50 protein-coding genes, 3 rRNA genes, 1 pseudogene and 1 other annotated feature (2 of these 55 running past the window's edge) are annotated in these 57,671 nt (G+C 37.1%); of the genes and pseudogenes, 38 read left to right on the forward strand and 16 right to left on the reverse strand.

From position 1 onward, the window contains the following. Together ID741_RS08405 and recD2 are read left to right on the forward strand one after the other, a co-directional pair. Window positions 1-387 carry the 3' portion of a histidine phosphatase family protein gene (locus tag ID741_RS08405; protein ID WP_438719709.1) on the forward strand. Its footprint begins 270 nt before the window's first position, so only the last 387 of its 657 coding nucleotides appear in the window; its start codon lies beyond the left edge, outside the window; the stop codon is at window positions 385-387. 39 nt (window positions 388-426) lie between these two features. Further along, a complete protein-coding gene (gene recD2 / locus ID741_RS08410) occupies window positions 427-2,844 on the forward strand; it encodes an SF1B family DNA helicase RecD2 (protein ID WP_438719710.1) in 2,418 nt (805 codons plus the stop codon). 17 nt (window positions 2,845-2,861) lie between these two features. Here the strand turns inward: recD2 and ID741_RS08415 are convergent, their stop codons facing one another. After that, window positions 2,862-3,839, reverse strand: coding sequence for a diacylglycerol/lipid kinase family protein (locus ID741_RS08415; RefSeq protein WP_438719711.1), 978 nt, complete (start codon window positions 3,837-3,839; stop codon window positions 2,862-2,864). 177 nt (window positions 3,840-4,016) lie between these two features. Between ID741_RS08415 and ID741_RS08420 the strand changes: the two genes are divergently transcribed. Beyond that, window positions 4,017-4,517 carry a QueT transporter family protein gene (locus ID741_RS08420; RefSeq protein ID WP_438719712.1) on the forward strand — a complete coding sequence of 167 codons (501 nt, stop codon included), beginning with the start codon at window positions 4,017-4,019 and terminating at the stop codon, window positions 4,515-4,517. A gap of 38 nt (window positions 4,518-4,555) precedes the next feature. Here ID741_RS08420 and cbpA read toward each other — a convergent pair whose 3' ends face one another. Next, on the reverse strand, window positions 4,556-5,188 hold the full coding sequence (gene cbpA, locus ID741_RS08425) for a cyclic di-AMP binding protein CbpA (RefSeq protein ID WP_218326751.1): 633 nt from the start codon (window positions 5,186-5,188) through the stop codon (window positions 4,556-4,558). Between the two features lie 162 nt (window positions 5,189-5,350). On the opposite strand from cbpA, the gene rpmG reads away from it, so the two are divergent. The 5 genes from rpmG (at window position 5,351) to ID741_RS08450 (ending at window position 8,537) form a co-directional block, all read left to right on the forward strand. Beyond that, a complete protein-coding gene (gene rpmG / locus ID741_RS08430) occupies window positions 5,351-5,503 on the forward strand; it encodes a 50S ribosomal protein L33 (protein WP_218326750.1) in 153 nt (50 codons plus the stop codon). A gap of 127 nt (window positions 5,504-5,630) precedes the next feature. Continuing rightward, window positions 5,631-5,801 carry a preprotein translocase subunit SecE gene (secE, locus tag ID741_RS08435; RefSeq protein ID WP_218326749.1) on the forward strand — a complete coding sequence of 57 codons (171 nt, stop codon included), beginning with the start codon at window positions 5,631-5,633 and terminating at the stop codon, window positions 5,799-5,801. A 97-nt stretch (window positions 5,802-5,898) separates the two neighbouring features. After that, on the forward strand, window positions 5,899-6,441 hold the full coding sequence (gene nusG, locus ID741_RS08440; RefSeq protein WP_218326748.1) for a transcription termination/antitermination protein NusG: 543 nt from the start codon (window positions 5,899-5,901) through the stop codon (window positions 6,439-6,441). A gap of 59 nt (window positions 6,442-6,500) precedes the next feature. After that, window positions 6,501-7,379, forward strand: a complete 879-nt coding sequence (locus tag ID741_RS08445; protein WP_438719713.1) for an alpha/beta hydrolase — start codon at window positions 6,501-6,503, stop codon at window positions 7,377-7,379. A 66-nt stretch (window positions 7,380-7,445) separates the two neighbouring features. After that, entirely contained in the window at window positions 7,446-8,537 is a 1,092-nt protein-coding gene (locus ID741_RS08450) for a lactate oxidase (protein WP_438719714.1), read from the forward strand. Between the two features lie 41 nt (window positions 8,538-8,578). On the opposite strand, the gene sdaAA is transcribed toward ID741_RS08450, so the two are convergent. Then, window positions 8,579-9,466, reverse strand: coding sequence for an L-serine ammonia-lyase, iron-sulfur-dependent, subunit alpha (sdaAA, locus tag ID741_RS08455; RefSeq protein WP_218326745.1), 888 nt, complete (start codon window positions 9,464-9,466; stop codon window positions 8,579-8,581). 12 nt (window positions 9,467-9,478) lie between these two features. After that, window positions 9,479-10,153 (reverse strand): L-serine ammonia-lyase, iron-sulfur-dependent subunit beta, encoded by a 675-nt coding sequence (sdaAB, locus tag ID741_RS08460; RefSeq protein ID WP_218326744.1) that lies wholly within the window; start codon window positions 10,151-10,153, stop codon window positions 9,479-9,481. Window positions 10,154-10,449: 296 nt separating this feature from the next. Here sdaAB and rplK point away from each other — a divergent pair, with 296 nt between their 5' ends. From rplK to ID741_RS08485, 5 genes are all read left to right on the forward strand, one after another. After that, window positions 10,450-10,872: a 50S ribosomal protein L11 gene (gene rplK, locus ID741_RS08465; protein ID WP_218326743.1), complete on the forward strand. Its 423-nt coding sequence runs from the start codon at window positions 10,450-10,452 to the stop codon at window positions 10,870-10,872. A 95-nt stretch (window positions 10,873-10,967) separates the two neighbouring features. Beyond that, on the forward strand, window positions 10,968-11,657 hold the full coding sequence (gene rplA, locus ID741_RS08470) for a 50S ribosomal protein L1 (RefSeq protein WP_218326742.1): 690 nt from the start codon (window positions 10,968-10,970) through the stop codon (window positions 11,655-11,657). Between the two features lie 44 nt (window positions 11,658-11,701). After that, window positions 11,702-11,827 (forward strand) — a sequence feature (ribosomal protein L10 leader region). A gap of 34 nt (window positions 11,828-11,861) precedes the next feature. Beyond that, entirely contained in the window at window positions 11,862-12,362 is a 501-nt protein-coding gene (gene rplJ, locus ID741_RS08475) for a 50S ribosomal protein L10 (RefSeq protein WP_218326741.1), read from the forward strand. A gap of 51 nt (window positions 12,363-12,413) precedes the next feature. After that, a complete protein-coding gene (rplL, locus tag ID741_RS08480; RefSeq protein WP_218326740.1) occupies window positions 12,414-12,785 on the forward strand; it encodes a 50S ribosomal protein L7/L12 in 372 nt (123 codons plus the stop codon). A gap of 277 nt (window positions 12,786-13,062) precedes the next feature. After that, window positions 13,063-13,668, forward strand: a complete 606-nt coding sequence (locus ID741_RS08485) for an MIP/aquaporin family protein (protein WP_438720458.1) — start codon at window positions 13,063-13,065, stop codon at window positions 13,666-13,668. A 42-nt stretch (window positions 13,669-13,710) separates the two neighbouring features. Here the strand turns inward: ID741_RS08485 and ID741_RS08490 are convergent, their stop codons facing one another. Then, window positions 13,711-15,042, reverse strand: a complete 1,332-nt coding sequence (locus ID741_RS08490) for an amino acid permease (protein ID WP_438719715.1) — start codon at window positions 15,040-15,042, stop codon at window positions 13,711-13,713. Window positions 15,043-15,223: 181 nt separating this feature from the next. Continuing rightward, the gene (locus tag ID741_RS08495; RefSeq protein ID WP_438719716.1) at window positions 15,224-16,162 is read right to left on the reverse strand and encodes a 2-dehydropantoate 2-reductase; all 939 of its coding nucleotides are present in this window, start codon (window positions 16,160-16,162) and stop codon (window positions 15,224-15,226) included. Window positions 16,163-16,329: 167 nt separating this feature from the next. Between ID741_RS08495 and ID741_RS08500 the strand changes: the two genes are divergently transcribed. Beyond that, window positions 16,330-16,962 carry a VTT domain-containing protein gene (locus tag ID741_RS08500; RefSeq protein WP_438719717.1) on the forward strand — a complete coding sequence of 211 codons (633 nt, stop codon included), beginning with the start codon at window positions 16,330-16,332 and terminating at the stop codon, window positions 16,960-16,962. Window positions 16,963-16,972: 10 nt separating this feature from the next. Here ID741_RS08500 and ID741_RS08505 read toward each other — a convergent pair whose 3' ends face one another. The 3 genes from ID741_RS08505 to ID741_RS08515 are packed head-to-tail and all read right to left on the reverse strand — an operon-like array spanning window position 16,973 to window position 20,936. After that, on the reverse strand, window positions 16,973-17,989 hold the full coding sequence (locus tag ID741_RS08505) for a LacI family DNA-binding transcriptional regulator (RefSeq protein WP_438719718.1): 1,017 nt from the start codon (window positions 17,987-17,989) through the stop codon (window positions 16,973-16,975). 19 nt (window positions 17,990-18,008) lie between these two features. Beyond that, the gene (gene pgmB / locus ID741_RS08510; RefSeq protein WP_438719719.1) at window positions 18,009-18,659 is read right to left on the reverse strand and encodes a beta-phosphoglucomutase; all 651 of its coding nucleotides are present in this window, start codon (window positions 18,657-18,659) and stop codon (window positions 18,009-18,011) included. Window positions 18,660-18,668: 9 nt separating this feature from the next. Then, window positions 18,669-20,936 carry a glycoside hydrolase family 65 protein gene (locus ID741_RS08515; protein ID WP_438719720.1) on the reverse strand — a complete coding sequence of 756 codons (2,268 nt, stop codon included), beginning with the start codon at window positions 20,934-20,936 and terminating at the stop codon, window positions 18,669-18,671. Between the two features lie 237 nt (window positions 20,937-21,173). On the opposite strand from ID741_RS08515, the pseudogene ID741_RS08520 reads away from it, so the two are divergent. The 5 genes and pseudogenes from ID741_RS08520 (at window position 21,174) to rrf (ending at window position 29,414) form a co-directional block, all read left to right on the forward strand. Beyond that, window positions 21,174-23,354 (forward strand): annotated as a pseudogene (locus ID741_RS08520) (PTS transporter subunit IIBC). Window positions 23,355-23,357: 3 nt separating this feature from the next. Further along, window positions 23,358-24,182 (forward strand): endonuclease/exonuclease/phosphatase family protein, encoded by an 825-nt coding sequence (locus tag ID741_RS08525; RefSeq protein ID WP_438719721.1) that lies wholly within the window; start codon window positions 23,358-23,360, stop codon window positions 24,180-24,182. Window positions 24,183-24,513: 331 nt separating this feature from the next. Then, window positions 24,514-26,073, forward strand: a 16S ribosomal RNA gene (locus tag ID741_RS08530). A gap of 229 nt (window positions 26,074-26,302) precedes the next feature. Beyond that, window positions 26,303-29,215 (forward strand): 23S ribosomal RNA (locus ID741_RS08535). Window positions 29,216-29,298: 83 nt separating this feature from the next. Continuing rightward, window positions 29,299-29,414 (forward strand): 5S ribosomal RNA (gene rrf, locus ID741_RS08540). Together the 16S, 23S and 5S rRNA genes form the textbook arrangement of a ribosomal RNA operon. A gap of 99 nt (window positions 29,415-29,513) precedes the next feature. Here the strand turns inward: rrf and ID741_RS08545 are convergent. The 3 genes from ID741_RS08545 to ID741_RS08555 all read right to left on the reverse strand — a co-directional run bounded on the left by ID741_RS08545 (window position 29,514) and on the right by ID741_RS08555 (window position 32,553). Continuing rightward, entirely contained in the window at window positions 29,514-30,419 is a 906-nt protein-coding gene (locus ID741_RS08545) for a lactate/malate family dehydrogenase (protein ID WP_438719722.1), read from the reverse strand. Between the two features lie 74 nt (window positions 30,420-30,493). Beyond that, window positions 30,494-30,946 (reverse strand): class Ib ribonucleoside-diphosphate reductase assembly flavoprotein NrdI, encoded by a 453-nt coding sequence (nrdI, locus tag ID741_RS08550; RefSeq protein ID WP_438719723.1) that lies wholly within the window; start codon window positions 30,944-30,946, stop codon window positions 30,494-30,496. A 455-nt stretch (window positions 30,947-31,401) separates the two neighbouring features. Then, window positions 31,402-32,553 carry a hydroxymethylglutaryl-CoA synthase gene (locus tag ID741_RS08555; protein WP_438719724.1) on the reverse strand — a complete coding sequence of 384 codons (1,152 nt, stop codon included), beginning with the start codon at window positions 32,551-32,553 and terminating at the stop codon, window positions 31,402-31,404. Window positions 32,554-32,710: 157 nt separating this feature from the next. Here ID741_RS08555 and ID741_RS08560 point away from each other — a divergent pair, with 157 nt between their 5' ends. Together ID741_RS08560 and ID741_RS08565 are read left to right on the forward strand one after the other, a co-directional pair. Then, the gene (locus tag ID741_RS08560; protein ID WP_438719725.1) at window positions 32,711-35,113 is read left to right on the forward strand and encodes a hydroxymethylglutaryl-CoA reductase, degradative; all 2,403 of its coding nucleotides are present in this window, start codon (window positions 32,711-32,713) and stop codon (window positions 35,111-35,113) included. Window positions 35,114-35,165: 52 nt separating this feature from the next. Next, window positions 35,166-35,912, forward strand: coding sequence for a DeoR/GlpR family DNA-binding transcription regulator (locus ID741_RS08565; protein WP_218324836.1), 747 nt, complete (start codon window positions 35,166-35,168; stop codon window positions 35,910-35,912). A gap of 43 nt (window positions 35,913-35,955) precedes the next feature. On the opposite strand, the gene ID741_RS08570 is transcribed toward ID741_RS08565, so the two are convergent. Genes ID741_RS08570 through ID741_RS08580 form a run of 3 tightly spaced genes read right to left on the reverse strand, consistent with a single transcriptional unit; the run spans window position 35,956 to window position 38,162 of the window. Continuing rightward, a complete protein-coding gene (locus ID741_RS08570; protein ID WP_438719726.1) occupies window positions 35,956-37,359 on the reverse strand; it encodes a PTS galactitol transporter subunit IIC in 1,404 nt (467 codons plus the stop codon). Window positions 37,360-37,378: 19 nt separating this feature from the next. Beyond that, a complete protein-coding gene (locus ID741_RS08575) occupies window positions 37,379-37,678 on the reverse strand; it encodes a PTS sugar transporter subunit IIB (protein WP_218324838.1) in 300 nt (99 codons plus the stop codon). Further along, window positions 37,671-38,162 carry a PTS sugar transporter subunit IIA gene (locus ID741_RS08580; RefSeq protein ID WP_438719727.1) on the reverse strand — a complete coding sequence of 164 codons (492 nt, stop codon included), beginning with the start codon at window positions 38,160-38,162 and terminating at the stop codon, window positions 37,671-37,673. The genes ID741_RS08575 and ID741_RS08580 overlap by 8 nt, the downstream gene beginning before the upstream one ends. 185 nt (window positions 38,163-38,347) lie before the next feature. Here ID741_RS08580 and ID741_RS08585 point away from each other — a divergent pair, with 185 nt between their 5' ends. The 10 genes from ID741_RS08585 to ID741_RS08630 all read left to right on the forward strand — a co-directional run bounded on the left by ID741_RS08585 (window position 38,348) and on the right by ID741_RS08630 (window position 49,044). Then, on the forward strand, window positions 38,348-39,139 hold the full coding sequence (locus ID741_RS08585; RefSeq protein ID WP_438719728.1) for a DeoR/GlpR family DNA-binding transcription regulator: 792 nt from the start codon (window positions 38,348-38,350) through the stop codon (window positions 39,137-39,139). Between the two features lie 14 nt (window positions 39,140-39,153). Continuing rightward, window positions 39,154-39,582 (forward strand): galactose-6-phosphate isomerase subunit LacA, encoded by a 429-nt coding sequence (gene lacA, locus ID741_RS08590; protein ID WP_438719729.1) that lies wholly within the window; start codon window positions 39,154-39,156, stop codon window positions 39,580-39,582. A gap of 23 nt (window positions 39,583-39,605) precedes the next feature. After that, on the forward strand, window positions 39,606-40,121 hold the full coding sequence (gene lacB / locus ID741_RS08595) for a galactose-6-phosphate isomerase subunit LacB (protein WP_218324842.1): 516 nt from the start codon (window positions 39,606-39,608) through the stop codon (window positions 40,119-40,121). Window positions 40,122-40,133: 12 nt separating this feature from the next. Next, window positions 40,134-41,060 carry a tagatose-6-phosphate kinase gene (lacC, locus tag ID741_RS08600; RefSeq protein WP_438719730.1) on the forward strand — a complete coding sequence of 309 codons (927 nt, stop codon included), beginning with the start codon at window positions 40,134-40,136 and terminating at the stop codon, window positions 41,058-41,060. Between the two features lie 22 nt (window positions 41,061-41,082). Beyond that, window positions 41,083-42,057, forward strand: coding sequence for a tagatose-bisphosphate aldolase (gene lacD, locus ID741_RS08605; protein WP_438719731.1), 975 nt, complete (start codon window positions 41,083-41,085; stop codon window positions 42,055-42,057). 304 nt (window positions 42,058-42,361) lie between these two features. Beyond that, window positions 42,362-43,456, forward strand: coding sequence for a tyrosine-type recombinase/integrase (locus ID741_RS08610; RefSeq protein ID WP_218324845.1), 1,095 nt, complete (start codon window positions 42,362-42,364; stop codon window positions 43,454-43,456). Between the two features lie 295 nt (window positions 43,457-43,751). After that, entirely contained in the window at window positions 43,752-44,462 is a 711-nt protein-coding gene (locus ID741_RS08615; RefSeq protein ID WP_438719732.1) for a helix-turn-helix domain-containing protein, read from the forward strand. Between the two features lie 310 nt (window positions 44,463-44,772). After that, on the forward strand, window positions 44,773-46,263 hold the full coding sequence (allW, locus tag ID741_RS08620) for an allantoin permease (protein WP_218324847.1): 1,491 nt from the start codon (window positions 44,773-44,775) through the stop codon (window positions 46,261-46,263). Further along, complete coding sequence (gene allB, locus ID741_RS08625) at window positions 46,264-47,628, forward strand: allantoinase AllB (RefSeq protein WP_438719733.1); 1,365 nt, start codon at window positions 46,264-46,266, stop codon at window positions 47,626-47,628. It abuts the gene before it with no gap. A gap of 153 nt (window positions 47,629-47,781) precedes the next feature. Then, the gene (locus tag ID741_RS08630) at window positions 47,782-49,044 is read left to right on the forward strand and encodes an MFS transporter (protein WP_218324849.1); all 1,263 of its coding nucleotides are present in this window, start codon (window positions 47,782-47,784) and stop codon (window positions 49,042-49,044) included. Window positions 49,045-49,076: 32 nt separating this feature from the next. Here ID741_RS08630 and ID741_RS08635 read toward each other — a convergent pair whose 3' ends face one another. Beyond that, entirely contained in the window at window positions 49,077-49,874 is a 798-nt protein-coding gene (locus ID741_RS08635) for an alpha/beta hydrolase (RefSeq protein WP_218324850.1), read from the reverse strand. A 163-nt stretch (window positions 49,875-50,037) separates the two neighbouring features. On the opposite strand from ID741_RS08635, the gene allC reads away from it, so the two are divergent. The 7 genes in view from allC to arcC are tightly spaced (at most 25 nt apart) and all read left to right on the forward strand, a layout consistent with a single transcriptional unit that may run on beyond the window. Then, window positions 50,038-51,261, forward strand: a complete 1,224-nt coding sequence (gene allC / locus ID741_RS08640) for an allantoate deiminase (RefSeq protein ID WP_438719734.1) — start codon at window positions 50,038-50,040, stop codon at window positions 51,259-51,261. Window positions 51,262-51,282: 21 nt separating this feature from the next. Next, window positions 51,283-52,068, forward strand: a complete 786-nt coding sequence (allE, locus tag ID741_RS08645; RefSeq protein ID WP_438719735.1) for a (S)-ureidoglycine aminohydrolase — start codon at window positions 51,283-51,285, stop codon at window positions 52,066-52,068. Between the two features lie 11 nt (window positions 52,069-52,079). Next, a complete protein-coding gene (allD, locus tag ID741_RS08650) occupies window positions 52,080-53,141 on the forward strand; it encodes an ureidoglycolate dehydrogenase (RefSeq protein ID WP_218324853.1) in 1,062 nt (353 codons plus the stop codon). A 25-nt stretch (window positions 53,142-53,166) separates the two neighbouring features. Next, the gene (gene fdrA / locus ID741_RS08655; protein ID WP_438719736.1) at window positions 53,167-54,927 is read left to right on the forward strand and encodes an acyl-CoA synthetase FdrA; all 1,761 of its coding nucleotides are present in this window, start codon (window positions 53,167-53,169) and stop codon (window positions 54,925-54,927) included. 2 nt (window positions 54,928-54,929) lie between these two features. Further along, on the forward strand, window positions 54,930-56,195 hold the full coding sequence (locus ID741_RS08660) for a DUF1116 domain-containing protein (protein WP_438719737.1): 1,266 nt from the start codon (window positions 54,930-54,932) through the stop codon (window positions 56,193-56,195). Between the two features lie 3 nt (window positions 56,196-56,198). Beyond that, complete coding sequence (locus tag ID741_RS08665) at window positions 56,199-57,032, forward strand: DUF2877 domain-containing protein (protein WP_438719738.1); 834 nt, start codon at window positions 56,199-56,201, stop codon at window positions 57,030-57,032. Further along, window positions 57,032-57,671: the 5' portion of a carbamate kinase gene (gene arcC / locus ID741_RS08670; protein ID WP_438719739.1), read on the forward strand. Its footprint extends 326 nt past the window's final position; only the first 640 of its 966 coding nucleotides appear in the window; it begins with the start codon at window positions 57,032-57,034; its stop codon lies off the right edge, out of view. Before ID741_RS08665 ends, arcC begins: the two co-directional genes overlap by 1 nt.

Genomic DNA, 57,671 nt, shown 5'->3' on the forward strand with positions numbered 1-57,671 from the left:
GAAGGACAATTAATTGAAGAAATGCGGGAAAAATACCCAACTGACTTAGATAATCTACGACATCATTTGGAAAACTATCATCCGGAAGCTTTTGGTGGCGAACCGATTGAAGATATGTTGGCTCGAGTAGATGGGCTAGTTGGTGAAGCTGTTTTAGAAGCTAAAGAAGGTCCGCTATTATTTGTTGGTCATGGTGCAGCTTTAACCGCAGCTATTCAATCGTTAACGGGCAAACCTTTGTCTCGATTAAGAGAACAGGGTGGTTTGTTTAACAACAGTCTAACAGTTTTAGAAACTGATCATTTTGAACCGCCTTATAAAATGGTAAAATGGAATGATGTTAGTTTTCTAGCAGGTGTTAATCAGCAAATTGATGCAATGTTATAATTTTTAATAGTAGCTAAATTTTTACGGGAGGTGAAACAATTGTCTGAGGAAATCTATCTTAAAGGGCGACTAAAAGCTATTTTCTACCAGAATCCTAGTAACTTTTACAAAGTTTTGTTGATAAAAATTACAGAAACCAATAGCGATTACTTGGAAAGTGAAATTGTCGCCACTGGTAGTTTTGGTGATCTTCAAGAAGATGAAGAATATCGTTTTGTCGGACAATTTGTGGATCACCCTAAATATGGCAAGCAATTTCAAGTTGAGCGTTATGAACAAGCCCAGCCTACTTCTACTAATGGGATTATCAATTATTTATCAAGTGAAAAATTTCCTGGAATCGGAAAGAAAACAGCAGAAAAAATTGTTGAAATCTTAGGAGAAGGTGCGATTGATGCCATTAATCAAAATCCCGACAACTTAAATCAGATTCCCAACCTAAACCAAAAGAAAAAAGCCCAAATTGTCGAGACTATTCGTAAAAATTATGGGATGGAACAAGTGATTGTTGGTTTAACAAAATATGGCTTTGGTAGCCGATTATCCTTTGCAATTTTTCAGATGTATCGCCAAGAAGCTTTAGATGTAATTCATGAAAATCCCTATCGCTTAGTGGAAGATATTGAAGGAATTGGCTTTAAAAAAGCTGATAATTTAGCTGAGCAATTAGGCATAGCGGCTGACAGTAAGGCCAGAATTCGGGCAGCTATTTTACATCAGGTTAATGAAGATGCTAATCAAAGCGGCGATACTTATGTAGAAGCACAAGAATTATTAAACGAGACCTTGAATTTATTAGAAAATTCTCGTCCCGTGGAAATATCTCCTAATCAAGTAGCCGATACCATCATTGAATTAGTTGAAGAAGATAAAATTCAGCAGGATGCCACCAAAATATATGAGAATACTTTATTCTTTAGTGAGTGGGGCATTGCTTCTAGCATCGAACGATTATTGGCCCGCAAAAAAGAGATTAGTTATGATAAAAAAGAAATCACAAAAAAGTTACGGGTGATTGAAAAACGCCTAAAAATTACTTACGGAGATTCACAGGATCAAGCAATCCAAAAAGCAATCGCTTCACCATTATTTATTTTAACTGGTGGTCCAGGGACAGGAAAGACCACTGTAATCAATGGCATTGTACAATTATTTGCTGAATTGAATGATTTATCATTAGATCCTAGCGATTACACGCAAGCCATATTTCCAATCCTATTAGCGGCACCCACCGGACGGGCAGCCAAACGGATGAATGAAACCACCGAATTGCCGGCTAGTACGATTCATCGGTTATTGGGTTTAAATGGACGAGAAAAGACTCCTGAGATAGAAGCCAAGGATTTAGAAGGGGGCTTATTAATTGTCGATGAAATGTCGATGGTAGATACTTGGCTGGCTAATACGTTGCTAAAGGCTATCCCCAATAATATGCAAATTATTTTAGTTGGCGATAAAGATCAGTTGCCATCAGTTGGCCCAGGACAAGTCTTTCATGATTTATTACAAGTTGAAGATATTCCTAAGATGGAGCTAACAGAAATTTATCGTCAAGGTGAATCTTCTTCTATCATCCCATTAGCTCATGAAATTAAGGATGGTCGTTTACCTAAAGATTTTCAACAAAATCAAAAGGATCGTTCTTTTATTGCTTGTAATGTTTTTCAAATGGAACAAGTCATCCGCCAAATTGTTGAGAAGGCGAAGCAAAAAGGTTTCTCAGCTCAGGATGTACAAGTTTTGGCTCCAATGTATCGAGGACCAGCAGGAATTGATGCAATTAATAAAATGATGCAAGAGATTTTTAATCCTAATCCCGATGGTAAGAAAAAAGAAGTGAGTTGGAACGAAAATGTTTATCGAATTGGCGATAAGGTTTTACAATTAGTTAATGAACCAGAATTAAATATTTTTAATGGCGATATGGGCATTATTGTCGGAATTATTCCAGCTAAGGAATCAGAAGATAAAGTCGATGAATTAGTGATTGCCTTTGACAGCAATGAAGTCAGTTACAAAAGAAATGATTGGAATAAAATTAAGCTTTCTTATTGTTGTTCTATTCATAAAGCGCAAGGTAGTGAGTTTGAGATGGTGTTGTTACCGATGGTACGGCAATACCAGCGAATGCTACAACGAAATTTATTATATACTGCAGTAACACGCAGTAAAGATCGGCTCATTTTGTTAGGAGAAGTGGAAGCTTTTGAAGTTTGCGTTTCGAAGGAATCAGCTGTAAGAAAAACAACTCTGATTGAGCGAATTACTCATGGCGAGCAAGCCGTAACACAAATGGAAAAAGTGAAGAGTATGGAAGCGCCTTTTGAAGAAGAAACAACTGAAAAAGTAGTTGAAGCTGCTTTTGGTCCTAAGATATTAACGAAAGCCTTAATTCAAACTCAAACAATTGATCCATTAATTGGAATGGAAGACATTCGTCCAGAGATGTTTATGTAAAAAGAGGAGTCCAACGATTAGTTGAGCTCCTCTTTTTCAGCATACCAGATATGTTGCGAACTAGTTGCAAAACTAATATCAAATGAACGTTTACCCATGTCCTCACCATCTGATTGTCCTTCTTGTGGTTGAACTGAGACAATTCGGATTTTTGAACTGGTAAAATGTTTAAAGTGACGATTGTTCGTATGTTTTTTCATAAGTAATTGGATAAAGAAACGTAATATAGCAGGGAAACTAGGTCGCTCCACGATGACTAAATCAATCGTTTCTTTTTTTGGATCAGCCATTGGTGCAATGGCAAAACCACCACCAAAATAAGGAATATTCGTAGTAGTGCATAAAAAAGTTCTTTGAAAAGTTTCTTGGTGACCATTTAGCTCAACTAGAATCGGAAACGGCTTTTGCTGAAAAACGGCTTTAACCAATGAAAATAAATAAGCTGCTGAACCTAAATGATATTTATTTAAAACTTTTTTTGCTGTTGAAGCATTGGTAGTTGAGACAATCAGAGCATCTAATCCAATCCCAACATTGTTTAGAACTAAACCAAATTCTTCATTGATTTTTTCTTCGTAAGTTAAAACATTAATTTTTTGAGGAGCCTTAGCTGCTAAAACTTGCTCTAAAGCTACTTTTGGATTTGCGGACAGTCCTATACCACGAGCAAAATCATTGCCCGAGCCGGCTGGAATATAGCTCACAGGAAAGTCGTGGGCAGACAAATAAAATTGATTAACGACTTCATGCAGAGTACCATCGCCGCCGATAATAATTAAAAGATGAAAGACTTCATATTCAGTATCAGCTTCCCAGGTAGATAATAAGGGCATAATTTTATTGACGATGTCTTTTTCTTCGCCGGCAAAATTAGTGTAATAAGGCGTATAAGTTATATTCTTTTCGTCTAGAAGATCAATAATGATTTGGGCTTTTTTAGCTGCGTTTCCAGATCCTGCTGCCGGATTTATTAATAAATGATAGTGAAAATTCATGAATTTGCCATCCTCTCCAAGAAATGATTATAACAGAGGATAGCTAAAAGCGGCACCAGAAAGTTTAGTCTTTCATAGAAACCTTGACATTTAGGTGTAAATTTTTTATCCTTAGTAAGTTGTTTGCGGTTCATCAACCATCCCGCATTATCAAAACTTGGAGAAAGAAGGGGAAACATGCATATTGCACAAAAACAGAAAACGAGAGTGGTCGTAACTAACGGAATCATCATGGCATTATACTTAGCATTAACCATTTTAGTGACACCCGTTGCCAGTGGCGCAATTCAATTTCGAATTTCTGAAAGTCTGAATCATTTAGTTGTTTTCAATCGGAAATATTTATGGGGAATTTTGGGTGGCGTTGTTGTTTACAATGCGATTTTTGGTATGGGTTGGCCGGATGTCGTTTTTGGGGGTGCCCAAACGTTGTTGGCATTGGCCTTAACAAGTGCCTTACAAAAAGTTGTTCCAAACGTCAAAGTTCGTTTGGCTTTAAACACATTATTCTTTACCGCTAGCATGGCATTGATTGCTGCAATGTTAAATATTACCGTTGCCGCACCATTTTGGCCAACATATGGCTGGACGGCTTTAAGTGAATTTATTATTATGGCAATTTCAGCACCATTAATGTACTTTATTAATCGCGGTGTTGATTTTGGTGATCGAATCTAAATAAAAAGCCTGAAACTTCTTGGTTTCAGGCTTATTTTTTATCTCATGGTTAACGCTTCAACTTCAGCAACTTCAAAATGTTTACGCTCAAGATGATCAATAATATTATTTAATTTTTTTTCATCAATGCCAGCAGGTAAAGTAAATAAAGTCCGGCGACTGTCTTTACCGACATCTAAAGTGATACAGCTAGCCAAGCTAGTAAATCGCGCGATGGCTTTAGTCATAGCTGCCAGATCTCCTTTTTTTCCTTCTGAAACAACAGTTAATACATAGCTGCCAGTCCGGAAATTCCAAGATTCAGATAACATATTTAGTAAAGTACTGTGAGTCAATATACCGTAAAAATGATTGTTCTCATCTAGTACTGTAATATACGGTAATTCTTTGATACTAAAGAAAACTTTAAAAAAAGAAGTGTCTAATGAAATAAATTTTGTAGCATTTTTTAACAAATGTGTGACTGGTAAATTTAGATCACCACCATTGGCTTTATGGCGATAAATATGCATTTTATAAATATTTCCACGAAAAATTTGTTTACTCTCATCTAAAATAGGTACACAACGAAAACCAGTACTTTCTAAGATATCCAGCGCTTCCTGTAATGTGGTAGATTCGGTAATTGTGGTCAAGTTTTCTTTTGGATAAACCAAACTTTCTAATAACATTAAAGTTACCCTCCAATAATAGGCTTCATTTCTTCATTATCTTATCATACTATTAATCCTAAGAGCATTATTTTTATGAAACTTTTTAAAGCGTCAGAGACAATTGACAGCCCGCATCTTTGATGATAATGTTATCATTGAATTAGTTCGAGGAGGATTCAGATGGCGACAAAAAAAGCAGCCTTGGCCTGTACAGTTTGTGGTTCTAGAAACTACACAAAGAGTATTAGCGAAGGAAAAAAAGGCGAGCGGTTAGAAATCAACAAATTCTGTAAACATTGCCAAAAATATACGTTACATAGAGAAACAAAATAATATTTTCTAAAGAAGAAATTTAATACCATCATATGAGCTAGGTATCAGTTTTACTAAAAGCAATAAATAAGTAGAAGGGTATCTACAGTGAGAATAATATTAAATTACAAACTAGGAGGAAAAAACCGTGAAATTTTTACGTAGCGTAGTAGCTGAAATGAAAATCGTAACTTGGCCTTCACGTAAACAATTACGAAAAGATTCGTTAGTAGTTATCGAAACAGCCATTATCTTTGCCTTGATGTTTTATGTCATGGATACAGCGATTGGTTTGCTATTTAAATTTATTATTGGGTAGTAGGCAAGTATTTAAAAACATGCTATAATATGAATTGAGAAAAAACCTTGGAGAACTAAGGTTTTTTTATTTTAGAACGAGGAGCCGATTAATTAAAATGGAGTCTTTTGAAAAACAATGGTATGTCTTACACACATATTCCGGCTATGAAAACAAAGTAAAAGCAAATATTGAATCCCGTGCCCAAAGTATGAGAATGGAAGATTATATCTTCCGTGTAGTCGTTCCTGAAGAAACTGAAACAGAAGTCAAAGGTGACAAAGTTAAAGAAACAGTTCATAAAACTTTCCCTGGTTATGTCTTAGTTGAAATGGTCATGACAGATGATTCTTGGTATGTTGTGCGTAATACGCCAGGAGTAACTGGTTTTGTCGGCTCACACGGAGCAGGAAGCAAGCCTGCACCATTAATGCCAGAGGAAATCAACCATATTTTAAGAACAATCGGTATGAGTACACGTCAAAGCGATTTAGAAGTAGAACTTGGTGAAACTGTAAAAATCATCGAAGGAGCTTTTGCAGGTCTTGAAGGTGTGATTACTGAAATTGACGAAGAAAAAGAAAAATTAAAAGCCAATGTTAATATGTTCGGTCGGGAAACAAGTACCGAATTAGATTTTGATCAAGTGGATAAAATTTAAAAATCGAAGCTAAAGTATGAGATCACTCTACTTTAGCTTTTTTTAATCGAGGAGCTAAGATGAAAAAAGTCTTTTTATTTGTTGTTCTGCTGATTGTCATTGTTTTTACAGCCGGATGCACGCAACAGAATAAACAACCCCAACCTAAAACAAACGAAACCAGTCAAGCCAAGAAAAATGGGCAAGATACTTATGAAAAAAGCAATGTTCCGACGGTTTATTTTCATGGCTACGGTGGTACTTATCAATCATTAGGTGGCATGATAGACCGTTTGGAAAAGCAAGAAATTACTAAAAGAGAAATGGTTATTCGTGTAGCGGTAGATGGTCGTTTATCCATTGATGGAGCATTAAGCAGTCAAAATAATAATCCCAGTATCCAAGTTTTATTTGACGATAATCAAAACAATGAATGGAATCAAGCAGAATGGATACATAATGTTTTTACTTATTTAAAAACTCAGGGAGTTAGTCAAATTAATGTTGTTACTCATTCGATGGGTGGTGTCAGTTTAGTCAGAAGTCTAGCCACTTATGGGCAAACAGATGAAGTAGTCACAATCAATAAATTTGCTTCCATTGCAGCCCCGTACAATAATTTTTTAGATACATCCAGTCAGCAAACAGTCAAAGAATTATTGCGTAATGGGCCAGCTGAAGAATCAGATCGATATATTTTTTATCGTGATCATCTAGATAATATTCCGACAAATATAAACATTAAGATGATTGCAGGGAAATTAGATAAGCAAACATTTACCGACGGGACGGTACCAACAACCAGTGCTTTGGCTTTGTTCAGTTTACTAAAAGCACATAATGATACTGTTTCGTATGAAGTATTTACCGGCGCCAACGCCCAACATAGTCGTTTACATGAAAATCCAAAAGTTGATCAATCTGTAGCTAAATTTTTGTGGGGAATCAAAGCAAGTTAAATTTCTTGCCGCCTTTTCATTACAGATGTATGATGCCAAAGTAATCAAAAGAAAGAAGGATTTATAATGGCTTATATTACTAGTAATGAAGAACATCCAATTGATATTGTTAACATTCAATCATTAGAAGGACGGGTCAAAGCACAAATGGACAAAGGTGCGTTTGGTTATATCAGCGGCGGTTCTGAAGATGAAATAACATTAAGAGAAAATACTAGTGCCTTTAATAAGAAAAAAATTGTGCCTCGTGTGTTACAAGGAATTGAAAAACCAGATTTGTCGACACAGCTTTTTGAGATTGATTTAAAATCACCAATCATCGAAGCTCCGTCTGCAGCACAAGGTTTATCTCATTCAAAAGGTGAAGTGGCTACAGCGATTGGCACGGCAGAAGCTGGCTCGATTTTTACCATAAGTACTTATGCGACAACCTTAATTGGAGATGCAGTTGTAAAAAATGCGCCACAATTCTTACAATTATATCTTTCGAAAGATGAAGGCTTTAATCAATATATTTTAGAAGAAGCTGTTAAAGCAGGCGTCAAAGCAATTGTATTGACAGCCGATTCGACTTTGGGTGGTTATCGTGAAGCTGATATTGTCAATCAATTTCAATTTCCTATTCCAATGAAGAATTTGGCCGCTTACAGTGAAAAAGATGGTCGTGGCGATGGTGAAGGAAAAGGGATTGCGGAAATTTATGCTGCTGCTAAACAAGCTATTGCACCTGATGATATTCAAAAAGTAAAAGATTTGACCGGATTACCTGTGATTGTCAAAGGAGTACAATCGCCTGAAGATGCTGTTGTAGCAATCAGCGCAGGAGCAGACGGTATTTGGGTATCCAATCATGGTGGTCGTCAATTGGATGGAGGGCCTGCTTCATTTGATGTCTTGCCAGCAATTGCTTCAGCTGTCGCAAAACGCGTTCCAATTATTTTTGATAGTGGAATTCGACGTGGGGAACATATTTTTAAAGCTCTTGCAAGTGGCGCAGATGTTGTTGCAATTGGTCGACCAATTATTTATGGTTTAAATCTTGGTGGATCAGCCGGTGTTAAGTCTGTTTTTGATCATTTTAATAAAGAATTGACAATCACCATGCAATTGGGTGGCGCAAGAAATATTGAAGATGTAAAAAATACAAGTTTATTGTAAAAGAAAAGGATTGACTCTTTTTGAGCCAATCCTTTTTTTGCTTATACAGGTTGTGTTTCTTTTTCTTCACCGTAAACTTGACGTTTTAAGCGGAGACCAGTAGGAGTAGTTGCAACGCCACCTTCTGCTGTTTCTTTAAAGATTTGAGGCATTGCACGTCCAACTTGGTACATTGCTTCCACTACTTCATCTGGTGGAATGACACTGCGAATACCGGCTAACGCCATATCGGCTGAAATAAATGCTTGTGAAGCGCCCATAGCATTTCGTTTCACACAAGGAACTTCTACCAAACCAGCTACTGGATCACAAATTAATCCCATTACATTTTTTAAAGTAATCGCTAGAGCATTAGAAGCAGTTTCTGGTGAACCTCCATTTGCCGTAACTAAAGCCGCTGCCGCCATTGCGCTGGCAGAACCAACTTCAGCTTGACAACCACCTTCAGCTCCAGAAATAGAAGCATTGTTGGCCATCACTAAGCCAAAAGCACCAGCAGTAAATAGAAAATCCAATTGTTCTTCGTGATTTAAGTTTAGTTTGTCGCGAGCCGCCATTAAGACACCAGGTAAAACTCCAGCACTTCCGGCTGTAGGAGTTGCGCAAATTAAGCCCATTTTGGCATTGACTTCATTGGTAGCAATTCCGTTTCGAACGGCTCTCAAAATTGTATCTCCACTCATGAATTTACCACTTTCAATGTAGTCATTCATTTTTTTGGCATCGCCACCAGTAATACCAGTAACAGATTTTACTCCGGCAATTCCTTCGTCGATTGAGTTTTCCATCACTTCTAAGTTTCTTTCCATTAAACCAATGATTTCTTCTCTGGTACGATCAGTTAACTCCATTTCAGTTTGGATCATTAGTTCTCCTACTGAGGAGTAATCTTTGGATTGTTCAACAAGCTCTTGAATAGTATAAAACATGTTTAGTCCCCCTTATTTGTAGTAGGTAACGCTAATGACGTTATCCACGGATTTAAGATCTTGACGCAGTTGTTCCGGATTTTCTGGTGTATCATCAACTTCTAGTAAAATGATTCCGTTGTCCCCCTTGGTTTGACGAGTCATAGTCGCTTTACCAATATTTAAACCTTGAGCCAAGAAAATAGTAGAAATTTTAGCTAATAGCCCGGGAACATCTTTGTGCATAATGATATAGGTTGGTACACCAGTTGAAAGTGAAATACTATAACCATTTAATTCTGTAATCTCAATGTTACCACCACCAATTGAAACCCCAGTGATCGACATTTTGTAATCGCCTTTGATCATGGTAACGGTAACAGTATTTGGATGATTTGAAATTTCTTTTTTTGGTACAAATAAAACTTCCATGCCACGTTCATGAGCAATTTTCAATGAATCAGACAGGCGTGGGTCATCAGGATCCATACCTAAAATTCCACCAACCAAAGCAACATCGGTACCATGACCGCGATAAGTCTTAGCAAATGATTCATATAAATCAAACTCGATGGAATCAGGCTGTTCACCATAAATCATGCGGGCAACCTTTCCAATTCTAGCAGCACCTGCTGTATGTGAGCTACTTGGACCAACCATAACGGGTCCGATAATATCAAAAACACTTCGGAATTTTAATACTTCCATTACAATAACCCTCCTTATTTCTTGTGAAAAAACTCATTTGACTTCATAATTAGTGTAACATAGGAATTTTTTGCAATAAAAAATTTTAAGAAAAATATTTTGTTATTCTAATAGTTATTAAAGGGAGTATGAAGCATATTATTATTGTCTAAAAATTTAAACAATATAAATTTGACTTGATTTTAAAAATATCTTTTGCTATCATGTTCAAGTGTGCATTTACGCACGCTGTTTTAAGTGGGAGGAGAAATCTTGATCTCCATTAACCACATCACGGACCCAAGGAGGTATGTCTCGTGGCAAAAAAAGTAGAAAAACTTGTTAAATTACAAATTCCTGCAGGAAAAGCAACTCCAGCTCCCCCAGTAGGACCAGCTTTAGGTCAAGCCGGTATTAACATCATGGGCTTCACTAAAGAATTTAACGCACGTACTGCTGATCAAGCAGGTTTAATTATCCCAGTTGTGATTTCTGTATACGAAGATCGTTCATTCACTTTCGTAACAAAAACACCACCGGCAGCTGTTTTATTGAAAAAAGCAGCGAACATTGAAAAAGGTTCAGGCGAACCAAACAAAAACAAAGTTGCTTCAGTAACGAAAGCACAAGTGCAAGAAATTGCTGAATTGAAAATGGAAGACCTAAACGCTGCAAACGTAGAATCTGCAATGCGCATGGTTGAAGGAACTGCAAGAAGCATGGGGATTACAGTAGACTAATTCCTGATTTAGAACGCTTCTGAAGTTGGCTCTTGATTGAAAGATCAGAACACGTGGGAGGTTCTACCGTTATAACCACATAAGGAGGAAACAAAATGGCTAAAAAAAGCAAAAAAATGCAAGATGCATTGAAAAAAATTGACGCAACTAAAGCATACGCAGTTACAGAAGCTGTCGCTTTAGCAAAAGAAACAAACTTCGCAAAATTTGACGCAACTGTTGAAGTTGCTTATAAATTAAGCGTTGACCCTAAAAAAGCAGACCAACAAATTCGTGGGGCTGTTGTATTACCAAACGGAACTGGTAAAACTCAAACTGTTTTAGTATTCGCTAAAGGCGATAAAGCAAAAGAAGCTGAAGCAGCTGGTGCAGATTTCGTTGGTGACGACGATTTAGTTCAAAAAATCCAAGGTGGATGGTTTGACTTTGACGTTGTTGTAGCAACTCCTGATATGATGGCGACTGTAGGTCGTTTAGGACGTGTCTTAGGCCCTAAAGGTTTAATGCCTAACCCTAAAACAGGTACTGTAACAATGGACGTAACAAAAGCTGTTGAAGAAGTTAAAGCTGGTAAAGTAACTTACCGTGTTGACAAAGCTGGTAATATCCACGTGCCAATCGGAAAAGTTTCTTTTGACGATGCTAAATTAATCGAAAACTTTAACACAATCAATGATACTTTATTACGTGTGAAACCTGCGACTGCCAAAGGCCAATACATCAAAAATATCACAGTGACTACTACATTTGGTCCTGGGATCCATGTTGATCAATTTTCATTCTAATAAATACTTGACTCAGACACTTTATCTATGATAAGGTGTCTGAGGTTAATAATTTAATCGTACCGAAGACAGTAGGTGGCATTGCCTTAATTTCCTACCGAGGACATTTATTGAGAACATTCAATAGTCCCTCTATGTCTACGGTGGCATAGGGTTTTTTTATTGAAAAAATCCATCCATCAAAATCAGGAGGTGAAACATAAAATGAGTGAAGTAGCAATCGCAAAAAAATCAGCAATCGTTGATGAAGTTGTTGAAAAGTTTAAAGCAGCATCATCTGTTGTAATCGTGGATTACCGTGGTTTAACAGTTGAAGAAGTAACAAACTTACGTAAGCAATTGCGTGACGAAAATGTTGAAATGAAAGTTATCAAAAACTCTATCTTAAGCCGTGCGGCAGTTATTGCTGGACTAGATGGTTTAGGTGAAGTATTTACTGGTCCTACAGCTGTAGCATTCAGTAATGATGATGTTGTTGCACCAGCTAAGATTATGGCTGAGTTTGCAAAAACTGCTAATGAATTAGAAATCAAAGGTGGTATTATTGAAGGAAAAGTAGCTTCTATCGAAGAAATTACTGCTCTTGCAAAATTACCAAACCGCGATGGTCTTCTATCTATGCTATTGTCTGTATTACAAGCGCCAGTCCGCAACGTGGCTTACGCTGTCAAAGCAGTCGCAGAAAAAGAAGAAGAAGTGGCTTAATTGCTGCATAATATAAAAAAATAAAACTTACTTATATGGAGGAAATTTAAAATGGCATTGAACATTGAAAATATTGTCGAAGAACTAAAAGGCGCGACAATCTTAGAATTGAACGACTTAGTAAAAGCTATCGAAGAAGAATTTAACGTAACAGCTGCTGCTCCTGTAGCTGCTGTAGCTGGCGGCGCTGCTGCTGGTGCTGCTGAAGAACAAACTGAATTCACAGTTGAATTATCAGCAGTTGGCGATCAAAAAGTTAAAGTTATCAAAGCAGTTCGTGAAGCAACTGGCTTAGGCTTGAAAGAAGCTAAAGCTGTAGTTGATGGCGCTCCTGCACCAGTTAAAGAAGGTATCTCTAAAGACGAAGCTGAAGCATTAAAAGCTTCTTTAGAAGAAGTTGGCGCTTCTGTAACTGTAAAATAATCATTTTAATCTGGCTAGTCATCATTAGATGGCTAGCTTTTTTGTTATTTCTAAATGAAGTGGTAAAGTAATGACTCTCACAATAAAGTGATATAAAGGCTTTCATTTCACTATATCTAGATTTATTTTTTACATAAAATGATTATATTTTTAGAAAAGTGTTTTTACTTTACAAGTATGGTTCTGTTATATTATCTTAACTTATCAAATAAAGAAAGAAGTTTAAAAGATGAGAAAATATGTAGCAGAATTTTTAGGTACATTTATGTAGGTCTTTATAGGGACTGGGAGTGTTGTTATTGCAAAAGGAGGGACTTTGACGATTGGCTTGGCTTTCGGTTTGGCAATTACCATAATGGCTTATGCGGTTGGTGGCGTGTCAGGTGGGAATTTTAATCCTGGTGTTTCAATTGCAATGATGATTAATAAGCGCCTTGAAATAAAGGATGGTATTTTTTATATTATTGCCCAAGCTTTAGGTGCAATTGTTGCTTCAGCAATTATTTCTATTTATGTGAGTGCTTTGGGATTACCAACTGACAGCCTAGGTCAAACCGATTTTCCAAATATCACTGTTGTTCAAGCATTCGGATTTGAAACTTTAATTACATTTTTATTTGTACTAGTCATTTTGATGGTTACTAGTAAAAAATATGGCAACAGTCAGATGGCACCATTAGCAATCGGAATTACATTGGGATTTTTAATTATTGTCGCATTGAATTTAACAGGCGGATCTCTAAATGCCGCTAGAAGTTTAGGACCAGCTCTATTTGCTGGTGGTTCAGCGTTAAGTCATTATTGGGTGTACTTATTGGTACCAACTTTAGGAGCGATTATTGCTGCTTTTGTCGGTCGATTTATGGGTAGTGAAGAAGTATAAAAAAATCATGGGTTAGTGGCCAAACTAACTCATGATTTTTTTTTAATTATTTGGCAATGTATGTTTTTGCTTTTTTTGAAAACTTAAAAAGATGACGCAGTATAAGATACCTGTGAAGAGCGTAACTCCCCAGTTATTGTTTGCAATAATTCCAATTAGAATTAAGCTTAAGGCAATAATTGCGAATCCGCTAGAAAAGATATCTTTTGATGAGTGTTTTCTATGGGCCAATACAAAGGCTCCGATGCTAATCAACATCCAAGTCAGTAAGACAGAATATGAAATTGACCCTACTAAATAATTAAACAAATTGTTGCCTAAAAAATACGACAGAATAACGCCAATATATAAAGTTCCGGTACAAAATAAAACAGCTTTTTGAGGGACTTGATGCTTGTTCAATCCAGCTAATTTTTTAGTAAATCCATGATTATCTTTTAATCGAAAGTAAAGGGTTCTTGATGATGCGTACACTCCTGAATTAATTGATGAAAATAATGCTAATACAATAACGAAATTAACGATATCCGATGCAAATGGGATATTCACTTTCTCAAAAACCAAGACAAATGGGCTAATGTTAGTGTGAGCCAGAGTTTGCCAATTAAAAATAATCATAAGTAAAATCATCGGTACAATGTAAAAGGAAATAATTCGTCCCATGACCCCTTTGATAGCTTTAGGTATCGCAATTTTTGGATTTTCAGTTTCACTGACAGTGATGGCAATTAATTCCGATCCACCGTAAGAATAGATAACAACCAATAGAGAACTAATTAAACCTTTTATTCCGTGAGGTGCAAAACCTCCATGACTATTCATTTTCGCAAGGGTCGCGCTAAAGCCTATATGAAAAACTTCATTGGCAACCAGATAGCCACCTAGTGCAATCAAAATTAAAATAATGGTAATTTTCGCAAAAGCGAGCCAGTACTCAGTTTCAGCAAATAAAGTGACTGAATATAAATTAATCATGGTGGTTAAAATTGCTAAAAACAAGACAAATATCCAGGCGGGTACATGAGGAAACCACAGCTGTAAAAAAGTTGCGGCAGCTACAGCTTCAGCGATAATATTAACCATCCACAAGGACCAATAGAGCCAATCAATAGAGTCCGCCGCGTGATCTCCTAAATAAGGTTGAACAATTCCTGACAGACCATGAACATTTTCTTGGTCTAAAATCAATCGACCTAGTCCACTCATGACGATAAAAAGTATCATACCACCAATTAGAAAAGCTAATATGACTGATGGGCCGGCAATGCCGATAGCTTCTCCACTACCTTTAAATAAACCAGCACCAATTGCACCACCTAAAGCCAACATTGTGATGTGGCGAGCGGTCATTTTCTTTTGTAAATTCGTTTCCATAAGCTCTCCTTATATAATAAGTAAATTTGAAATATTCAGATAATTCTAAATAATAATAGCAGAAAAGAATTATTCAGCCAGTATTATGAACTTAGTTTTATAAATCATTCATAAAAATTAAAAATATAAAAAATTTTTCGATAAAATAAATACCACTGTTTGCAATAAACAGTGGCATTTTTTATTTAGCATTTAACAATTGTTCTTTGCCATGAATTAATTCTGTTAGGAAGGCACAATAAGGAGTAGGAATTTCCAGACGCTGTCCTTTACGCCAAACAGCACCGTTGATATAGTCGATCTCAGTTTTGCGCTGGCTTTTGATTAAATCCTGATACATTGATGGATAATGTCTGCCTTGTGTTTCGGGATCGTAGGTAGCTTCAATGGCTGTAATGACCGACGCTTGATCAAGGTGAATACCTTCTTGCTGACTAACCGCGGCAAATTCTGAAACAATTGCCGTAATTAAATCTTTGGTGACAGTTAAGTTTCCAAGTTCACCGACGTTGCAATCTAAAATCGTGCATAAACCATTTAAAGTACCGTTGATGCAAGCTTTTTTCCAAATAGAGTAGCGTACATTGTCACTATACATTGGATTTAATTTGGCTTTTTTAAAAACTTCAACTACCTTTAAAGTAAATTCTTTACCTGAAGGTTCGATGTTTTCCATCTCAATTGCACCTGTACCAGTTAGTTCAGCATAACCAGGACCTTTTAGACCAGCTGTCCAGGTGGTCGTTCCAAAGATAATGTTTTCTTTAGGGACGTATTTTTCTAATGTATCTTCATGACCTAAGCCATTTAGTAAGGACAAAACATAAGTTGTTGGATGAATTAGTGACTGAATCATTTGAAACATTTGATCTAATTGCATCGATTTGGTTAAAGCGACGATTAAATCTACTTGTAAATCAGCAGGTAATTCGGTCGGGCTATAAATAGGCAAATGGGCTACAACTTCTTGACCATTTAAGTTTGCAAGTAAGCCTTTTTCTCTGATCGCTGCAATATGAGCAGGCCAAGTATCAATTAAAATTACTTGATTTCCAGCAGCGTGTAACATTAAACCAATTCGGCTACCCATAGCTCCGGCGCCCGCAATGGCAATTTTCATAAATATCACTCCTCGTAAAGTCAGTATACAAAAAAGATAGAGAATCAGAGAAGGGATTTGATTGGTAAAAACTAAAAAGTTATTTTTCTCTTTAGAAAAATGAAATACCTTTAAATTTTCAGAAAAAATCGTATGATTAATTTAGAAAATTCGAAGGAGTAAATGAAATGGCATTGATTGATTTTATTTTGCATATTGACGCCCATATGCAAATGTTGGTAGCAACATATGGATTAGGTATTTATCCAATACTATTTGGTATTATTTTTATTGAGACAGGTGTCGTTGTTTTTCCGTTTTTACCAGGGGATTCTTTTTTATTTGCGGCAGGAGCTTTAACTGCTTTAGGCGGAAGTGTTTTACATTTACCATATGTGATTTTAATCTGTATTGTAGCAGCTATTTTGGGTGATACGATGAATTATTGGCTGGGGCATAGTTTAGGAGTCAAGGCGCTCTATCATTCACCAATTAGTCGATTTATTAAAGAAGATAAAGTGCGAGAAGCGGAGAATTTTTTTAATGAACGAGGGAAGTGGACAATTTTTCTAGGTCGCTTTATGCCGTTTGTGCGGACTTTTGTACCATTTATTGCTGGCTCTAGTAAAATGCATTGGCCAACTTTTTCTTTTTTCAACATTTTTGGTGCGATTGTTTGGGGATTAGCTGGGACCTTAGCAGGTTATTTTCTAGGAAATATTCAAATTGTCAGCCAACATTTTTCGTTGATTATGCTAATGATAGTCTTTGTCTCTTTAGTGCCGATGGTTCTTCCGTATTTGAAACAAAAAAACACTTGATTGTTTTCAATCAGGCGTTTTTTCGTGCTATAACTGTTTCTCTTTGAATTAATTCGTGAGGGACAACCAGCTGACTTCCATGAACTGGTTTTTGCTGAATTTGATCAATTAATTTTTCGGTAGCCAAATGACCAAGATCGGTAATATCCACATCAACAGTCGTTAAATAAGGATGAACCAAAGTTGCAAAGATGGAATTGTTGAAACTGATCAGCGATAAATCATCAGGGACAACAAGACCGTGTAGATTTGCCAATTGAATAATTCTAAGGGCAAAGACATCATCAATTACCACTAAAGCTGTAGCTTCGGTTTCTTTGATTAGGTTTGGAAAATTGGTGAAATCCTCAGTTTTAGTGAAAGTTGCGGCAGGAAAAGTCGTAAGTCCCGCCCGCATCAAAGCTTCTTGATAACCAAAATAGCGTTCAAAAAAGAGTACTTCTTGGTCAACGTTAGAAGCAAATAAAATTTTCTGATGTCCTTTTTGGATCAAAAATTCTGTGGCTTGCTTGCCTAATAATTGATTGTCGTTATCGATATAAGTAACCGCAGATTCTTGTTGTGCCGGTCGACCGATTAGAGTGAAGGGAATTTTGTTAGCAATTAAATATTCTGCGACAGGATCACGATTCTCAGAATAACTTAAAATAAAACCATCGACTTGTTGTTGGCGATACATCCGCATCACGCTAGCTAACAAAGCCTCCATAGTTTTTGCAGAAGCGATTGCTGTTGTTACTTGATATTCGTGGGCCGCTTCGTTGACGGTATTAATTAATTCTAGATAAAAAGGATTGCCAATCCGTTCCTTAGAATCTAGTGGCGGTAAAATGACCGCAATTGCATTAGCTTTTTGTTTGCCAAGATTTCTAGCGGCTGCATTAGGGAAATAATTCATCTCCTGCATGATTTTTCGAACTTTTTCTTTCGTATCATTTGAAATACTAGGATGATCATTGATTACACGTGAGACAGTTGAAGGAGAGACATTGGCTTTTTTAGCGACGTCTTTTACTGTAGGTTTCACATTCATCTCTCCTTTTAATTTATTTCCATTGTTCTTTTAGATAATTAAAACTCAATTCGTCGGTAGATGCAACAGTCGGTACATCACCTAATATTTTTTTCGAACCAACACCGATTGGTTGCGCACCACTAGCGATAATAGCACTAATGCCAGCCTTAGCATCTTCAATTCCAATACATTCTGCTGGTTTTAGATCAATTATTTCTGCTGCCAATTCAAAAATATCGGGTGCTGGTTTACCATGAGCGACTTTACTAGGGTCGGCAATCCCATCGAAATATTCAGTTAGGGCTAATTGCTTCAGTAAAAAAGGCCCATTTTTACTAGCAGAAGCTAGAGAAATTCTTATCTGATGCTCCTGTAATTGCTGCAACAAAGCTAAAATACCTGGATAAACATCCTTAGGTGAGATTTGTTGAATCATTTGTTGGTAGTTCTCATTTTTTTCCTTAGCTAATGCGATAAATTCTTCTGATGAAATATTTGTCTTGTTGCCATGTTTTAACAACAAGGTCAGGGAATCTTCTCGACTTACCCCTTTTAGTTGCTCATTAAAGGCTCGATCAATTGTAAAGCCGAGTTTTTCTGCTAATTTCTTCCAAGCCAGATAATGATACTCTGCTGTATCAGTAATCACACCATCTAGATCAAATAATACTCCTTTAAACATCTCATCCTCCTAGTGAATCTGTTTTTTTAAAATATCTGTTAAAGTAAAAGTTTCATCATATAAAGTAATAGATAATGGTTCGCCAGATTCTAGTTTGAAGATTACTTCATTCGCGTTTACAGTAACGGCAATCAAACGACCTCGGTAATTAATATGAAAAGCATAGCTCTGCCAGTTTTTAGGTAAGAATGGGGCAAAACTTAATTGTTCTTGAGAAGTTTTCATTTGCGCAAAACCTTGTACAATTGCTAACCAGCTTCCAGTCATTGAGGTAATATGCAATCCATCTTCAGTATCATTATTGTAATTATCTAAATCTAAACGGGCAGTACGCTGGTACATTTCCATCGATTTTTCTTCCATACCTAACTCGGCTGCTAAAACAGCGTGAACTGATGCGGAAAGTGAACTTTCATGGACTGTCATTGGCTCATAAAAATCAAAGTTCTGTTGCTTTTCTTCTTTAGAGAATTGGTCATTAAAGAAATAAATTCCTTGTAAAACATCTGCTTGCTTAATAAAACAAGAACGTAAAATTTTATCCCAGGACCAATTTTGGTTTAATGGTAAATCTTCAGGAGATAAATCCTTTACAGGCATTAAATCTTTGTCTAAGAAAGTGTCATGTTGAACAAAAATACCTAATTCTTGCTCTTCAGGTAAATACATTAAATCAATAATTTCCTGCCAATGAACCAATTCTTCATTTGAAATAGTCACAGTGGTACTTGTTTGATATTTTTGATAAGTCTTTAGCGTATAGTTTAAAATCCAGCGAGCCAAATAATTAGTATACCAGTTATTATTGATGTTATTTTCGTATTCATTTGGACCCGTGACACCGTGAATCATATATTTTCCTTGACGTTTAGAAAAATGGACCCGATCAGCCCAAAAACGGGAAATTTCAGTTAATACTTCTAAACCTTCTTTTTTCAAATAAGCTTCGTCACCAGTATAATTGGCATAGTTATAGATAGCATGGGCAACTGCACCATTTCGATGGATTTCTTCAAAAGTTATTTCCCATTCGTTATGGCATTCGATGCCAGTAAAAGTTACCATTGGATATAATGCGCCTTTTAATCCTTGTTGACGGGCATTATGATGTGCTTGCGGCAATTGATTATGGCGATATTTCAATAAGTTTTTAGTGACTTCTGGTTTAGCCAAAGCCAAATACATCGGTACTGCATAAGCTTCTGTATCCCAATAAGTTGCACCACCATATTTTTCGCCGGTAAAGCCTTTTGGACCAATATTTAGACGTTCATCCTCACCATAATAAGTTGAGAATAGCTGGAAAAGATTAAATCGAATGCCTTGTTGCGCTTCATCATCACCTTCGATTTTTACATCGGCTAATTGCCAACGTTTTTCCCATGCAGCTGTTTGTTCAGCTAATAAGTCTTCAAAGGATAAGTCGTATGCTTCCACTAACTTAACAGCTGTTGGTACTTGCTGATCTTCTGGAATATCACGACTCGTCACAATCACGACTCGTTTTTCCAAACTAGCCGTTTGATTTTCTTTCAAATGGTAATTAAAAGTTTCGCTAACTTCCATCGGTGCTTCAGCAAATGTCCCAGAAACATTGGTATGATGTTTCATTGTTGCTGTAATTGAAAATTGATCAACACCAAATGGATTAGGGATAGTTTCCGCTGTTAGATAACTGATATTTTCTTCACTGCCACGATTTTTTTCTAGCCAAAACATTTCGTCATAATTACTGTCTTCATTATGAACTTGATTATCTAGTTTTGAGATAATTTTCACTTCTGCTTCTCCAGCCAAAATTTCAAAATCTACTTTAATAACAGCCAATTCTAATTTTGTAATACTTAGGAAGCGTTTGAAATTAAAACGAACGGTTGCGCCAGCTATCTCAGCAACAAAACTTCTAGTTAGCAGACCATTTCTCATATCTAATGACAAGTCAAATTCAGAAAAATCGATCTTAGCTAAATCCACTTCGATTTGATTCACAAAGATTTTCATCTGTAAAAAATCAACAGCATTAATCACTTTTCCAAAGTATTCAGGATAGCCATTTTTCCACCAGCCAACTCGCGTTTTGTCTGGGAACCATATACCAGCTAAATAAGTGCCTTGATGATGATCATCACTATAAGTTTCTTCAAAATTTCCTCGCATACCCATATAACCATTTCCAATACTGGTTAAAGATTCTTGCAAGCGGCGATTCTCACGGTTTAATTCATTTGTTTTTATTTTCCAGGGATCAATTGCGAAAAGTCGTTGAATTTTTTGCATAATAAGCCTCCTATAAAATTTCTATAAATTGATAATAGCGCAATCGATTGCGCAAGTCAAACTGAATTACTTAAAAGAATTCAAATCAATATAATTGATATTAAAATCAATGAATAAACGATTTTATCTTTTTTGATTGAAAGAGTTTACAAATAATATTTTTGCGTATATAATGCAATACATCGAAACCGATTGCGTAGATTGGTCGTGAAAAGGAGCGAGCTTTTAATGGAGAAAATCAAACAGGTATTTAGTTTTGCTTTCTGGCAAAAATTTGGGAAAGCGCTGATGGTCGTTATTGCTGTAATGCCGGCAGCTGGGTTGATGATTAGTATTGGTACGTCGATTCCGATGATTTCACCAGACTTAGGGTGGTTAGCAACAGTTGGTGGTGTTATTGAAAATGTTGGTTGGGCAATTATTGGGAATCTACACGTCCTATTTGCTTTAGCGATTGGCGGAAGTTGGGCGAAAGAAAAAGCGGGTGGTGCATTTGCTGCAGGGCTATCATTTATTTTAATTAATCGTATCACCGGAGCAATCTTTGGAGTAACTAGTGAAATGCTGGCAAATCCGGAAGCAGTGACTCATACCTTATTTGGTCAAGAAATTGCGGTCAACGGCTATTTTATTAGTGTTTTAGAAGCGCCCGCTTTAAATATGGGGGTTTTCGTGGGGATTATTGCTGGTTTTGTTGGAGCGACTGCTTACAATAAATACTACAACTTCAGAAAATTACCAGAAGTGTTAACTTTCTTTAATGGAAAACGTTTTGTTCCCTTTGTTGTCATTTTTCGGTCAGTTTTAGTTTCATTGATTTTGGCATTAATTTGGCCTGTTGTCCAAACGGGGATCAATAATTTTGGTATCTGGATTGCAAATTCTCAAGATACAGCACCGATTTTGGCTCCGTTCTTATATGGAACGTTAGAACGATTGTTGCTGCCATTTGGCTTGCATCATATGTTGACAATTCCGATGAATTATACACAATTAGGTGGCGTCTACGAGATTACGACTGGGGTTAATGCGGGTCAGCAAGTATTTGGTCAAGATCCATTATGGTTAGCTTGGGCAACTGACTTAGTCAATTTAAGAAATGCTGGTGATATGGGTCAATATAATGACTTGTTAGCAGGTCTGACGCCGGCTCGTTTTAAGGTTGGACAAATGATCGGCGCCTCAGGAATATTGATGGGATTAACTTTTGCAATGTATCGCAATGTAGATCCTGGCATTCGGAAAAAATATAAATCAATGTATTTATCAGCAGCAGTGGCTGTTTTCCTAACTGGTGTAACTGAACCTTTAGAGTATATGTTTATGTTTGTAGCGGCACCGTTGTATGCTTGTTATGCAGTCATTCAAGGTTTAGCCTTCGCAATGGCGGATATTATAAATTTACGGGTTCATTCATTTGGAAATATTGAATTGTTAACAAGAACGCCGATGGCCATCAGAGCAGGTTTAGGATCTGATTTATTCAATTTTGTATGGGTAACAATCCTATTCGGCATATTTACGTATTTCTTTGCTAGCTTCATGATTAAGAAATTTAATTACGCAACTCCTGGTCGTGCCGGAAATTATGAAATTGACAATGATGATGAAACGACTGGTAATAATAGTGGTAACGGTTCAGCTGTTGCCGATGATCAAATTGTTAAAATTATTAATCTTTTAGGTGGGAAAGAAAATATTAGCGATGTAGATGCTTGCATGACACGTCTGCGAGTTTCAGTTAAAGATCATGATCAAGTAGGTAGTGAAGAATAATGGAAAAAAGCTGGTGCCATGGGGCTGTTAGTCAAAGACAATGGTGTACAAGCAGTCTATGGTCCGAAAGCCGATATTTTGAAATCAGATATTCAGGATTTATTAGATGCCAATATCGAAATACCTAAAATTGATTTAACTGATCGTAAGGTTGAAACAATAGAAGAAAATAAAAATTTTAAAGGACTAACTGAAAAAATATCGTCCCCAGCAGATGGGCAATTCATTCCTATTGATAAAGTTGAAGATGAAGTTTTCTCGAAAAAAATGATGGGCGAAGGTTTTGCTGTTATTCCGACTGACGGGAATGTTGTTAGTCCGGTATCAGGCAAAGTAGTGTCGATTTTCCCAACAAAACACGCCATTGGTTTAGAAACGTCAGAAGGAATTGAAGTATTGGTTCACATGGGTATTGATACTGTGGATTTAAATGGAAAAGGTTTTGAATTATTTGTAACAAGCGAACAAATGGTTCAAGCAGGGGATTTAATTGCTAAAGTTGACCTTGACGTACTGGAGTCGGCCGACAAATTAACAACTATGATTGTTATATTCACTAATGGTGATAAAATTAAAGATTATCGTTACGAGGCAATAGACAAAGTTGAAAAAGGACAAGAAATTGGCACGCTAGAAATTTAAGAGGTGAGAGAAATTAATTTTTTAACCTTTAATACCCATAGTTGGCTAGAAAATAACGACCAACAACAAGTAGAAGTTTTAGCACAAAAAATATTAAAAGAAGATATTTCGATAATCGCATTACAGGAAGTCAATCAAAAAATTACCTCTAAAGAGATTCAAGTAGATCATTATTTTCAATTAAATAATGAGCAGCAATCTGTTCATGAGGACAATTTTGCTTATTGTGTAGTGAATAGGTTACGAGACTTAGGAACAAACTATTACTGGAGTTGGGCGTTCAATCATATCGGTTATGACAAATATCATGAAGGTGTGGCAATTTTGTCGAAAACTCCTTTTCAAGCTGAAGTGATAAAAATTTCGCTAGAAGATGATCCGGCAGATTATCACACACGAAAAGCGTTGTTGGGGAAAAGTGAATCTTTGTGTTTTTTATCTGGTCATTTTTCCTGGTGGAGTCAGTCTAGTGGATTTGCATATGAATGGAGAAAAGTTGAGGGTCGATTATGGGATCAAAAATTGCCGCTAATTATAATGGGAGATTTTAATAATCCGGCGAATCAAAGAGACCAAGGCCGAGATTTAGTTTTAGCGAGTCAGTTAAACTTACAAGACAGTTTTGAAGTAGCAACTGAAAAGATTGGTGAAGGAACAATCCCAGGGGGAATAGACGGTTGGGAAAAAAACGCTCAGTCCCTCAGGATTGACTACATCTTTTTGGCACAAGAGTTTCTAGTTGAAAAATATCAAATTGTTTTTGACAATATTAGTGATTTACAAATTAGTGATCATTATGGGGTGCTTATAAAAACTAGTCTGAAATAGGCTAGTTTTTATCTTTTAAAAAATACTTGACGAAGTCTTAAGAGAATGATAATCTAACTAAGCTGTCAAATGACGAAGGCAAACAATTTGAAATGATTTAAAAAGTTTCGAAAAAAATATTTCAAAAAGTTGTTGACATTCATTCGGTCAGCTGTTATGATATAAAAGTTGCTGATGCAACAGAAATAGACCTTTGAAAACTGAACGAATAAGACGAACCAAATGTGTAGGGCGTTCCTATTAATAGGAACAAACAATACAAAGCAAGCAATATGCTAGCAACAAGTCAATTAATACAATTGAGCTAACAGTCGCAAGACTGTGCAAACTTTTTAATGAGAGTTTGATCCTGGCTCAGGACGAACGCTGGCGGCGTGCCTAATACATGCAAGTCGAACGCTTTTTCTTTCACCGGAGCTTGCTCCACCGAAAGAAAAGGAGTGGCGAACGGGTGAGTAACACGTGGGTAACCTACCCTCCAGCGGGGGATAACACTTGGAAACAGGTGCTAATACCGCATAACAAAGAAAACCGCCTGGTTTTCTTTTGAAAGGCGCAATTGCGTCACTGGAGGATGGACCCGCGGTGCATTAGCTAGTTGGTGAGGTAACGGCTCACCAAGGCAACGATGCATAGCCGACCTGAGAGGGTGATCGGCCACATTGGGACTGAGACACGGCCCAAACTCCTACGGGAGGCAGCAGTAGGGAATCTTCGGCAATGGACGAAAGTCTGACCGAGCAACGCCGCGTGAGTGAAGAAGGTTTTCGGATCGTAAAACTCTGTTGTCAGAGAAGAACAAGGATAAGAGTGGAAAGTTTATCCCTTGACGGTATCTGACCAGAAAGCCACGGCTAACTACGTGCCAGCAGCCGCGGTAATACGTAGGTGGCAAGCGTTGTCCGGATTTATTGGGCGTAAAGCGAGCGCAGGCGGTCTCTTAAGTCTGATGTGAAAGCCCCCGGCTCAACCGGGGAGGGTCATTGGAAACTGGGAGACTTGAGTGCAGAAGAGGAGAGTGGAATTCCATGTGTAGCGGTGAAATGCGTAGATATATGGAGGAACACCAGTGGCGAAGGCGGCTCTCTGGTCTGTAACTGACGCTGAGGCTCGAAAGCGTGGGGAGCAAACAGGATTAGATACCCTGGTAGTCCACGCCGTAAACGATGAGTGCTAAGTGTTGGAGGGTTTCCGCCCTTCAGTGCTGCAGCTAACGCATTAAGCACTCCGCCTGGGGAGTACGACCGCAAGGTTGAAACTCAAAGGAATTGACGGGGGCCCGCACAAGCGGTGGAGCATGTGGTTTAATTCGAAGCAACGCGAAGAACCTTACCAGGTCTTGACATCCTTTGACCACTCTAGAGATAGAGCTTCCCCTTCGGGGGCAAAGTGACAGGTGGTGCATGGTTGTCGTCAGCTCGTGTCGTGAGATGTTGGGTTAAGTCCCGCAACGAGCGCAACCCTTATTGTTAGTTGCCATCATTTAGTTGGGCACTCTAGCGAGACTGCCGGTGACAAACCGGAGGAAGGTGGGGATGACGTCAAATCATCATGCCCCTTATGACCTGGGCTACACACGTGCTACAATGGGAAGTACAACGAGTCGCGAAGTCGCAAGGCTAAGCTAATCTCTTAAAGCTTCTCTCAGTTCGGATTGTAGGCTGCAACTCGCCTACATGAAGCCGGAATCGCTAGTAATCGCGGATCAGCACGCCGCGGTGAATACGTTCCCGGGCCTTGTACACACCGCCCGTCACACCACGAGAGTTTGTAACACCCGAAGTCGGTGAGGTAACCTTTATGGAGCCAGCCGCCTAAGGTGGGATAGATGATTGGGGTGAAGTCGTAACAAGGTAGCCGTATCGGAAGGTGCGGCTGGATCACCTCCTTTCTAAGGAAAATTACGGAGACTACACAAGTTTATCTTTATTCGTTCAGTTTTGAGAGGTCTACTCTCAAATCGTTCATTGAAAACTGGATACAAAAAACAAACCAAAAATTTTTAAAACAAACCGAGAACACCGCGTTGAATGAGTTTTTTAATAGTTCAATTGCTTATTTTTATTTATTGGAACTCTATCGCTAGAGGGAAGATAAAGACCCAACCGTAAGGTTGATAAGGTTAAGTGAATAAGGGCGCACGGTGGATGCCTTGGCACTAGGAGCCGATGAAGGACGGGACTAACACCGATATGCTTCGGGGAGCTGTAAGTAAGCTTTGATCCGGAGATTTCCGAATGGGGAAACCCAGCATCTTTAACAGGATGTTACTGTTCAGTGAATACATAGCTGAATGGAGGTAGACGCAGAGAACTGAAACATCTAAGTACCTGCAGGAAGAGAAAGAAAAATCGATTCCCTGAGTAGCGGCGAGCGAAACGGGAAAAGCCCAAACCAAGAGGCTTGCCTCTTGGGGTTGTAGGACTCCGATATGGTAGTTGATTGAAATAATCGAAGGACCTGGAAAGGTCTGCGAGACAGGGTAAAAGCCCCGTAGATGAAATTTGAATCACACCTAGGAGGATCCTGAGTACGGCGGAACACGAGGAATTCCGTCGGAATCCGGGAGGACCATCTCCCAAGGCTAAATACTCCCTAGTGACCGATAGTGAACCAGTACCGTGAGGGAAAGGTGAAAAGCACCCCGGAAGGGGAGTGAAATAGATCCTGAAACCGTGTGCCTACAACAAGTCAAAGCCCGTTAATGGGTGATGGCGTGCCTTTTGTAGAATGAACCGGCGAGTTACGATCCCATGCGAGGTTAAGTCGAAGAGACGGAGCCGTAGCGAAAGCGAGTCTGAATAGGGCGAATGAGTATGTGGTCGTAGACCCGAAACCATGTGATCTACCCATGTCCAGGTTGAAGGTGCGGTAAAACGCACTGGAGGACCGAACCCACGTACGTTGAAAAGTGCGGGGATGAGGTGTGGGTAGCGGAGAAATTCCAAACGAACTTGGAGATAGCTGGTTCTCTCCGAAATAGCTTTAGGGCTAGCCTCAGAGTAAGAATGATGGAGGTAGAGCACTGTTTGGACTAGGGGCCCATCTCGGGTTACCGAATTCAGATAAACTCCGAATGCCATACATTTATCTCTGGGAGTCAGACTGTGAGTGATAAGATCCATAGTCGAAAGGGAAACAGCCCAGACCACCAGCTAAGGTCCCAAAATATATGTTAAGTGGAAAAGGATGTGGGGTTGCACAGACAACTAGGATGTTGGCTTAGAAGCAGCCACCATTTAAAGAGTGCGTAATAGCTCACTAGTCGAGTGACCCTGCGCCGAAAATGTACCGGGGCTAAACATATTACCGAAGCTGTGGATTACACCTTAGGGTGTAATGGTAGGAGAGCGTTCTAAGGGCGTTGAAGGTAGACCGTGAGGACTGCTGGAGCGCTTAGAAGTGAGAATGCCGGTATGAGTAGCGAAAGACAGGTGAGAATCCTGTCCACCGTATGACTAAGGTTTCCTGGGGAAGGCTCGTCCGCCCAGGGTTAGTCGGGACCTAAGCCGAGGCCGAAAGGCGTAGGCGATGGATAACAGGTTGATATTCCTGTACTCGTTGTTTTTGTTTGAGCAATGGAGGGACGCAGTAGGCTAAGAAATCAGACGATTGGAAATGTCTGTCTAAGCAATGAGTCTTAAGATGAGTCAAATGCTTATCTTTCTAAGGACAAGTTGTGATGGGGAGGGAAATACAAGTACCGAAGTTTCTGATGTCACACTGCCAAGAAAAGCTTCTAGTGAGAAAACAATGACCCGTACCGTAAACCGACACAGGTAGTCGAGGAGAGTATCCTAAGGTGAGCGAGCGAACTCTCGTTAAGGAACTCGGCAAAATGACCCCGTAACTTCGGGAGAAGGGGTGCTGATCTAACGATCAGCCGCAGTGAATAGGCCCAAGCGACTGTTTATCAAAAACACAGGTCTCTGCAAAATCGAAAGATGAAGTATAGGGGCTGACGCCTGCCCGGTGCTGGAAGGTTAAGAGGAGTGCTTAGCGTAAGCGAAGGTACGAATTGAAGCCCCAGTAAACGGCGGCCGTAACTATAACGGTCCTAAGGTAGCGAAATTCCTTGTCGGGTAAGTTCCGACCCGCACGAAAGGCGTAACGATTTGGGCACTGTCTCAACGAGAGACTCGGTGAAATTTTAGTACCTGTGAAGATGCAGGTTACCCGCGACAGGACGGAAAGACCCCATGGAGCTTTACTGCAGTTTGATATTGAGTGTCTGTACCACATGTACAGGATAGGTAGGAGCCGTAGAAGTCGGGACGCTAGTTTCGACGGAGGCAATGGTGGGATACTACCCTTGTGTTATGGCCACTCTAACCCGCATCACTAATCGTGATGGGAGACAGTGTCAGATGGGCAGTTTGACTGGGGCGGTCGCCTCCTAAAGAGTAACGGAGGCGCCCAAAGGTTCCCTCAGAATGGTTGGAAATCATTCGCAGAGTGTAAAGGCACAAGGGAGCTTGACTGCGAGACCTACAAGTCGAGCAGGGACGAAAGTCGGGCTTAGTGATCCGGTGGTTCCGCATGGAAGGGCCATCGCTCAACGGATAAAAGCTACCCTGGGGATAACAGGCTTATCTCCCCCAAGAGTCCACATCGACGGGGAGGTTTGGCACCTCGATGTCGGCTCGTCGCATCCTGGGGCTGTAGTCGGTCCCAAGGGTTGGGCTGTTCGCCCATTAAAGCGGCACGCGAGCTGGGTTCAGAACGTCGTGAGACAGTTCGGTCCCTATCCGTCGCGGGCGTTGGAAATTTGAGAGGATCTGTCCTTAGTACGAGAGGACCGGGATGGACTTACCGCTGGTGTACCAGTTGTCTTGCCAAAGGCATCGCTGGGTAGCTATGTAGGGAAGGGATAAACGCTGAAAGCATCTAAGTGTGAAGCCCACCTCAAGATGAGATTTCCCATTTCTTAAAGAAAGTAAGATCCCTGAGAGAAGATCAGGTAGATAGGTCAGAAGTGGAAGTGCAGTGATGTACGGAGCGGACTGATACTAATCGATCGAGGACTTAACCAAGAAAAAATGGACTCGGAAGTTAAAAAAAGATGGAATGTTTTTTGATCCAGTTTTGAGTGAGCGAAGTTTACTCAACCAAATAGTGTGGTGGCGATAGCAAGAAGGATACACCTGTTCCCATGTCGAACACAGAAGTTAAGCTTTTTAGCGCCGATCGTAGTGAGGGGTTGCCCCTTGTGAGAGTAGGACGTCGCCACGCAACTGACCATCTATTTATAGGTGGTTTTTTTATTTTCTAAAGTGTATATAAAAAAATCGTCAAGTTTGTAGCCATTACACTATAGACTTGACGATTTTTTTAAATTGAGTTGTACATAAAATGAATTGTTTCAATTGTTTTTTGCCATTTCTGTTTTTCTAATGTATTTAAAGAAAGATCAAAGTCTTTTACAATACCACTACTTGAAATTTGTGCTGGATGGCCAACGTAAGCTTGATTAGTGTCATTATAGTTGCTAACTGGTGCAATCAATTGGCTATCATTTAAGATAGCTTCTACAATAGTTGAAGCAGCGTTCGCAATACCAAACGATGTGTAGCCTTTTCCACTGAAAGTAATCCAACCGCCTTTACGGGCTGCTACTTCTAATTCATCTAATTCTGTTTGGGAAAAATTTTCTTCAATTGGAATACCAGCTATTCGTACACTTGACCAGGCAACAAATTGCGATTCTCCATGTTCGCCGAGAACATACCCTTCGATTGAGGAAGGATGTACATTTAATTTTTGACTAACCGCATGACGCATTCTTGAAGTATCTAAAGTAGTACCAGTGCCGAAGACTTGATTTTTAGGTAAACCAGTTATTTGTTGAAGATATTGAGTAATCACATCACAAGGATTAGTGATATTGACTAAGATACCTTTGAATCCTGATTCCTTAATTTTTTGTCCCCATTCTTTTGCTACTTTTTTTGTAAAATTAAGTTCGATAAAACGATCTGAGGTACCTTGTAATAAACTAATATCGCCAGCTGAAAAAATAATAATATCGCAATCAGTTAATTCTGTTAGCGAAGGTTCTATTAGTTTTGTTTGACTGGATCGACCGATTTGCCCGTCAATTAAATCATTTATTTCCGCAAAAACAATTTTTTTATGTTGATCGAATAAAACCAACTCATCTACTAAATTTCTTTCAATTAAAGTATGTGCAGTAGTACTGCCAACATTTCCCACACCGATAATAGCTATTTTTCTCAAAAAAATCACTCCTCTATTAACTATTAAGGATGCCTTTTTTATGAGAAAATGTCAATAATATTATGAGGGGAAATCTAATTTTTGCTTTTGTTATTTAGTATAGTGTAGATTCTGGCTAAATCATCATTTGTACCGCGTAATTCGAAATCAGCTATAAATGGAAAATTAAATGCTTCACTGTACTGTTTAGCAGTTAAACAATATTGATAGTTAAAGTTTTTATTGCCGCTACCGACTATTCCTAAGCAATAGCGATAATTATCACTATATTCTAAGTAGTCTCTTAAGTTTTCTGTCAGAATTTCTTGATCACCATTATCGAGACCGTTACCTCCCTCAAGGTAAGTTGGTATAAAGGCGAAAAATTCTGTATTTTCACTTTCATAAGGAGTGTTATCTGAGATTTCTTTTATTTCTTCAATTAAGAGATTGTCCTGTGAAATTTTGTTTTGTTCGCGGCTATAAGCCATTAATCTTTTTACAAATGAGCGTGTGTTACCAGATATTGATATATATATAATGCGCATAATTGCTTATCCTCCTTTATGTTGATAAGTATAACATTGTTTGAAAAAAAGATCCGTCAACTTTTATGATAACGCTTGCAAAAACTTCGTAAATATGGTATAAAATAAGTGTAAGGGGTAGCATCCCTAAGAATTGCGAAGTTGGCAATTGTACAGTGTAACGTCTAAGATTTTGACAGATGCCGAGGGGCAGAAAGGACGTAGGGATATTTTGAGAACTCCTTACTCAAGAGTCAAAGTCTAACGAGGAAAGAGGCAAGTGGACAATAAAGAACCAACGACCTCTCACCAAATGGCTAAACTTAAACAAGAGACAGCAGAAAGATGGTTTAAGTTTGTAGAAAATGATTTCGTAAAGAAGGAATCGAAAGTAATCAGCCATTTAACTCGTTAGACTATTTTTGTGTCTAAAATTAGTAAAGAGGAGTAATCGTTAACTACGATTACTCCTCTTTTTAGTTATTGTAAATTCTAATATCATGATCAATTCCACGAATTGCAAAGTGTGACTTATCATCAAAAAGATATTGTTTTCCATCAGTTGGAATTTTTTTGCTGAACATCTCTTCATACTCTGGTATAGATAGTTGTGTACGTTTGTCTAATAAGGCAGAATGTTCTTTCTTGACTAAGTGATTTTCAAAACCAGGCATTACTTCTGCAGAAAAGAATTCACTCACTGATCCCGAGCCATAGCTAAAAAGTCCTACTTGATCACCAGCTGTTAATGAACTATTTTCTAGTAGAGAGATAAGTCCCAAATATAAGGATCCGGTATATAAATTCCCTACTCGTCGACTGTAGGTAATCGCCTCATCATATTTTTGCTCCAAACGTCTGGCTTCTTCTTCAGAAATAGTCGGATAAAGCCCCCTTAAAGCTTTACGTCCCATCTTCGTATATGGTAAATGAAAGGTTAAAGCGGCGTAATCTTGGCTATTCTTTTTATTGACTTTTTTATTTTCTTCCCAAACTTTTAAAAAGGAGTCAATATAAATCTCATTAGATAAGTGTCCATCTACTAATGGATAGTCATGTCCAGATGGTCGCCAAAAGTCGTAAACATCTTCAGAATAAAAGACGCTATCATTGTTTAATGCTAATATTTTAGGTTGGCTACTAACTAACATAGCTACTGCACCACAACCTTGTGTCGGTTCACCACCAGAGTTTAAGCCGTATTTTGCAATATCTGCAGCAATCACCAGCACTTTGCGATCTGGATGTGCAGCTATATAATCTCTTGCCTGTTGTAAGGCTACTGTACCACTGTAGCAAGCTTGTTTAATCTCAAATGATCGTGCATAAGGTTGAATATTGAGTAAATGATGAATGATTACTGCTGCCGATTTAGAGAAATCATTACTTGATTCAGTTCCAACAATAACCATATCAATTTTGTTTTTATCTTCATCAGTAAGAATTTTCTCAGCAGCACAAGCACCTAATGTAATAATATCTTGAGTAAAAGGAAGCATTGCCATTTGATCTTGCCCCAGGCCAATATGAAATTTATTCGGATCAACACCTCTAGCCAGAGCTAAGTCAGTCATATCTAAATAGTAATTCGGTACATGAAAAGCTATTTTATCAATTCCAATTTTCATGATTTCCTCCTTGAAAAATAATACTATGTAATCTATATCCATTAGCCAATATAACATAGAAAAGGTAGTTTTCACCATCAATCATTCTTAAGAATAATTAAAGCTCTATGTGTTATACTGTTTCTGGTAAAAAGACAATTTTTTTGGAGGTGCAACCTTGGAAGAAGTAGTGATTTTAAGTGCTGTACGGACACCAATTGGAAAATATAAAGGAACTTTAGCAACTGTTTCGGCTGTTGATTTAGCAGCTATTACAATTTCAGAAGCAGTCAAACGCAGCAATGTTAAAAATCAAGTGGATCAAGTAATTTTAGGCAATGTCTTACAAGCTGGCAGTGGGCAGAATGTTGCTCGACAAGCAAGTATAAAAGCTGGATTAGGTAACCAAGTTCCAGCAATGACGATTAATGAAGTTTGCGGTTCGGGTCTGAAGTCAATTATTTTAGCGATGCAGCAAATACAATTGGGGAGAGCTCAGCTAGTTGTTGCAGGTGGTACAGAAAATATGTCACAAGCACCAAAGCTAACAAAATTCGACTTTGAGACTGAATCATATCAAGAACCTATTTCAAGTATGATTTACGATGGTTTAACGGATGCTTTTAGTGGTGAACATATGGGATTGACTGCTGAAAAGGTTTCTGAACGGTTTGGTGTTACACGTCAGATGCAAGATAAATTTGCCTATGACTCTCAGAAAAAAGCCCATACAGCAAATATTTCTGGTAAATTTTCTGAAGAAATTGTACCTGTTCATTTAGCGGATGGAACCGTTATTGAAAAAGACGAAGGTATTAGAGAGAATGCTACACTAGAAAAAATGAGCAGTTTAAAACCGGCTTTTAAAGAAGAGGGGACGGTTACTGCAGCGAATGCGTCGACTTTGAATGATGGTGCATCTGCTTTAGTATTGGCAGCAAAAAGTTATGCGATTGCGAATCAATTGCCCTTTTTAGCAGAAATTGAAGATTATGCTGAAGTGGGCATTGATCCAAGTATTATGGGAGTTGCACCGATTGATGCGATAAACAAATTATTACAACAACGTCAAATGACAACAAAGCAAGTTGATTTATTTGAAATTAATGAAGCTTTTGCGGCTTCTTCAGTGGCTGTCGAAAGAGAGTTGGCGCTTCCTAAAAATAAAGTGAATATTTATGGTGGTGGAATTGCTTTAGGTCACCCGATTGGCGCTAGTGGTGCGCGGATCGTGACAACTTTATTATCAGCACTTAAAGACGAAAATAAAGAACGAGGAATTGCTAGCTTGTGTATTGGTGGTGGTTTAGGTTTAGCAATAATGTTAAAAAAAAAATCCCTTGTAAAAGAAGATAAGTTTTATCGCCTATCAACTGACGAAAGAATTAACCAGTTATTAACTGATAAAAAAATTCAAGCTAACGATGTTGCTGAACTAAAAAAAATGACCTTATCAGAAAAGATAGCCGATAATTTAATTGAGAACCAAATTAGCGAAGTTGAACTACCATTAGGCGTGGCTCAAAATTTTGTTGTGAATGGTGAAAAAAAACTTGTTCCGATGGCGACTGAAGAACCATCAGTAATTGCTGCTGCTAGTAATGCTGCTAAGTTAGTCAGTCAAGCAGGCGGTTTCAAGACAAAAGTATTGAGTCGTAAAATGATTGGACAAATTGTCTTTAATCAATTAAGTGATTTTACAATTGTTGAAAAATGGCTTACTGAAAATCGATTAAAGATTTTTGATCTAGCTAATCAAGCTTATCCTTCAATTGTCACTCGAGGTGGCGGCTTAACTGATTTAAAATCACGTAGATTTAAAGAAAAATTTTTTTCAATTGATTTAACGGTAGATGTAAAAGATGCAATGGGTGCTAACATGGTTAATACGGTATTGGAGGCTGTAGCTAACGAGATTCAACAGGCTTTTCCTCAAGAAGAACTTTTGTTTAGCATTTTAAGTAACTATGGAACAGAAGCGCTAGTTGAAGCAACCTGTCAAATTCCTTTTGAGGTAGTTTCAGAAGTAACTGCAAAAAAAATTGTTGCAGCAGGTCGTTTTGCGAAGTTAGATCCTTATCGGGCTGCAACCCATAACAAAGGAATAATGAACGGAATTGATGCTGTTGTTTTAGCGACTGGAAATGACACTCGGGCTGTAGCTGCAGCTTGTCATGCTTATGCTAGTCGAAATGGAAGTTATCAAGGATTGACTGATTGGTGGATTGAAGATGACACCCTCAAAGGTCGATTGATTGTGCCAATGAATGTTGGCATTGTCGGAGGAGCGACCAAAGTATTGCCTAAAGCTGTTTTAAGCTTGAAATTGCTAGCTGTGGACAGTGCTCAGAACTTGTCAGAAAATATTGTGGCCGTTGGTTTAGCCCAAAATTTAGCTGCAGTTAAAGCTCTAGTAACTGATGGGATTCAAAAAGGCCATATGGCTTTACACAGTCGGACTTTGGCCATCAATGCGGGAGCAAAAGATCATGAAATTGATCGAGTAGTTCAGTTATTAAAGCAAACAAAAGTAAAAAATTTAGAACAAGCAAAAGCTATCCTTGCGAAATTGCGTGAATAGGCTTTTTAAAGTTAGAAGATTTGGTCAGTATTATTTTTAGGAGGTGAAATCAGTGATAAAAGATGAACGATATAAAGAAATTATGCAATTGTTGAGAAAAACTGGAACGGTGAAAGTCAATGATATCATGGATAAACTAGATGTTTCTGATATGACAGTCCGCAGAGATTTAGCCAGTTTGGAAAAGCAAGGATTGCTTAAAAGAGTCCATGGTGGTGCGAAAGTGAATACTTTCAATGAAGAACTGTCCCATAAAGAAAAACGGATTATTCACATTGACGAAAAACGAGCAATCGTTAAAAAAGCGATTGAGTACATTCAAACAGGGGATACAATATTTTTAGGACCTGGAACAACGATTGAATTATTGGCACAATTAATCGATGTAGCTGATGTTAGAATCGTAACCAATTGTTTACCGGTATTTGAAATATTAAATCAAAAAAAAGAGCATCAGAAAATCTATTTAGTTGGCGGAGAAATGCGAAACAATACTCAGTCTTTTTTTGGCGATTTAACCAATAAAATTATTACTGATTTAAAATTTAATAAAGCCTTTTTCAGCTGCAATGCTTTAGTTGGTCAGGAAATTATGACTAGTACATTAGAAGAAGGTCAGACCCAAACATTGGCGCTAAATAATAGTCAAGAACGTTTTTTATTAGCTGATAGTTCGAAGATTGGTAAGACTGATTTTTGTGTTTATTATCGTTTAGATGAAGTAACAGAACTGATAACTAACCAAGATGAAACACACAAATATAAGCAATTAGACAGTTCATCAATCATTTTAGTATAGAAAAATCCCGAAGTGCATCGTGTGCATTTCGGGATTTTTTTGATTAATTTTTGGCTGCTAAGTAAGCGGCATTTCTTTTTTTCATTTGACGAGCGTACCAGATGAAGATGAGCAAATAGTCAATTAATGCGATAGCTGCATATAAAACAAATTGAATTTGTCCTTGGGATGCATTACCGACCAAATAACCTAAGAATTTTTCAATCGGACCTTCCATTGTTGTATGAGAAATAAGTGCATTCGAGCTCAAACCAGCAGGAAAGGCTCCAACTTTTTTCGCTGTTTCAGTAACAAATGGCGCAATTAGCGTACCTGACCATAAGAATAATGGTAATTCAATCGCGCCAATAACAATCATTCGAATTAATTTACCGCGAGTGACAACTAATAAAGCTGGTGTAACACCCATGGCAATAATTCCGCCTAATGGTAATAATTTATTTCCTGGAAGTACCATAGCTTCTAATAACATGATTGGTGCTAGCACGTTTGCAGCTGCCCAAATTTCGGCACGACCTGCTAGGAAAGGCCAATCTAAACCAATGTTAATCGTACGACCTTTTAATTTAGCTGAAGCGAAATCAGTGATCCCTTGAGATAAAGGTTCAACCGCGGCAATAAACCATGCACCAATTAAAGAGAACAGTTCCAAACAGGTTGCAGCTGTAAAGGCTAAAGCAAAGATCTCAGTTGGGTTTTGTCCAGCCAATAAACCAACAAAAATTCCTAAATAAATACCAATGGCAAATTTTGATCCCCAAAAGCCAATTTTACTATTCAATTTGGCTGCATCGAAATCATATTTGTCCAACCACGGGAAGATCTTGTCAAAAATTTTATCAAAGACCATAATGATTGGATTCATCATATAGTTCATATGAGTTGTTGTCATTGGATTTGAATCTGGTGCATCTAATAAATCATTAAAGGTTGGTTTCATTAAATCAGAATTGATAATTTTTAAAATACCGATGAAAATAACTAATAATGTGGCAATAAATAAGTTTGCGCCACAGAAAATGGCAAATAAACCAACGATAGAAAGATGCCAGATATCGAAAATATCAACATCTAAAGTATCTGTCTTTTTCAAGATCAGCATTGCGACATTGACAATCACCATAATTAATAAGAAGTAAAGTGTATAAGGTGATCCCCAAGTAATTGTTGCTAAAGGCGCCCAACCAACATCAGTGATGTTTAAGCTTAGTCCTGTTCGTTCAACAAAGTCGGCCATCGCACCTGAAAAAGCGTTAGTTAAAATTCCAATAATTGCTCCGATCCCGGTTAAAGCAATCCCTAATTTTAAACCGCCTTCTAAAGCACGGCTAGGTTTTACTTTGAAGAAAAGTGCGATGATGGTTAAGACAATTGTCATCAATGGGGCAGCCCCTAAATTAATTAGAGGCTGAAATATGCTGTTGGCTAAATCAATAATTGTACTCATGATATCCGTCCTTTTCTATTTAACTGATTGATTTGATGGCTTCTTCCATTTGATCATAAACTGGTTGAGCCATAGCTGGAATACGATATAGAATTGCGCCTGCATCTACAACGGGAATATCAATTTTGAAGCCTAAGTTGGTATTGGCAATTTGGGCGAAAATATCATAATGTGATAACATATCTTCATTTACATCTTTGATCATGACAGCATCACAAGAAACTTGATATCCTCTAGCTTTCATTTCTTTTTCTAATGCATCTTTGATTTGGTGGCTTGAATTTACTCCGGCTCCACACGCTGCTAAAATTTTAATCATTTAAATTCTCTCCTTTGAAATTTTTTTCTAAAAATTGATAAATCATTTTTGGGTCTTCCTCATTAAAGAACTGAATTAATTCTGTTTGTTCAACTGAATTAATAAAATCCATGATATCCGCTAGCAATCCTGACTGTTCTTCGCCATTTTGATTCAAAATCATAAAAAGAAACCGTACATTCATTACTTCATCTGGTTGAATCATATTATGAAATGGAATATCTTTCTTTAATTTGATAGGAACGATTCGAGTCGTATTGACAAATTCACTCTCAGTATGAGGAATGGCAATATTTGGTAGCTCTTGACTGATTGGCGCAAGATCTAAACCTGTTGGATAATTTACTTCTCTTTCTATTAAATTGTCTAGGAAATTTTCAGATACCAATTTTTTTGCTAATAAACTTTGATAGATTTCTTCAAAAACTGCTGTTTGAGAATTTTTTTCTGATACATAAATGGTATCCTCTGAAAAAAGTGACATTTCATAAGTACCTCCTTTTTTGTTCGAAATAGTTCGTTTGTTGTTTATGACATAATAATAAGCGCTTTCTTAAGATAAGTCAACCAGAAATCAAAAAAAAATAAACTTATTGTTGTTGAAAAATGTTTGTTTTTGGTTTATGATGAATTTGTATCAAGGAAAGTGAACAAGGAGGTGAGCACAATTTGTTGAAAAATGAACGACAGAAAATCATTTTGGATTTATGCGAACGAGACGGGATTGTTACTGTAAAAACAATCCAAGCGACTATTCATGTTTCTGATATGACAATCAGACGGGATTTAACTGAAATGGATCATGAAAAAAAATTGATCCGTATTCATGGTGGGGCCCAAAGTATTGCGTTCAATCAAGAAGATTCAACGGTTGAAAAATCTAGCATAGAAACACCAAAAGAACTTTCACATTTTGAAAAGAAAATGATTAGTACCGATGAAAAAAAATATATTGCAAAAAATGCAGCACAATTAATTAATGATGAACGAGAAACAATTTTTTTGGGACCAGGTACTACTATTGAATTAATGACTGAACATATTACATTAGAACACGTTCGAATCGTAACCAATAGTTTGCCAGTCTTTAACTTATTGAAAGATAAAGGAAAGTACGATCTTTATTTAGTGGGTGGTTCTTATAGGGAACATACCGGAGCATTTGTTGGTTCGGTTGCTGATGAAGTGATTCAAAAAATAGGGATTACAAAAGCTTTTGTCGGTGTTAATGGAATTCAAGATGGTTGGGTGTCAACCTTTAATGTAGAAGAAGGCAAAATTCAACAATTGGCATTGGATAAAGCCAACGAAAAATATCTGGTAGCTGATGCTCACAAGTTCAATCATCGTGATTTTTATAATTTTTATAATTTAAAAAAAGCCGATGGTTTGTTCACAGACTATACAATTTCCAAGAGTGTAAAAGAGCAGTATGAACAATACACAAAAATTTTTAATTAAGAGGAGGATTTATAATGCGGGTAGTAATTGGATCAGATCTTGAAGGAATGACATTAAAAGAAACAATCAAAACTTATTTAATAGAAGAAGGTTTTGAGGTAGTTGATAAAAGTGAAGAAGCGGCTGTTGATTTTGTAGAATCAACTTTGGCTGTTGCTCAAGATGTAGTTGCTAATGAAGGCAGTTTAGGAATCGCTTTTGATGGTTATGGCGCAGGCAGCTTTATGACAGCTACTAAAGTAAAAGGCATGGTAGCAGCTGAAGTTTCTGATGAACGTTCAGCTTATATGACGCGGGAACATAATAATTCACGGATAATTACTTTAGGGGCAAAAATCGTTGGTGATGAATTAGCTAAAAATATTGTCAAAGAATTTTTAAGTGCTAACTATGATGGTGGCAGACATCAAGTCAGAGTCGATATGTTAAATAAAATGGCCTAAGCAAATAGAAGGGAAGAAAGAACATGAAAATAGCAATTGGATGCGATCATATTGTAACAGATACCAAAATGGCGGTCTCAGATTTTTTGAAATCAAAAGGATATGAAGTATTAGATGTAGGAACGTATGATTTTACGCGCACACATTATCCAATTTTTGGGAAAAAAGTTGGTGAAGCTGTTGTTAGTGGTGAAGCAGATCTGGGTATCTGTCTTTGCGGTACAGGCGTCGGAATCAATAATGCGGTCAACAAGGTTCCAGGTGTGCGTAGTGCATTAGTACGAGACATGACGACTGCTGTTTATGCGAAAGAACAATTAAATGCGAATGTTGTTGGTTTTGGTGCACGAATTACAGGCGAGTTCTTGATTTGTGATATTGCAGAGGCTTTCATTGAAGCGCAATATCAACCAACAGAAGAAAACAAAAAATTAATTGCAAAGATTGATCATGTTGAAAAAAATCATCCTGAACAAATGGATCCTCACTTCTTTGATGAATTTATTGAAAAATGGGATCGGGGAGAATATCACGACTAAAAGGAGCGAATAATGCTTTTAACTATTACAATGAATCCTTCAATTGATATTTCTTATCCGCTAGAGAAATTTCAGTTGGATACAGTTAATCGGGTAACAGATACACGAAAAACTGCTGGTGGCAAAGGTTTAAATGTCACGAGAGTGTTGAAACAGTTGTCAACAGAGGTGACTGCTAGTGGATTGATCGGTGGTTTTTTAGGAAAACAAATCCGGAGTCAATTAGAAGCTGAAAAAATCAACCACGCTTTCTCTCAAATTGAAGGAGAAACCCGAAATTGTATTGCCATTTTACATGAAGGCAAACAAACAGAAATCTTAGAAAGCGGACCGACTATTTCTCAAGGAGAAGCCCAAAATTTTTTAAATAATTTTACTGAATTGGTTAAACGAAGTAGTATGATTTCATTTTCCGGTAGTTTGCCAGCTGGTTTGCCGACTGATTTTTATCATCAAATGCTGGAAATCTGTCAACAACAAAATAAAAAAGTCGTTTTGGACTGTTCCGGAAAAGCTTTGGAAGCCGTTTTAGCTGGTTCTGCTAAACCATTTGTCATTAAACCAAATTTAGAAGAACTTGCTGCAATTTTAAATCGTTCAGTTGAAATAAATGATTTAAAAGATGTTTTGCAAACTGAAAAGTTCTCAGGTATCGAATGGATTGTTGTTTCATTAGGTAGTCAAGGGGCTTTTGCAAAACACGATGAAAAATTTTATCGAGTAAATATTCCAAAGATTGAAGTCGTTAATCCAGTTGGTTCTGGCGATGCTACGGTAGCCGGATTGCTTTACGCCTTGGATCAAGAAAAAGAAGATCAAGAAGTTTTAAAAATAGCCAATACTTTAGGGATGTTGAATGCACAAGAAAACCTAACAGGTCACGTAAATATGGATAACTTTGAAATGATTAAAAATCAAATAAATGTGGCACCAGTTTAAAACGAAGGGAAGAATTCAACTGATGGAATTAACAGAAAATAAAAGAAATTGTTTAAAACAAATAACCAATGAAAAAGGAATCATTGGTGCTTTAGCGATTGATCAACGAGGGGCTTTAAAAAAAATGATCAATAAGTATCAGGAGACTGAAGCAACCGCTGAACAAATTGAACAGTTCAAAGAAATTGTTTCAACTGAATTAACACCATTTGCTTCAGCAATTTTATTAGATCCAGAATATGGTTTGCCTGCTGCTGCAGCGCGGGATAAATCAGCTGGGTTATTATTAGCTTACGAAAAAACTGGGTATGATGCTTCTACTCCAGGACGCTTGCCAGATTTGCTATCGATTTGGTCAGTCAAACGCTTAAAAGAAGCTGGTGCAGATGCTTGTAAATTTTTACTATACTATGATGTTGATGAATCAGCAGAAATTAATCTACAAAAACAAGCCTTTATCGAACGAATTGGTTCTGAATGCCAAGCGGAAGATTTGCCATTCTTTTTGGAATTGGTTTCTTATGATGCAAATGATGCTGACAATAGTACAGCAGCTTATGCCAAAGAAAAACCTCATAAAGTAAATGATATGATGAAGGAATTTTCAAATAAACGTTATGGTGTAGATGTGTTGAAAGTAGAAGTTCCTGTTAATATGAAATTTGTGGAAGGCTTTAGTGAAGACGAAGTTGTTTATACGAAAGCTGAGGCAGCAAAATTCTTTAAAGAACAGTCAGAATCAACTGATTTACCATTTATATTTTTAAGTGCTGGTGTTTCGGCGGAGATGTTCCAAACGACTTTACATTTTGCAAAAGAAGCCGGATCAACTTTTAATGGTGTTCTTTGTGGTAGAGCTACTTGGGCAAACGGGGTGGAACCTTTCATTACTAAAGGCGAAAATTCAGCTGCCGAATGGTTAAGAACTGAAGGACGTAAAAACATTCAAGAACTGAATCAAGTCCTAAATGAAACTGCAACGTCAATTAAACTTTAAAAATAAAAAAATGACCCTATGAAAAATTGATTTCATAGGGTCATTTTTATGTTTCAAAGTTCAATTATTTTTTCGTAGTTTATATGAAACTAGGACAATGAATGACGTATGAAAAAATAAGTCAATTTTAATTATTTGTAACGACTTTTATTATAATATATGAAAAATTTATAATCAATTTAAACATAACAAAAATTTCAATTTTTTCAACAAAAAGTTTTATTGAATAAGCGTTGGTAAATTAGGATTTTTTCCTATTGTTTTTTCAGCCGTCAAATGAGCCGTCAGAAATGGGGAGAACAAATTGAAACTTGGGGAAAATATTTACTTAAGAAAAGATGGGCGTTGGGAAGGTCGGTATCAAAAAGGACGAAACAAAAATAATAAAATTAAATATGGATATATTTATGGAAAAACTAAACAAGAAGTTCGCCAAAAACTATATCCTTTAAAAGAAAAGTATACTCAATTGCGTATGATTTATGGAGAAGCCACTATGATATTTAAAGACTGGGTAGAATTATGGTTAGCAAATATAAAAGGGAAAATTAAACCTGCAACTTTTGATAGTTATTCTTATAAGTTGAAGCGTTATGCTTTTCAAGTATTAGGAAATCTCGCATTAAATGAGCTAGACCATATTAAGATTCAAGAATTTATCAATCAAATGATGGATAAATTAAGCAGCGGTACGGTAAAGGTCATTTGTCAAATTATAAAAAGTTGTTTATCACAAGCAATTTTTGAGGGCTTAATTCAAACAAATCCGTTTGATAAAATAAAGATGCCTAAAAATCAGCGAAAAGTGCGGGCATTACAACAATCGGAGCAAAAAAAACTTGAAGCTGTTGCTAAATCTGAAAAGAAAAAAGGCTTACCAATCATGTTAGCTTTGTATGCGGGATTACGCATTGGAGAATTGTCTGCGCTTAAATGGTCAGATATAAATTTTATCGATAATTTAATGCACGTGGGAAATACACTACAACGGGTTGCTTCTTATCAAGATGATTCAAAAACGCAAGTAATCAAGCATCAATCAAAGACACATTCTTCTATTAGGATCATTCCTTTTGGGGATAAAATTAAACAGTTATTGCTTCAACATCAACAAGAAGCCACAGGAGAATATGTGTTTTCAACAGGTGAGAAACCTAGTGAACCAAGATTATTAACCTATCATTTCCATAAAATTCGGGAAAAAGCAGATTTAAAAAATATCCATTTCCATCAACTAAGACACACTTTTGCTACTAGATGTTTAGAAAAACGAGCAGATATTTCATCTGTCAGTGCACTATTGGGGCATTCGTCAACTCAAATGACACTAGATATTTATGCCGATAATTTACTTGAACAACGTTGTAAAGTTATGGAAGTTTTAGATAGCTGTATTTAGTTTTTAAAAATTAATATTTTTAAACCAATAAATTTTTCAAGGAAATGTAAGCGAATTCTCAAAGTCTGAAAATAATTGTTCATTAAAATTAATAATTTTTCTAAAAATATCTTTAGCCGTCAAAAGCCGTCAATCCTTATCGTAAAGACTGATATCAAGCTATTATTTAGCGGTTTTCATAGTTTCATATAGAACAAGAAAAAATTATAGCAAAAAAATCAGCTTTTTTCTATTTTAAAAATAATTTTTTTATAAACGAAAAATAAATACTAGAAAAGGTATGAGGGGTGATTCAGTGTTCTGTATTTTGATATTAACTAATAACATTTCCAACGAAAAAAATTTTTGTGAAAAAATTCAGCAATTAAACTATGAGGTTTTTTGTTCGACACTTATTCTAAATTATTGGCGAGAAAATAATTCTTTGGGAAAATGGGAGGATTATTTTCCAATAGTCATGCTGAGTGAAACAGTGTCTGATTTAGAAGCCAGTGAGTTATTAAAATCGGTTGCTAGCAAAAGGACTGCTGTTTTCAGAATTGTGGATACATCAGTAGATGAACAAAAAGCCGAAATTTTAAAAAATGAAGGGTTTCAAGAATGGATTACTAAAAATGAATCCTTTAATGAGTTACGGGAATTATTGTTTATATATAGTGCAAAACAAATTAATCAAGAGAAAGAAAATAAAGAAAACAAATCTCCATCAATTTCATCTTGGAAATTATTAAAAATTAAGTTGTCGCCAGTGGAAGAGCGAATCTTAGATGTTTTAATTGAAGCTAAAGCTGCAACAGTTTCAAGAGAAGATTTAGTAAAAATAATCTGGAGGGAGGATCCTAATAATTCTAATTTAAGTCAAGTATCTTATCGAATCAAACGAATTAAGCATAGTATAGAAGAAGTTTTTGACATTCCTGATGGTGTAGTCACTGATTGGAGGAAAGGATATCGTTTAAATGACGAGTTTTATCAAAAAATTTATGAATCTTATGAATTAGCATAAATCTTGAGAATAAACATCCAATGGGATGTTTATTTTTTTGCTGAAAAAAAGTCAACTTACCAAAAAATATTTTGTATATATATTCACTTTTTAAGAAAATCTTTTGTTTGTTTTGAACAAAACTTAATGTACCCTTTAGCAAATTGAAACAATGTAAATTGTGTTAAAACCGCTTACAATTGTCTTAACAAGTAATTCAGATATAATTATTGGATTTTGTAATGACTAGTTGCCATGGCTGAGCATTTTAAGCATTCAATTTTTTTATACAGGAACGAATATTTTTACTACGAAAAGGAGAGTTAAAAACGTGAGTAATAATGACATTCAGTATTCTGAAGAAGAAGTAGCAAAGTTTAAAGCACGTGGGTATAATGATGATTTACTACCCAAGGGTCCTGACAAGAGAAATATGGGCATCAGTAATTATTTTACTTTATGGATGGGATCAATTCACAACATTCCTAATTATACTGCAGTAGGCGGATTTATTTTTCTCGGTCTATCACCTATTAATGTGATGTTGGCGGTTGCTATTAGCGCACTTTTCGTAGCAGCTTTTATGGTTTTCAATGGAATTGCCGGATCAAAATATGGGATTCCCTTCGCAATGCATTTGCGTTCGACTTACGGTGATCTGGGCGCAAAACTACCTGGATTTCTAAGAGGGTGTGTGGCGGCAATAGCGTGGTTTGGTTTACAAACTTATACAGGTGCATTGGCGTTAGTCATTTTAATTGGCAAGTTTTGGCCAGGATTTTTAGAAATTGGTGGTTCAACTCAAATTTTAGGTATTGGAATTCCCCAATTAATTGCATTCACTTTATTTTGGGTATTAAATGTGTTGATTGGATTTGGTGGCGGAGGTATCTTAAATAAATTTACTGGTATTCTAAGCCCGATGATTTATATAGTGATTATTGGTTTAACGATTTGGGCAATCAATGCTGCAGGTGGGATGGGCCCCATTCTTTCTTACAGTATTTCTGGCGCAACGCGTAATTTGAATCCGATTTTCGCTTACTTTTTAATTATTAATTCGGTCATCGCCGTTTGGGCAGCGCCAGGATCTAGTGTTTCTGACTTTACACAAAATGCTAAATCCACTAAAGACCAAATGGTCGGACAAACTTTGAGCTTGGTTATTGGATATGCTATTTTTGCTTTTTCAAGTGTGGTTATCTTGATTGGTGGTTCAATTCACTTTGGTATTCAAGAATGGAATGTTTTGAATATTATTGATCGATTAGATAGTCTACCAGTTGTCATTTTTTCAATGGCTGTTTTCTTATTAACAACGATTTCGACAAACGCTACTGGCAATATTATTCCAGCGGGATATCAATTGACTGCGTTATTTCCGAAGAAAATTAACTATCGACGAGGCGTTTTAATTGCTAGTATTATTAGTTTCTTGATTATGCCTTGGCGTTTAATGGCAAACTCAGATAGTATTTTTATGTTCTTGAATTCGATTGGGGCAGTTTTAGGACCAGTTGCTGGGGTCATGATTGCCAATTATTACTTTATTCGTAAACAAAATATTGATTTAAATGAGTTGTATATGGATAATACCCGTGATAATAAAAACAATATTTATCATGGTTTGAATCGTCAGGCTTATATTGCAACAATTATTGCCTTAATTATATCTTTAAGTGGTCAATTTATTCCGGCGCTAAGAATGATTTCTGATGTTTCTTGGTTCGTTGGGTTTATTACAGCATTTCTGATTTATCTTGTGTTAAAAAAAGCATCAATCAAAAACGAAGTAACACCAACTTATGAGGAGGAAGCGTAAATGAGTCACGAATTAGTTATTAAAAATGGTTTGGTTATTTTGGAAGATGGAGAAGTGAACACAGATGTTGCCGTTGATAATGGTAAGATTACTGCGATTGGCAATGATTTAACTGGTGAAAAAGTAATTGATGCAGCAGGTTTAATTGTTAGTCCAGGAATGGTCGATGCTCATGTGCATATTACAGATCCTGGTGGTGGCTATCGTGATAATTGGGAAGGTTATGTGACTGGAACGGCTTCATGTGCCAAAGGTGGCGTAACTTCATTCATGGAAATGCCTTTGAACCAAGTTCCTGCTACAGTGGATAAAAAATCATTAGATATTAAATATGCAGCTGGTGAAGATAAATTAAAAGTTGACGTAGCTTCTTTTGGCGGCTTGGTACCATTTAATTTAGAAGGTGGTATTCAAGAATTAAATGATGGCGGCGTAGCAGCTTACAAATGTTTCTTAGGAACTTGTGGCGACCGTACTATTGATGGCGATTTTGAAAACGTTGATGATTACTCTTTATATGAAGGCATGAAACAAATTGCGAAAACTGGAAAAGTTTTAGCAATTCATGCGGAAAATGCAGAAATTACTGACCGTTTAGGTGAAATTGCCTATGCAAATGGCGAAACAACTTTAGAAGCTTACGTAAATACACGTCCGGTTTTCACCGAAGTTGAAGCGATCGAAAAAGCAATTCTAATGGCTAAAGAAACTGGTTGTCGGATTCATATTTGTCACGTTGCTTGTCAAGAAGGTGTCGAAGCAGTTATTAAAGCCCAACAAGAAGGTGTCGATGTAACTTGTGAGACTTGTACCCATTATTTATACTTTACAACTGATGAATTAGATGCGATTGGACCAGTCGTGAAATGTTCACCACCAATTCGTGACAAAGCACAAAAAGCAGGTTTATGGGAGCATACTTTAGGCGAAGGCATTAGTTTCGTAACCAGTGACCATTCACCATGTACACCAGATTTGAAAGATAAAGAAAATGCTTTTGAAGCTTGGGGCGGTATCTCAGGTGTACAAAATAATGTAGATGTTTTGTTTGATGAAGGTGTCCAAAAACGTGGCATGTCATTGAAACATTTTGCTGATTTAATTGCGGCAAATCCAGCAGACCGCTACAACTTAGACCAAAAAGGTCGGATTACAATTGGAAAAGACGCTGACTTTGTTTTAATCAAACCAAATGCGCCTTACACTTTAAAGGCTGAAGATTTAGAATACAAAAATCAAATCAGTCCTTATATTGGCCGTGAAATTGGTGCTCAAGTAGCTCAAACAATTTTACGCGGACAAACAATTTACAGTCAAGCAGAGGGTGTAACAAGCGAATTCCCTGGAACATTTATCAAAAAATAAGCACGTGGCTAGAGCCAAAATAAGGGAACTTATTTTTGTTCTAGCCTTTTTAAAAGAAAAAAATCTTCAATTTACATAACGTATCAATAGAATACGAAGAATCAGATGAATTTTGTCCTGCAAAATTGACTTGATATGAAAAGGAGTAGAGTGATGGAAACAAACGAAAATACTACCCAGTTTCCCTATTGGAAAAAAATAATTTTTATTCTAACTGCGGGATGGATTGTCATCTGGATTTACCGAACAGTATTGACCCCGATCTATCCAATTATCAGTGATTTTTTTGGTGGTGCGACTGATGCACAATTAGGAAATATTTCTAGTTTTTATTTTTTAGGTTATGTAATTATGCAAATTCCCTCGGGTTTATTGGTGGATCGTTTCGGAAAGAAAACTATCTTAATTCCCGGTTTCTTAATGTTTGGGGTAGGAACTTTGCTGGTTGCGACTGCACCAACTTTGAGTTTCCTGTTTGCTGGTAGTGTCTTAGCAGGTCTCGGTTGTGGAACTTTCTACGGAGTGGCTTACTCACTGACGACCGAATATGTACCGGCAGGGAAAAGAAGCTTAGCAACAGCAATTGTAAATAGCGGGACTGCGATTGGTAGTGGCTTAGGTTTGGTTTCTTCTAGCTATCTAGTAGGTGAAGGGATTTTACCTTGGCAAACATTGCTATTTGTCACAACTGTTTTAGTCATTTTAATGGTTTTCGTGTTTGCAAAATATATAAAAAAAGAACAACCAAAAGTCGTGACAGTTGAAAAAGTTCAACCAAAAGAAAAAGGCGGCGGTTTAAAAGCTTTATTTAAACCACAAATGATTGCCGCTTATGTGTTGTATTTCTCAACGTTATATACGTATTATTTAATTGATACTTGGTTACCTAATTTTTTGGAAACAGAAAGAGGTTTTCAAGGGACGGCAGTAGGTTTGGCTTCATCTTTAGTATTTTTTGCGGCAATTCCTGGAGCATTGTTTTTTAGTCGGATCGCCGACAAAATTCCTCATCGAAAAGTCGGGATTATCATTGCCTTAGAGATTGTTGCCGCAGGTATGTTGTTGTTTACTGTTCAAACTACGAATCAAATGTTTCTAGTCTTTGGGGTAGTTGGTTATGGCTTCTTTGGTAAACTAGCGGTTGAACCAATCATTATTTCTTGGTTAGGTCAGTTTGCACCTAAGAAAAGTATTGCAACTACCTATGGTGTATTTAACTTCTTCGGAATGTCTGCTTCAGTGATTGTTCCTTCGCTGACAGGTTTAATTTCTGATGCTATGGGTTCCAAAGTTTATGCGTTTTATTTAGCGATTGGAATTATTTTAATCGGTACTACTGTATTCTTTGTGATTAACAAGGTAACTTCTGCGAAAGAATACGCGTCAAAGTTAAAAAGTGAATCAACTCTCTCATAGAAAAAAAGCCGTTGGAATTTTCCAGCGGCTTTTTATATGGCATTGATGATTTGTTGATAAATCTCAAGGTTTCTTTTGGTTACACTGCGATCAAAGTCATGCTCATTTGCTTCAATCGTTATCAATTGATTATTCAAAATTTGTTGGCTGGCTTCTACTGAAGACTGATAAGGAACATCAGGATCTTCTGAACAATGAACTAAAATTGTTTTTGGAAATCTTTCCAAGTCCGTTTTTGTTAATGAAAACTGATTTGCTTCTTGGTGATTATTAAGCAACATAGTCTGCCAAGTACCAAATTGGCGAGCTGATAGATAGATAGGAAAACGTTTATCCATTTGGCCAGAAGTTAAAGGTTGTTTTTCTAAGAGATTTTCTACATCTAAAGGTAAAACTCGCGGATATTTATTATAAAAAGCATTAGGATAGTGAAATTCTTGCCAGTCCAAACGATTGTAGCCATAAAAACTGATAAAGGCTTTTGGTTGTTCACCTGATTTTAAAAGAAGTGATGCAAGATAAGCGCCAGCAGATCTTCCTAGCAAAATATAATCGTTTCCTAGTTTTAAGGTTTGAATTGTCTCCTTTAAAGTACGAAAGATTTGATCTAACTTTGTTTCCGGTGCTAATAGGTAATCAATAGTAATAAAGGAATGGCCAGCTTCAAGGAATAAATCAATGTAAGCTTTTGGTAAATCTTCTCGTTCACCAAACACCAAACCACCACCATGAAGATAAACAATTGGTTCTTTGATGGGTTTCTTTGCTTCGTAGATGGTACCTTTTATCAGTAAGTGATCAAAACTATTTAAAGTGATTGTTTTCGGCATAAGTTTCCTCCTTAGTGATTTTATTTTATAGTAATTGAATTATCTCAAGACATTATGTCATTTACGCACAAAATATGCACGGGTTTTGTCTAAAGTCACCAATGATTGCAAGTTGGCAATCGCTTACAATAAAGATGTAAAATTAGACAGGAGGATTTTAAACATGAACTTAGCTGACGTATTGAAAAAAAGAATTGATGATTTATCTTCGATTGGGAATGATCCAACTGGTGGTATGACTAGACTTTTATACACAGATAGTTGGTTACAAGCGCAAAAATACGTTGAACAACAAGCCAAAGATTTTGATTTAAAGACACATTTTGATGAAGTTGGGAATTTATTCGGCCGCGTAGAAGGTTCAGAACTACCCGCTGAAACAATTATGTCGGGTTCTCATATTGATACAGTTGTTAATGGTGGGAGTTTAGATGGACAATATGGTGTGATTGCAGCAATGACCGCGATTGAATATTTGTTAGCTGAACACGGACAACCAAAACGTAGTTTGGAATTTATTTCAATGGCGGAAGAAGAAGGTAGTCGTTTTCCAACCGTCTTTTGGGGGAGTAAAAATTTCGTAGGTGAAGCAGATGTGGATGCAGTAAAAGATATCGCTGATTCTGAAGGCGCAAAATTTGTTGATGAAATGCACCGCCAAGGTTTTGACTTTAAAAAAGAACAAACGCGTCGGGACGATATTAAAGCCTTTGTAGAAATTCATATTGAGCAAGGAAATGTTTTAGAAAACCAAAAATTACAAGTGGGTGTGGTCAATAATATTGCTGGACAACGCCGTTACAATATTAATTTAAAAGGTGAGGCCAATCATGCTGGAACAACACCGATGAGCTATCGCCATGATACCGTTTATGCTTTTTCTAAAATTTGTTCAGAAGCGATTGATCGGGCGAATGAAGTGGGTGATCCACTAGTATTGACTTTCGGTAAAGTAATTCCAAAACCAAATACAGTCAATGTTGTCCCAGGGGAAGTAGATTTCACAATGGATTGTCGTCATACAGATGCCGAATTCTTAAAAAAATTCACTGGTGAATTAGAAGAACGAATGACTGAAATTGCTAAGAGCATGGGCATCGAAATTACTATTGATCGTTGGATGGATGAAGCACCAGTACCAATGAATACAGCGATTGTAGAAACGATTGAGAAAAAAGCTGATGAAGGCAATTATAAATATCGCGTAATGCACAGTGGCGCTGGTCACGATTCGCAAGTGATTGCGCCACATTATCCAACAGCAATGATTTTCGTACCAAGCATTAATGGTATTAGTCACAATCCGGCTGAAAAAACAGAATTTCCAGATTTATTAGAAGGCGTAAAACTATTAGCTGATACATTATACGAATTGGCTTACAAATAAAAAAGAAGAGGCGATTAATCAATGGGTTACAAAAACGAAAGAATGGGTTATCAAAAGGACTTATTAAGCTCACGAGCTGTCATTAAAAAAAATAATTATGCGTTAATTCCACACGATGGATTAGTCAATAATGTTCTTCCAGGTTTTGAAAATTGTGACATGTCTATTTTGGGATCACCAAAATTAGGTGCTGGTTTTGTTGATTACATCATCACTTTCCAAAAAGATGGAAAAAACTTAGCTGGTGTTGGTGGCGATGGTATCCAAACGTTAGCTTATGTCATTGAAGGGGCTTTAAAAGTTTCTGATGGAGAAAAAGAATATGAATTGACTGCTGGTGGTTATGCTTATTTTACAGCCGATCAAAAAATGTATCTAGAAAACAACCAAGAGACTGCAACAGAAGTATTTTTATATAAAAAACGTTATGAAGCTATTGATGGTTACGCAGCACATACAGTTGTTGGTAATACAAAAGACATTACACCAATTGAGTATGAAGGAATGAAAGATGTTTTGCTGTGGGATTTATTACCAAAAGATTTAGGCTTTGACATGAATATGCACATTCTTTCTTTTGAGCCTGGTGCTAGCCATGCGTATATTGAAACTCATTATCAAGAACACGGGGCCTATCTGATTAGTGGACAAGGCATGTATAACTTAGATAATAATTGGTACCCAGTTGAAAAAGGCGATTATATTTTTATGAGTGCATATGTACAACAAGCAGCTTATGCAGTGGGACGTAAAGATCCTTTAGCATATGTATATTCAAAAGATTGCAATCGTGAACCTAGAATTTAAGGATGAAAATGATGGAAGAAACTATAAAATTAAAAACTCCAGAATTATTTGTATTAATTGAAAGAAAATTTAAACAAGCTGGTTTACCAGATGAACAAGCTAAAGAAGCAGCGAACCAGTTAGTTTTTGCCGATGCCTGTGGGATTCATTCCCACGGGGTCGTGCGATTAGATTATTATGCTGAACAAATTGCCAAAGGCGGAATTACGTTACATCCCGAAACAAAATTTGAACAGACCGGCCCATCCACAGCAATTTTTCATGGCGACAATGGCATGGGACAATTTATTTGTCGGCAAGCTTTAGAACATGGTTTTAAAATGGTTGCTGAATCTGGATTAGCTTTAGTCGGCGTTTCAAAAATGAGTCATAGCGGTGCTTTAGGATATTACTTGAAAAAAGCTGCCGAAAAAGGCTACATTGCTTTATCTATGTGCCAATCAGATCCAATGGTAGTTCCTTTTGGTGGGAGCGAAATTTATTTTGGCACCAACCCAATTGGTATTGGCGCACCTTGTGCTGATCGGCCACCAGTCGTTTTTGATATGGCAACTTCCGTTCAAGCTTGGGGGAAAATTTTAGACGCTCGTTCTAAAAAGCAAAAAATTCCAACTACTTGGGCAGTCGATAAAGATGGTAAACCAACAGATGATCCAATGAAAGTTCAAGGTCTATTACCAATCGCTGGTCCTAAAGGTTACGGCTTGATGATGATGGTGGATATTTTGGCAGGTGTATTGTTAGGATTGCCTTTTGGAAAACATGTGTCATCGATGTACGATGATTTAACGACTGGCAGAAATCTGGGACAAATTTTCCTATTAATCGATCCTAAAAGATTTACTGATCCACATGAATTCAAAATAAAAATCAAACAAATGGTCGATGAATTACACGAAAATAAACCGGCTGATGGTTTTGATCAAGTGTATTACCCAGGCGAATTAAGTCAAATAAAATATGAAACAAGTATTGAAGGCGGTATCGAAATTCCAACTTCAATTTATGAATATTTACAAAGTGAAACTGTCCATTTCAATCAATACAATGGAAAAGATGCTTTTGCGGAATAAAATTTGAAAGAGAGTGATTAATCACATGCTCCATACAATTATTGAAAAAAATAGCTACCAAGATTCCATCGTATTAATGCTATTAACCAATCATTTAGAAGCCATTGACGGTGTTAACAGTGTCTCAGTAATGATGGGTACACCTGCTAATAAAGATATTTTTAAAACAGCGGGACTTTATACTGATGAAGTTGAAACAGCAACACCAAATGACATGGTAGTTGTTGTTGATTTAGAAGATGCCTCAAAAATTGATGAATTATTAGAAACAGCTAAAGACTATCTTGAGGAACAAGGGAAAAAATCTCAAAACGATACCTCTGAAGAACATGTAAAAACGTGGGACAAAGCATTAGAAGTTGGAGCGGATACATCAGTTGCCATCATTTCTGTTCCAGGTGTTCATGCAGCTGGTGAAATTGAAAAAGCATTAGAAGCTGACAAACATGTATTTTGTTTCAGTGATAATGTGGCGATTGAAGATGAAAAAAGACTAAAAGACCTAGCTCATGAAAAAGGATTACTATTGATGGGACCTGACTGTGGTACAGGGATTATCAACGGTATTCCGATTGCTTTTGCCAATGTTATTCGTAAGGGAAATATTGGTGTAGTTGGTGCGTCAGGTACTGGAATTCAAGAAGTAACGACAATTATTCATAAATTAGGTGCTGGTGTGACACAAGCCATCGGTACTGGCGGTCGTGACTTAAAATCAGCAATTGATGGTGTTACCTTTAAAGATAGCGTGGCATTGATGGAAAAAGATCCTGATGTAAAAGTAATTGTCGCCATTTCCAAACCACCAGCAAAAGAAGTGCGAGATGATGTTTTAGATTTATTACGGGCAACATCAAAACCAGTTGTGGCAATTTTCTTAGGTGAAAAACCGGAAGCTCATGAAGAAGGTTTGTATCGTGCCCATACCTTAGAAGAAACGGCAGAACTCGCTGTTGAATTATTAAAGGGGAACGAAATTACAACTTATGAAAAAACAGTGGATGTACCAGAAATTAAATTAACTGATCAACAAAAATATATTAAAGGCTATTATTCTGGTGGTACTTTAGCTTATGAAGCAGCTATGTTAATCAATGAAAGCTTAGAATTAGGCGCTGAAAGTGGTGCTGAAGGTTTTATCATGAAAAAAGATGGCTATGAAGTCATTGATTTAGGTGATGATATCTATACACAAGGTCGTCCTCATCCAATGATTGATGCTACAAAACGCAAAGAATTAATGGTTGAAGCCGGTCAAGATGCTGAAACAGCAGCAATCTTATTAGATATTGTTTTAGGCTACGGATCTCATGATGATATGGCTTCAGAATTAGCGCCAGGAATTAAAAAAGTTTTGGCTGATGCGAAAGCGGACAATCGTGAAATCGCAGTGATTGGCACGATTGTTGGAACTGATGAAGATCCTCAAGATATTGAAAAACAAAAAGAAATTTTAACAGAAGCTGGAGCAATCATTTGTGATAGTAATGCCCAAGCTGTACGGACAGCCTTAGCATTAGTTGGCAAACCTGTTTCTGAAGAAGTGAAACCAGTTAAAGCCAAAGCTGATACAGCAAGAACAGTACCAGAAATTCCAACACAACTAAGAGATTTATTGTCAGCTAGACAGTTCTTAAATATTGGTTTGGCAAGCTTTACTAAAGCAATTATGACTCATGGTGGAAAAGCAGTTCAATTTGACTGGCGTCCAGTTGCGGGTGGTAATCCTGAATTGCAAAAGGCATTAGACTTTTTACAAAAAGTTTCATTGAAAGTTGAGGTATAAAAATGGTTTACAAAAATATTGATGAAGCAAATCAAGCAGTTGTTACAAAAATTATCGCAGGAGCACCTTTTTTATTAGATGTTGTACCTGCTAAAAGTGTCATCGATGAATTTAACCATGGCAAAGTTTTATTACATGCTGGACCACCGATTACTTACGATAAAATGGTTGATCCAATTCAAGGTGCTTGTGTTGGAGCGGTTTTATTTGAAGGCTGGGTAGACAATGAAGAAGATGCCCGCAAATTAATGGAAAGCGGCGAAGTGAAATTAATTCCTTGTCATCATGTGGATGCTGTTGGACCAATGGGGGGAATTACTTCAGCAAACATGGCAGTTTTAGTAGTAGAAAATAAAACTGACGGTAATCGCGCCTACTGTACAATGAACGAAGGAATCGGTGCCGTTCTACGTTTTGGCGCTTATTCTAAAGAAGTTATCGATCGTTTGACTTGGATGAAAGATGTCTTGGCGCCAACTTTAAGTAAAGCATTAAAAGTTCGTGAACCATTAAATGTTAATGTTCTTGTCGCAAAAGCGATTGCTATGGGAGATGAATTTCATCAAAGAAACATTGCTGCTTCATTGGCTTTCTTAAAAGAAATTGCTCCAAGTATTGTTTCTCTAACAAATGTTGATCAAAAAGAAAAAGAAGAAGTTATTCAGTTCTTAGCAGATACCGATCAATTTTTCTTGAATATAATGATGGCTTCTGCAAAATCTGTGATGGATGGCGCTCGAATGATCCAAGAAGGAACAGTCGTTACTGCAATGTGTCGAAATGGATATGAATTTGGTATTCGAATTGCCGGCATGGGAGACGAATGGTTTACTGGACCGGTGAATACGCCGCAAGGATTATATTTCTCTGGTTTTTCAGAAGCAGATGCAGCGCCTGATATGGGCGATAGCGCCATTACCGAAACTTTTGGTGTCGGTGGTATGGCGATGATTGCAGCACCAGCTGTGACGCGTTTTATTGGCTCAGGTGGATTTGAAGATGCATTGAAAACTAGTGAAGAAATGACTGAAATTACTTTAGATCATAATCCTAACTTTGCAATCCCAACATGGGATTTTCAAGGAATTACTATCGGAATTGATGCTAGAAAAGTTGTTGAAACTGGAATTTTACCAGTGATTAATACTGGGATTGCCAATAAAAAAGCTGGAAAAGGACAAATTGGTGCCGGAACAGTAACACCGCCAATTGATTGTTTTGAAAAAGCAGTCTTGGCTTATGCAAAAAAATTAGGATTTGAGGCTTAAAAAATGAAACGGATAGCTGCAACCAGTGACCAAAGTTTTCCAAGGAAAGCAACAGACTGGGTAGTTCATAGTACTTTTGATAAAACTTTTAATTTAACGGATTTAAAGCAGCCAAAAATGTTGGCTTTAATGGCAACTGGTGAAAAAATTGTGCCTGGTGGTATCTATTTATCGCAAAAAGATTTCCGCGAAATTCGACAAGCTTTGCCAAAAGTTGAATCCATTAAAAGTACAGAAAATCAATTATTTATTGAAACAGTCGGTGCCGATTGGGAAATTGCTATTTCTCCGAGTGAACAAACCATCTTATCGGTGAAGGGAATAAAATCTGTGCAAGCTGAAAAATTGCTGGCAGCAGGTCAAAAAATTTCTGCAGTGACTGGCTTTAGCTATCCTTTAGCTTCATTTGGTGATCCACAAAACAATCCATATTTTCAAATGATGCAAGAATTTAATCAAGGAAATGAGCTTCAAAAAGTTGTAGATTATTTAATCGGTAGAGGTCGTGGACTAACACCGGCAGGCGATGATTTTTTATTGGGCTGGCTTTTTGTTGATTGGTTGAATAATCAATCAACTACCTTGACTAAAGCAGTTTATAACAGAGTAGAAAATAATCAATTTACCACAGATGTGAGCCGCAATTTTTTAACTAGAGCAATTAATGGTGAATTTAGTCAACCTTTGTTGGCGGTCGCTGATTTTTTAACAGAAACGGAAAATACATATGATCTTGCAGAACTTATTCAAGCGGTCGTCGACTATGGCAGCACGTCTGGTCTCGATACTTTAGCAGGAATATTATCAGGATTATTACTAATAAGAGGAGTGAAATAATGGCAAAAAGAGTCGTAATGGCAATTGGCGGAAATGCAATTTTACAGCCAGGTCAAACCCCAACTTTCGATAATCAATTAAAAAATACTCAAACTTGTGCCAATCAAATTGCACGAGTAGAATCTTTAGACTATGAAGTAGTTTTAACTCATGGAAATGGTCCACAAGTAGGAAATATCTTACGTCAAAATGAATTGGCTGAAGAAGTTGTCCCAGCAGCACCATTAGATGCTTGTAATGCTGAATCACAAGGATTTATCGGTTACATGCTAGAACAAAGCATTAAAAATGCTTTAGAACAAAAACATTCCACAGCTAATGTGGTGACTTTGTTGACACAAACAGAAGTTGATAAAAATGATGCAGCTTTTAAAGCACCAGATAAACCAATTGGTATTTTTTATTCTGAAGAAGATGCTAAAAAAATGACTGAAACAAAAGGCTGGGAAATGGTGGAAGATGCTGGCCGTGGTTATCGTCGAGTTGTACCTTCACCTTATCCACAATCAATTCATGGTGTAGAATCGATTACTCATTTGTTAAATCAAAATATCATCGTGATTGCTGGCGGTGGTGGGGGCATTCCTGTTTATCGAAATAATGCTGGCTTATTAGAGGGCATTGAAGCGGTTATTGATA

Origin of the sequence: Enterococcus sp. AZ103, assembly GCF_051714685.1 — a bacterium.
Lineage (GTDB): Bacteria > Bacillota > Bacilli > Lactobacillales > Enterococcaceae > Enterococcus_A > Enterococcus_A alishanensis.

What these genes read in the sequence shown, in the direction of transcription:
- ID741_RS08450 (WP_438719714.1), top strand. Translation starts at nt 7,446, where the DNA reads ATGGCTTATATTACTAGTAATGAAGAACATCCAATTGATATTGTTAAC.
- allB (WP_438719733.1), top strand. Translation starts at nt 46,264, where the DNA reads ATGAGTCACGAATTAGTTATTAAAAATGGTTTGGTTATTTTGGAAGAT.
- nrdI (WP_438719723.1), bottom strand. Translation starts at nt 30,946, where the DNA reads ATGCGCATTATATATATATCAATATCTGGTAACACACGCTCATTTGTA.
- rplA (WP_218326742.1), top strand. Translation starts at nt 10,968, where the DNA reads ATGGCTAAAAAAAGCAAAAAAATGCAAGATGCATTGAAAAAAATTGAC.
- allC (WP_438719734.1), top strand. Translation starts at nt 50,038, where the DNA reads ATGAACTTAGCTGACGTATTGAAAAAAAGAATTGATGATTTATCTTCG.
- ID741_RS08630 (WP_218324849.1), top strand. Translation starts at nt 47,782, where the DNA reads ATGGAAACAAACGAAAATACTACCCAGTTTCCCTATTGGAAAAAAATA.
- lacB (WP_218324842.1), top strand. Translation starts at nt 39,606, where the DNA reads ATGAAAATAGCAATTGGATGCGATCATATTGTAACAGATACCAAAATG.
- rplL (WP_218326740.1), top strand. Translation starts at nt 12,414, where the DNA reads ATGGCATTGAACATTGAAAATATTGTCGAAGAACTAAAAGGCGCGACA.
- pgmB (WP_438719719.1), bottom strand. Translation starts at nt 18,659, where the DNA reads ATGTTTAAAGGAGTATTATTTGATCTAGATGGTGTGATTACTGATACA.
- ID741_RS08660 (WP_438719737.1), top strand. Translation starts at nt 54,930, where the DNA reads ATGGTTTACAAAAATATTGATGAAGCAAATCAAGCAGTTGTTACAAAA.
- allD (WP_218324853.1), top strand. Translation starts at nt 52,080, where the DNA reads ATGGAAGAAACTATAAAATTAAAAACTCCAGAATTATTTGTATTAATT.
- ID741_RS08580 (WP_438719727.1), bottom strand. Translation starts at nt 38,162, where the DNA reads ATGTCACTTTTTTCAGAGGATACCATTTATGTATCAGAAAAAAATTCT.
- ID741_RS08415 (WP_438719711.1), bottom strand. Translation starts at nt 3,839, where the DNA reads ATGAATTTTCACTATCATTTATTAATAAATCCGGCAGCAGGATCTGGA.
- ID741_RS08575 (WP_218324838.1), bottom strand. Translation starts at nt 37,678, where the DNA reads ATGATTAAAATTTTAGCAGCGTGTGGAGCCGGAGTAAATTCAAGCCAC.
- lacD (WP_438719731.1), top strand. Translation starts at nt 41,083, where the DNA reads ATGGAATTAACAGAAAATAAAAGAAATTGTTTAAAACAAATAACCAAT.
- sdaAA (WP_218326745.1), bottom strand. Translation starts at nt 9,466, where the DNA reads ATGTTTTATACTATTCAAGAGCTTGTTGAACAATCCAAAGATTACTCC.
- rplJ (WP_218326741.1), top strand. Translation starts at nt 11,862, where the DNA reads ATGAGTGAAGTAGCAATCGCAAAAAAATCAGCAATCGTTGATGAAGTT.
- sdaAB (WP_218326744.1), bottom strand. Translation starts at nt 10,153, where the DNA reads ATGGAAGTATTAAAATTCCGAAGTGTTTTTGATATTATCGGACCCGTT.
- allE (WP_438719735.1), top strand. Translation starts at nt 51,283, where the DNA reads ATGGGTTACAAAAACGAAAGAATGGGTTATCAAAAGGACTTATTAAGC.
- ID741_RS08555 (WP_438719724.1), bottom strand. Translation starts at nt 32,553, where the DNA reads ATGAAAATTGGAATTGATAAAATAGCTTTTCATGTACCGAATTACTAT.
- ID741_RS08495 (WP_438719716.1), bottom strand. Translation starts at nt 16,162, where the DNA reads ATGAAAATTGCCATTGCGGGCGCCGGAGCTATGGGTAGCCGAATTGGT.
- ID741_RS08515 (WP_438719720.1), bottom strand. Translation starts at nt 20,936, where the DNA reads ATGCAAAAAATTCAACGACTTTTCGCAATTGATCCCTGGAAAATAAAA.
- ID741_RS08635 (WP_218324850.1), bottom strand. Translation starts at nt 49,874, where the DNA reads ATGCCGAAAACAATCACTTTAAATAGTTTTGATCACTTACTGATAAAA.
- cbpA (WP_218326751.1), bottom strand. Translation starts at nt 5,188, where the DNA reads ATGTTATTAGAAAGTTTGGTTTATCCAAAAGAAAACTTGACCACAATT.
- ID741_RS08420 (WP_438719712.1), top strand. Translation starts at nt 4,017, where the DNA reads ATGCATATTGCACAAAAACAGAAAACGAGAGTGGTCGTAACTAACGGA.
- ID741_RS08665 (WP_438719738.1), top strand. Translation starts at nt 56,199, where the DNA reads ATGAAACGGATAGCTGCAACCAGTGACCAAAGTTTTCCAAGGAAAGCA.
- ID741_RS08445 (WP_438719713.1), top strand. Translation starts at nt 6,501, where the DNA reads ATGAAAAAAGTCTTTTTATTTGTTGTTCTGCTGATTGTCATTGTTTTT.
- ID741_RS08500 (WP_438719717.1), top strand. Translation starts at nt 16,330, where the DNA reads ATGGCATTGATTGATTTTATTTTGCATATTGACGCCCATATGCAAATG.
- ID741_RS08570 (WP_438719726.1), bottom strand. Translation starts at nt 37,359, where the DNA reads ATGAGTACAATTATTGATTTAGCCAACAGCATATTTCAGCCTCTAATT.
- ID741_RS08490 (WP_438719715.1), bottom strand. Translation starts at nt 15,042, where the DNA reads ATGGAAACGAATTTACAAAAGAAAATGACCGCTCGCCACATCACAATG.
- fdrA (WP_438719736.1), top strand. Translation starts at nt 53,167, where the DNA reads ATGCTCCATACAATTATTGAAAAAAATAGCTACCAAGATTCCATCGTA.
- rpmG (WP_218326750.1), top strand. Translation starts at nt 5,351, where the DNA reads ATGGCGACAAAAAAAGCAGCCTTGGCCTGTACAGTTTGTGGTTCTAGA.
- nusG (WP_218326748.1), top strand. Translation starts at nt 5,899, where the DNA reads ATGGAGTCTTTTGAAAAACAATGGTATGTCTTACACACATATTCCGGC.
- lacA (WP_438719729.1), top strand. Translation starts at nt 39,154, where the DNA reads ATGCGGGTAGTAATTGGATCAGATCTTGAAGGAATGACATTAAAAGAA.
- lacC (WP_438719730.1), top strand. Translation starts at nt 40,134, where the DNA reads ATGCTTTTAACTATTACAATGAATCCTTCAATTGATATTTCTTATCCG.